At 60.7% G+C, this 56385-nt stretch carries 51 protein-coding genes and 4 tRNA genes (2 of these 55 running past the window's edge); 28 read left to right on the forward strand and 27 right to left on the reverse strand.

Going from position 1 to position 56385, the window contains the following annotated elements; all coding sequences use genetic code 11:
- The 3 genes from IF204_RS02515 to IF204_RS02525 form a co-directional block, all read right to left on the reverse strand.
- A protein-coding gene (locus tag IF204_RS02515) for a chemotaxis protein CheW (protein WP_194094410.1) crosses the window boundary here: on the reverse strand, positions 1-125 show its 5' portion. The gene continues 1453 nt to the left of window position 1, outside the view; the window shows 125 of its 1578 coding nt (coding positions 1-125); its start codon is at positions 123-125; its stop codon lies off the left edge, out of view.
- Positions 126-194: 69 nt separating this feature from the next.
- Positions 195-2135: a methyl-accepting chemotaxis protein gene (locus IF204_RS02520; protein ID WP_194094412.1), complete on the reverse strand. Its 1941-nt coding sequence runs from the start codon at positions 2133-2135 to the stop codon at positions 195-197.
- A 319-nt stretch (positions 2136-2454) separates the two neighbouring features.
- A complete protein-coding gene (locus IF204_RS02525) occupies positions 2455-4326 on the reverse strand; it encodes a hypothetical protein (protein WP_194094413.1) in 1872 nt (623 codons plus the stop codon).
- A gap of 120 nt (positions 4327-4446) precedes the next feature.
- On the opposite strand from IF204_RS02525, the gene IF204_RS02530 reads away from it, so the two are divergent.
- Entirely contained in the window at positions 4447-5124 is a 678-nt protein-coding gene (locus IF204_RS02530; RefSeq protein WP_194094415.1) for a thiamine diphosphokinase, read from the forward strand.
- Here the strand turns inward: IF204_RS02530 and IF204_RS02535 are convergent.
- Both IF204_RS02535 and IF204_RS02540 read right to left on the reverse strand, forming a co-directional pair.
- Entirely contained in the window at positions 5105-6478 is a 1374-nt protein-coding gene (locus IF204_RS02535) for an L-serine ammonia-lyase (RefSeq protein ID WP_194094417.1), read from the reverse strand. The two genes, IF204_RS02530 and IF204_RS02535, sit on opposite strands and share 20 nt — an antisense overlap.
- Positions 6479-7150: a glutathione S-transferase family protein gene (locus IF204_RS02540; protein ID WP_194094419.1), complete on the reverse strand. Its 672-nt coding sequence runs from the start codon at positions 7148-7150 to the stop codon at positions 6479-6481.
- Between the two features lie 155 nt (positions 7151-7305).
- Here IF204_RS02540 and rpiA point away from each other — a divergent pair, with 155 nt between their 5' ends.
- From rpiA to IF204_RS02575, 7 genes are all read left to right on the forward strand, one after another.
- Positions 7306-8094 carry a ribose-5-phosphate isomerase RpiA gene (gene rpiA / locus IF204_RS02545; protein ID WP_194094421.1) on the forward strand — a complete coding sequence of 263 codons (789 nt, stop codon included), beginning with the start codon at positions 7306-7308 and terminating at the stop codon, positions 8092-8094.
- 89 nt (positions 8095-8183) lie between these two features.
- Entirely contained in the window at positions 8184-9536 is a 1353-nt protein-coding gene (gor, locus tag IF204_RS02550) for a glutathione-disulfide reductase (RefSeq protein WP_194094423.1), read from the forward strand.
- 73 nt (positions 9537-9609) lie between these two features.
- Positions 9610-10785 (forward strand): FtsH protease activity modulator HflK, encoded by a 1176-nt coding sequence (gene hflK / locus IF204_RS02555; RefSeq protein WP_194094425.1) that lies wholly within the window; start codon positions 9610-9612, stop codon positions 10783-10785.
- Complete coding sequence (gene hflC / locus IF204_RS02560) at positions 10785-11660, forward strand: protease modulator HflC (protein WP_194094427.1); 876 nt, start codon at positions 10785-10787, stop codon at positions 11658-11660. The genes hflK and hflC overlap by 1 nt, the downstream gene beginning before the upstream one ends.
- Entirely contained in the window at positions 11657-11839 is a 183-nt protein-coding gene (locus IF204_RS02565) for a DUF2065 domain-containing protein (RefSeq protein ID WP_228069028.1), read from the forward strand. Before hflC ends, IF204_RS02565 begins: the two co-directional genes overlap by 4 nt.
- A gap of 185 nt (positions 11840-12024) precedes the next feature.
- On the forward strand, positions 12025-13425 hold the full coding sequence (locus IF204_RS02570) for a Do family serine endopeptidase (RefSeq protein ID WP_194098123.1): 1401 nt from the start codon (positions 12025-12027) through the stop codon (positions 13423-13425).
- 208 nt (positions 13426-13633) lie between these two features.
- On the forward strand, positions 13634-14068 hold the full coding sequence (locus tag IF204_RS02575) for a glyoxalase superfamily protein (RefSeq protein ID WP_194094429.1): 435 nt from the start codon (positions 13634-13636) through the stop codon (positions 14066-14068).
- On the opposite strand, the gene IF204_RS02580 is transcribed toward IF204_RS02575, so the two are convergent.
- Positions 14065-14586 carry a peptidoglycan-binding domain-containing protein gene (locus IF204_RS02580; RefSeq protein WP_194094431.1) on the reverse strand — a complete coding sequence of 174 codons (522 nt, stop codon included), beginning with the start codon at positions 14584-14586 and terminating at the stop codon, positions 14065-14067. The two genes, IF204_RS02575 and IF204_RS02580, sit on opposite strands and share 4 nt — an antisense overlap.
- A gap of 156 nt (positions 14587-14742) precedes the next feature.
- Between IF204_RS02580 and IF204_RS02585 the strand changes: the two genes are divergently transcribed.
- Both IF204_RS02585 and IF204_RS02590 read left to right on the forward strand, forming a co-directional pair.
- Positions 14743-15066, forward strand: a complete 324-nt coding sequence (locus IF204_RS02585; protein ID WP_194094433.1) for a 2Fe-2S iron-sulfur cluster-binding protein — start codon at positions 14743-14745, stop codon at positions 15064-15066.
- Positions 15066-15758 (forward strand): FG-GAP repeat domain-containing protein, encoded by a 693-nt coding sequence (locus IF204_RS02590; protein ID WP_194094435.1) that lies wholly within the window; start codon positions 15066-15068, stop codon positions 15756-15758. Before IF204_RS02585 ends, IF204_RS02590 begins: the two co-directional genes overlap by 1 nt.
- Here the strand turns inward: IF204_RS02590 and cobS are convergent.
- Complete coding sequence (gene cobS, locus IF204_RS02595) at positions 15744-16511, reverse strand: adenosylcobinamide-GDP ribazoletransferase (protein WP_194094437.1); 768 nt, start codon at positions 16509-16511, stop codon at positions 15744-15746. The two genes, IF204_RS02590 and cobS, sit on opposite strands and share 15 nt — an antisense overlap.
- A gap of 76 nt (positions 16512-16587) precedes the next feature.
- Between cobS and cobT the strand changes: the two genes are divergently transcribed.
- A complete protein-coding gene (cobT, locus tag IF204_RS02600; protein ID WP_194094439.1) occupies positions 16588-17604 on the forward strand; it encodes a nicotinate-nucleotide--dimethylbenzimidazole phosphoribosyltransferase in 1017 nt (338 codons plus the stop codon).
- On the opposite strand, the gene IF204_RS02605 is transcribed toward cobT, so the two are convergent.
- Both IF204_RS02605 and IF204_RS02610 read right to left on the reverse strand, forming a co-directional pair.
- Positions 17601-19532 (reverse strand): monovalent cation:proton antiporter-2 (CPA2) family protein, encoded by a 1932-nt coding sequence (locus tag IF204_RS02605; RefSeq protein ID WP_194094440.1) that lies wholly within the window; start codon positions 19530-19532, stop codon positions 17601-17603. The genes cobT and IF204_RS02605 overlap by 4 nt on opposite strands.
- Before the next feature lie 78 nt (positions 19533-19610).
- Positions 19611-21755 (reverse strand): hypothetical protein, encoded by a 2145-nt coding sequence (locus IF204_RS02610; RefSeq protein ID WP_194094442.1) that lies wholly within the window; start codon positions 21753-21755, stop codon positions 19611-19613.
- Positions 21756-21916: 161 nt separating this feature from the next.
- Here IF204_RS02610 and IF204_RS02615 point away from each other — a divergent pair, with 161 nt between their 5' ends.
- A complete protein-coding gene (locus tag IF204_RS02615) occupies positions 21917-22633 on the forward strand; it encodes an SIMPL domain-containing protein (RefSeq protein WP_194094444.1) in 717 nt (238 codons plus the stop codon).
- 60 nt (positions 22634-22693) lie between these two features.
- On the opposite strand, the gene IF204_RS02620 is transcribed toward IF204_RS02615, so the two are convergent.
- Positions 22694-23683, reverse strand: coding sequence for a hypothetical protein (locus tag IF204_RS02620; protein WP_194094446.1), 990 nt, complete (start codon positions 23681-23683; stop codon positions 22694-22696).
- A gap of 124 nt (positions 23684-23807) precedes the next feature.
- A tRNA-Tyr gene (locus tag IF204_RS02625) sits at positions 23808-23891 on the reverse strand.
- 144 nt (positions 23892-24035) lie between these two features.
- On the opposite strand from IF204_RS02625, the gene rlmB reads away from it, so the two are divergent.
- Positions 24036-24815 carry a 23S rRNA (guanosine(2251)-2'-O)-methyltransferase RlmB gene (rlmB, locus tag IF204_RS02630; RefSeq protein ID WP_194094448.1) on the forward strand — a complete coding sequence of 260 codons (780 nt, stop codon included), beginning with the start codon at positions 24036-24038 and terminating at the stop codon, positions 24813-24815.
- Between the two features lie 174 nt (positions 24816-24989).
- On the forward strand, positions 24990-25436 hold the full coding sequence (locus IF204_RS02635; RefSeq protein ID WP_194094450.1) for a CoA-binding protein: 447 nt from the start codon (positions 24990-24992) through the stop codon (positions 25434-25436).
- Here IF204_RS02635 and IF204_RS02640 read toward each other — a convergent pair.
- From IF204_RS02640 to hisA, 4 genes are all read right to left on the reverse strand, one after another.
- The gene (locus IF204_RS02640) at positions 25433-25738 is read right to left on the reverse strand and encodes a phosphoribosyl-ATP diphosphatase (protein ID WP_194094452.1); all 306 of its coding nucleotides are present in this window, start codon (positions 25736-25738) and stop codon (positions 25433-25435) included. The two genes, IF204_RS02635 and IF204_RS02640, sit on opposite strands and share 4 nt — an antisense overlap.
- Entirely contained in the window at positions 25738-26496 is a 759-nt protein-coding gene (hisF, locus tag IF204_RS02645) for an imidazole glycerol phosphate synthase subunit HisF (RefSeq protein ID WP_167637838.1), read from the reverse strand. The genes IF204_RS02640 and hisF overlap by 1 nt, the downstream gene beginning before the upstream one ends.
- 61 nt (positions 26497-26557) lie before the next feature.
- Positions 26558-26848 carry a hypothetical protein gene (locus tag IF204_RS02650; RefSeq protein ID WP_194094454.1) on the reverse strand — a complete coding sequence of 97 codons (291 nt, stop codon included), beginning with the start codon at positions 26846-26848 and terminating at the stop codon, positions 26558-26560.
- Positions 26845-27567: a 1-(5-phosphoribosyl)-5-[(5-phosphoribosylamino)methylideneamino]imidazole-4-carboxamide isomerase gene (hisA, locus tag IF204_RS02655; RefSeq protein WP_194094456.1), complete on the reverse strand. Its 723-nt coding sequence runs from the start codon at positions 27565-27567 to the stop codon at positions 26845-26847. Before hisA ends, IF204_RS02650 begins: the two co-directional genes overlap by 4 nt.
- Before the next feature lie 131 nt (positions 27568-27698).
- Here hisA and IF204_RS02660 point away from each other — a divergent pair, with 131 nt between their 5' ends.
- A complete protein-coding gene (locus tag IF204_RS02660) occupies positions 27699-28082 on the forward strand; it encodes a DUF2147 domain-containing protein (RefSeq protein ID WP_194094457.1) in 384 nt (127 codons plus the stop codon).
- A 72-nt stretch (positions 28083-28154) separates the two neighbouring features.
- Here IF204_RS02660 and IF204_RS02665 read toward each other — a convergent pair whose 3' ends face one another.
- From IF204_RS02665 to IF204_RS02700, 8 genes are all read right to left on the reverse strand, one after another.
- Positions 28155-28469, reverse strand: coding sequence for a hypothetical protein (locus tag IF204_RS02665; RefSeq protein WP_194094458.1), 315 nt, complete (start codon positions 28467-28469; stop codon positions 28155-28157).
- 63 nt (positions 28470-28532) lie between these two features.
- Positions 28533-29174: an imidazole glycerol phosphate synthase subunit HisH gene (hisH, locus tag IF204_RS02670; RefSeq protein WP_194094459.1), complete on the reverse strand. Its 642-nt coding sequence runs from the start codon at positions 29172-29174 to the stop codon at positions 28533-28535.
- The gene (hisB, locus tag IF204_RS02675) at positions 29171-29758 is read right to left on the reverse strand and encodes an imidazoleglycerol-phosphate dehydratase HisB (RefSeq protein ID WP_194094460.1); all 588 of its coding nucleotides are present in this window, start codon (positions 29756-29758) and stop codon (positions 29171-29173) included. Before hisB ends, hisH begins: the two co-directional genes overlap by 4 nt.
- A gap of 185 nt (positions 29759-29943) precedes the next feature.
- A tRNA-Gly gene (locus IF204_RS02680) sits at positions 29944-30018 on the reverse strand.
- Between the two features lie 36 nt (positions 30019-30054).
- A tRNA-Gly gene (locus IF204_RS02685) sits at positions 30055-30129 on the reverse strand.
- 18 nt (positions 30130-30147) lie between these two features.
- Positions 30148-30222: transfer RNA gene (locus tag IF204_RS02690), tRNA-Gly, on the reverse strand.
- Positions 30223-30360: 138 nt separating this feature from the next.
- A complete protein-coding gene (locus IF204_RS02695) occupies positions 30361-33807 on the reverse strand; it encodes a pyruvate carboxylase (protein WP_194094461.1) in 3447 nt (1148 codons plus the stop codon).
- A 183-nt stretch (positions 33808-33990) separates the two neighbouring features.
- Complete coding sequence (locus IF204_RS02700; protein ID WP_194094462.1) at positions 33991-35496, reverse strand: MDR family MFS transporter; 1506 nt, start codon at positions 35494-35496, stop codon at positions 33991-33993.
- 135 nt (positions 35497-35631) lie between these two features.
- Between IF204_RS02700 and IF204_RS02705 the strand changes: the two genes are divergently transcribed.
- The 3 genes from IF204_RS02705 (at position 35632) to IF204_RS02715 (ending at position 39274) form a co-directional block, all read left to right on the forward strand.
- Positions 35632-36201 carry a MarR family winged helix-turn-helix transcriptional regulator gene (locus IF204_RS02705; protein ID WP_228069031.1) on the forward strand — a complete coding sequence of 190 codons (570 nt, stop codon included), beginning with the start codon at positions 35632-35634 and terminating at the stop codon, positions 36199-36201.
- A 55-nt stretch (positions 36202-36256) separates the two neighbouring features.
- The gene (locus IF204_RS02710; protein WP_194094463.1) at positions 36257-38665 is read left to right on the forward strand and encodes an ATP-dependent helicase; all 2409 of its coding nucleotides are present in this window, start codon (positions 36257-36259) and stop codon (positions 38663-38665) included.
- Between the two features lie 63 nt (positions 38666-38728).
- On the forward strand, positions 38729-39274 hold the full coding sequence (locus IF204_RS02715) for a TetR/AcrR family transcriptional regulator (RefSeq protein WP_194094464.1): 546 nt from the start codon (positions 38729-38731) through the stop codon (positions 39272-39274).
- Here the strand turns inward: IF204_RS02715 and IF204_RS02720 are convergent.
- Entirely contained in the window at positions 39268-39870 is a 603-nt protein-coding gene (locus IF204_RS02720; RefSeq protein ID WP_194094466.1) for a LysE family translocator, read from the reverse strand. The genes IF204_RS02715 and IF204_RS02720 overlap by 7 nt on opposite strands.
- A gap of 74 nt (positions 39871-39944) precedes the next feature.
- On the opposite strand from IF204_RS02720, the gene IF204_RS02725 reads away from it, so the two are divergent.
- Complete coding sequence (locus IF204_RS02725; RefSeq protein ID WP_194094468.1) at positions 39945-40397, forward strand: Lrp/AsnC family transcriptional regulator; 453 nt, start codon at positions 39945-39947, stop codon at positions 40395-40397.
- 420 nt (positions 40398-40817) lie between these two features.
- Here the strand turns inward: IF204_RS02725 and IF204_RS02730 are convergent, their stop codons facing one another.
- Entirely contained in the window at positions 40818-41036 is a 219-nt protein-coding gene (locus IF204_RS02730; protein ID WP_194094470.1) for a DUF1127 domain-containing protein, read from the reverse strand.
- Positions 41037-41317: 281 nt separating this feature from the next.
- Here IF204_RS02730 and IF204_RS02735 point away from each other — a divergent pair, with 281 nt between their 5' ends.
- The 9 genes from IF204_RS02735 (at position 41318) to murD (ending at position 52297) form a co-directional block, all read left to right on the forward strand.
- A complete protein-coding gene (locus IF204_RS02735) occupies positions 41318-42406 on the forward strand; it encodes an Mrp/NBP35 family ATP-binding protein (RefSeq protein WP_194094472.1) in 1089 nt (362 codons plus the stop codon).
- Between the two features lie 734 nt (positions 42407-43140).
- Positions 43141-43641, forward strand: coding sequence for a division/cell wall cluster transcriptional repressor MraZ (locus tag IF204_RS02740; RefSeq protein ID WP_167638378.1), 501 nt, complete (start codon positions 43141-43143; stop codon positions 43639-43641).
- Positions 43642-44610: a 16S rRNA (cytosine(1402)-N(4))-methyltransferase RsmH gene (rsmH, locus tag IF204_RS02745; protein WP_194094474.1), complete on the forward strand. Its 969-nt coding sequence runs from the start codon at positions 43642-43644 to the stop codon at positions 44608-44610.
- Positions 44610-44963, forward strand: a complete 354-nt coding sequence (gene ftsL / locus IF204_RS02750) for a cell division protein FtsL (RefSeq protein ID WP_167638380.1) — start codon at positions 44610-44612, stop codon at positions 44961-44963. Before rsmH ends, ftsL begins: the two co-directional genes overlap by 1 nt.
- Entirely contained in the window at positions 44960-46747 is a 1788-nt protein-coding gene (locus tag IF204_RS02755; RefSeq protein ID WP_194094476.1) for a peptidoglycan D,D-transpeptidase FtsI family protein, read from the forward strand. Before ftsL ends, IF204_RS02755 begins: the two co-directional genes overlap by 4 nt.
- Positions 46748-46764: 17 nt before the next feature.
- Complete coding sequence (locus IF204_RS02760; protein WP_194094478.1) at positions 46765-48267, forward strand: UDP-N-acetylmuramoyl-L-alanyl-D-glutamate--2,6-diaminopimelate ligase; 1503 nt, start codon at positions 46765-46767, stop codon at positions 48265-48267.
- Positions 48267-49715 carry a UDP-N-acetylmuramoyl-tripeptide--D-alanyl-D-alanine ligase gene (locus IF204_RS02765; protein WP_194094480.1) on the forward strand — a complete coding sequence of 483 codons (1449 nt, stop codon included), beginning with the start codon at positions 48267-48269 and terminating at the stop codon, positions 49713-49715. The genes IF204_RS02760 and IF204_RS02765 overlap by 1 nt, the downstream gene beginning before the upstream one ends.
- A 6-nt stretch (positions 49716-49721) precedes the next feature.
- The gene (gene mraY, locus IF204_RS02770) at positions 49722-50804 is read left to right on the forward strand and encodes a phospho-N-acetylmuramoyl-pentapeptide-transferase (RefSeq protein ID WP_167638384.1); all 1083 of its coding nucleotides are present in this window, start codon (positions 49722-49724) and stop codon (positions 50802-50804) included.
- Positions 50805-50896: 92 nt separating this feature from the next.
- On the forward strand, positions 50897-52297 hold the full coding sequence (gene murD / locus IF204_RS02775) for a UDP-N-acetylmuramoyl-L-alanine--D-glutamate ligase (protein WP_194094481.1): 1401 nt from the start codon (positions 50897-50899) through the stop codon (positions 52295-52297).
- 68 nt (positions 52298-52365) lie between these two features.
- On the opposite strand, the gene IF204_RS02780 is transcribed toward murD, so the two are convergent.
- The gene (locus tag IF204_RS02780; protein WP_194094483.1) at positions 52366-55656 is read right to left on the reverse strand and encodes an error-prone DNA polymerase; all 3291 of its coding nucleotides are present in this window, start codon (positions 55654-55656) and stop codon (positions 52366-52368) included.
- A gap of 201 nt (positions 55657-55857) precedes the next feature.
- Positions 55858-56385: the end of a Y-family DNA polymerase gene (locus tag IF204_RS02785; protein ID WP_228069033.1), read on the reverse strand. The gene runs 1020 nt beyond the window's last position; 528 of the gene's 1548 nt are visible here — the last part of the coding sequence; its start codon lies off the right edge, out of view; it ends in the stop codon at positions 55858-55860.

Consider the following 56385-nt stretch of genomic DNA (forward strand, 5'->3'; position numbering starts at 1 on the left):
TGCACAAGGTCGATCGAGAACGCGAAAATCTCTTCTCGGATCAGAAAGCTCACGAACTGTCTGACCGACGAAAGCTGGCTCTCGTCGAGGTCGGCTTCGATGGTATTCGAGTCCTGCTTGGCCATTTCTGGTCTCCCGATATCTCTCCGGTGGGGCAGAAGGACCTTGCCCTCCGACCTGCCGAACTCGATGGATTAGCGAAGCTGAAGTTCGTCCGCGCTGGCGGCAATGTTGTCGATCGCGATGGACAGTTCCTCGGCACCCTTGCCTTGCTCGGTCGCCGCGATGGACGCCTGATTGGCGGCGGTCTGCGCTTGCTCTGCGGCGGCGGCGATCTGCTCCATGCCCTGCTTGCCGGTGGTGATCGCCTCGAGGATTTCGTCGCTGGAGGTGAGGATATCGGTGTTACCCTCAAGCACGAAAGCCATGTCGCGCGATACGGTTTCGAGCAACTGGGTCGTGCCCTTGGCGCGCTCGACTTCGGCCAGCGAATTCTCGGCGGTTTCCATCAGGTCAAGGCGCACGTTGACGATCTGGTCCTGAATGCCTTTGACCATGTCCTTGATGTCGTCGGCGTTCTTCTGGGCATCCTCGGCGAGGTTCTGGATGTCGGTCGACACAACGGCAAAGCCTTTGCCGTATTCGCCTGCGCGGGCCGCTTCGACGGCGCCGTTGACGGCCAGCATATTGGTCTGGATCGCCACGTTGGCAATCGCGTCGACGATCTTGTCGATGCGGCGGCTCACGACTTCGAGTTCCTGAATTTCGGTGACCGACTGTTTGCCGGTTGTCATCGCTTCGGTGACGCCTGCGATGACCTTCGCGATACCTTCGCGGTTCTCGATTAGAAGCGAATTGATCGCCTCGCCTTTGGTCAGTGCGTCTTGGGCATTTGACTTGGCGAGCTTGGCGTTGGTTTCGATCTGGGTGATGCCAGCGACCGCTTCTTCGACCGAAGACGACTGGAGCGTTGCGGTATCGAGGATCTGCGAGATTGCCGTAGAGATTTCGGTGCTGGCGCGGTTCATCTCTTCGATGGTGGAGGCCAGTTCTTCGGATGCAGCGGCAAGCTCCTCCGACGATTTGCTGATGTCCGCCGAGGTGCTGAGATCTTCTGCAATCTCTACCAGTTCGCTCGTCGCGCGTTCAGCTTCCTGAAGAGCTTCGGACTGGTTGGCAACACTCTTCGCGGCCTGTTCGGCACCTGCGGATTGCTCTTCGGCGGCGGCGGCAATTTGCTCGGCGCCCTTCAATGCCTGTTCTGCTGCCGCGCCCATTTCACCTGCGTTGGACGCCAGCGTTTCTGCACCGGATTTGATAGCCTCCATGTCATCACGGATCTGGCTCAGGTTATCGGTGATCGTGCGACACTTCGCGACTTCCTCGGCGGCGGTCGCAGCAGCATTGCCGACAGCGCCGGCGAGCACGTTGGCTTTGTCCTGAATATTGCGCACCAGTTCGTCGATGTCGGTCGCGTTGCGCTCTGACGCTTCGGCGAGTTTGCGTACGGTGTCGGCGACAACGGCAAAGCCCTTGCCGTGCTTGCCTGCGCGGGCGGCTTCGATCGCTGCGTTGAGCGCGAGAAGGTTTGTCTGGTCCGCAATGCGGATGACCTGATTGACGGCCTCGATGACGTTCTGCGCCTGATTTTCGAGGTCCTTCATCAACTCGACCGATGCCTGCTGACGCTTTGAGCCCGCATCCACGTTCTCGATGAGGCCAGTCACACTGCGGTCGGCATCGGCGATGACCATCTGAAGACGCTGGGTGAGTTCAAGAGACTTCTCGGCTGCTTTGGCCTGAAGGCTCACGCGGCGGTTCACCTGCGTCATCGCAGCGGCGCTTTCCTCACTGGCAGAGGCGGCCTGAACGGCGCCAGAAGCGATCTGCTGCATCGCATTGGATAGTTCCTCCGTCGCGGCACTGGCTTCCTGAACGCCCGCGCTGAGTTCTGCGCATGCGGCGGCGATGTTGTCGGCGGACTGCTTCTGTTTAGCGACGGTGCGAGCACGTTGGCGCTTGAGGTCGACGTTTTCGGTTGCCCGCTTCGATGCGACGGTCGTCGTTGCGCTGGGCTTTGCTTTAGCGACCGGCGTGCCGGCAGCAGAAGTTGCTTTTTGCTTCACGAGCGCCATCCGATGATCCTCCGCGTTGGCGTATGCTGAGGCAAAGATCGCGCGGTAGCGCTCACGCTTTGCCGTTCAGTCGCTTAATCGGAGAATTGGGCGCAACTTTTTAGAGAACTACGCTTTTGGCCAGTCGGGTAGCGAGCGGACCATTTGGCTAACCTCAAGAGATGGGAAGCCGTTTAAAGGGATTAATCACTGTTTCGGATTAATCGTCAAAATGGGCCGGACGGTCCAATTGGTGGGTTCGAGACCGGATTTCTGTGAGGTCATAATACCAGAAGGGCGCCCGTAGGCGCCCTTGGTATTTGAATTTGTTTATTGATTCTCAGCCGCGAGCGACTTTCTTTTCTGAACTAAATCGCGACTGGCTCGAAATTTCGAATCGTCCGCTGCGGACTTTGACGATGCGGCCCTGACGGAGCAGGGTGCCCCAAGCGCGCAGGCTGTCTTCGCGGGTGAACTCGCTATCGCTCATCACCTCGCGCAGGCGCCACATCACTTGCGGACGCGAGAAGTCCTCGATGCCGTCGAAGAAGCTGATGTGGGCAGCCGCCGCTTCGATCATCTCGGTCAGGCCGCTTGCGCCGGTTTCCAGCACGAACTCTGCAAACGCCTGCTTAGCGCCGGTGCTGGCCTGGACAGCGGCTTCCGATGCCACAACGCGGCGCGGACGAACCGGAGCAACTGCGGCCGGAGCCGGAGCAGGCTTAGGCTGTGCGACCGGAGCAGGTGCCTCTTCGGCATCCACACGCTGCGAGGCAACGAGCTTCAGCGGAGCAGGCGACTTGCGTTCCGGCGCGGTCGGTTTCTGCGGCGTTTCGGCAGCAGGGCGGACAGCGGCGGTCAGATCGTCGCGGAACGCTTTGTCGTGGTCCTCGCCGCCTGCCAGCGCGTCACCCATCTTGCGGGCAGCTTCGGTCTGGGCAACAGCCGCCTTGAGGTGGCTGAGGGTCTGGCGGCGACGGTCGGTTTCCGGTGCGCTGATTTCAGCGTCGGCCTTGGACAGCAAGCGCGTCAGCTGGTCGTCCTGATCGTCCATGAGGCTGCGGCCACCGTAGGCGACATCGTCGTAATCGTCGTCTTCATCCTCGTCATCGTCGAGAAGGAAGGCATTTTCGGCGTCCTCGTCAGCTTCGCCTTCTTCGTCGATCTCGGCCAGTTCACGGAGAAGGTCCGCGTCTTCCTCGTTCGACAGGCTCAGGCCTTCGAGATCGAAGTCATCCAGACCGTCGAGGTCAGCTTGGTTGAATTCGTCCTCTTCGGGCTCTTCAACCCGCGGCTCTTCGATCTCAGCGACGTCTTCGGTGATTTCGGGCTCTGCCTGGACCGGAGCTTCGAGGATCATCGGTTCTTCTTCGACAACCGGCTGCTCTGCGACCGGTTCTTCGATTTTTTCTTCCACCGGCTCGGCAGCTTTGCGGGCAACCTGCTGTTCAAGAGTGCCGTCTTTCAGAGCCTTCTCGAAATCGGCGCGCTTCATACGAACAACGCGGGGCTGCGGACGCGGGGCGGCGGCAGGTTCGTCGGCCGGAGCGTTGATCGCTTCGGCTTCGGCAGCGGCCTTGGCGGCAGCGGCACGAATTTTTTCGTTGCGGGTCTCGATGTCCGGCTGGCGCGGCGCTTCGGTCTCGGTCGCTTCGATGACGGACGACAGGTCGATGTCGTCTTCTTCAGAAGCGTCCTCGATATACTCGGGCGCAGCGGGCTTCGCAGCCTGCTGACCGACAACCGAGCGCAGACGCTGGAGGCGCTGTGCCACCGATTCCGTTTGCGGTTTGGGCGCAGGAGCGGGCTCTTCCACGACCTCCGGTTCCGGCTGCTCTGCCACAGGTTCGGGCTGAGGTTCCGGCGCCGGAGCAGGCGTGGCTGCTTCCACCGGCGTTTGCACCGGAGGCTGCTGCACGGGCTGTTCCGCGGGCATTTCACTGGAGCCTGCAAGGGCCGCCGCGGGTCGTAGAACGATCCCCGATTGTTCCATGCGTGCTTCGACGCGGCGCGCAATTTCCTTTTCCGCGATGCGGGTTAGCATTTCCGCATCGGGCGTCGGAGGCTCCGCCCCGAAGTATCTGTCTCCCGCCGCAAGATCGCGGAAGTACTCCGCGATGGCCTTCATCGTGTCGAAAGAGTCGTCAAACCCTTCCAGTGTGCACGAGAAAGTGCCGTATGAGACGGTTAAAATCTTACTCGATTCAACCATTACAAGGCTCTTTGTTTTCTACCTTCACTGACATTGACCACTAATTGGTTCTCAATCCGGAACGTAAACGCGATAACAAAGGTGTAATTTTAGGGCAATTTGAGGGCGGACCATTAAATCGTGAACAATCCCGGCGAAAATATACACATTGTTTCCTATTCGGAGCCAATAACGCTGGTTGGCGGCGCTGATTGTCGACAGCGCGACCTCGAAACCGCTTTTAATCTTGCTCCGGTAGTTATCGCAGCGGACGGCGGTGCGGAGCAAGTATTGGCATCCGGACGACTGCCGGAGCGTGTTATCGGCGATCTTGATAGCCTTAAAGATAATCTGCATCGCCGACTTGGCAATATTATCGAGCATGTCGAGGAACAGGAGTTCACCGATTTCGAGAAGTGCCTACTTAGGGTAGATGCGAGTCGCGTTCTTGCCGTCGGCTTCATGGGCGGTCGGATTGATCACCAGCTGTCTGTCCTCAATGTCATGGCCAAACACATGCCGCGGATCATCGTGACGCTGAGCGCCGACGACGTGTCTGTCATGGTCTCTCAGGAAATTGCGTTCGATTTGCCCGCAGGAACGCGGCTTTCGTTGATGCCCGTCGGGGAGTGCCGTGCGTGGACCGAAGGACTTCGCTGGGATTTGGACGGACAAGTGATGAAGCCAGACGGGTTTCTGAGTGCATCCAATATGGTGGACGGCCCCGTGCGCATTCGTGCCGAGGGGCCGGTCCTTCTGGTGTTGCCGTCAGAGCATTTGCATGTGCTCTGGGACGCGCTCAGCAGTTGGGAACGTTGACGGCGAGGCCGCCAAGCGACGTTTCCTTATACTTCGCGTGCATGTCGTTGCCGGTCTGGCGCATCGTTTCAATGGCGGCGTCCAGCGGAACAAGGTGTGTGCCGTCGCCGCGCAGGGCGAGGGAGGCGGCGGACACGGCCTTGATCGCGCCGAGGCCGTTGCGTTCGATGCAAGGCACCTGAACCAGACCGCGCACGGGGTCGCAGGTCATGCCAAGGTGGTGTTCGAGCGCGATTTCAGCGGCGTTCTCGATTTGCTCGGGCGTGCCACCCATCACGGCGCACAGGCCCGCAGCAGCCATGGCGGAGGCGCTGCCGACTTCGGCCTGACATCCGCACTCAGCACCAGAGATGGACGCGTTGTACTTGATGAGGCCGCCGATCGCGGCAGCGGTCAGCAGGAACTCGGGGATCTTCGACGAGACAGCGCCCGGTACGTGGTCGAGCCAGTAGCGCACCACGGCAGGCATCACGCCCGCAGCGCCGTTGGTCGGCGCGGTGACGACCTGACCGCCTGCGGCGTTTTCTTCGTTCACGGCCATCGCGTAGGCGGCCATCCAGTCGTTGGCGACGTGAGGCGCGACCATGTTCAGTCCGCGCTCTGCCATCAGCTCATCATGGATACCCTTAGCGCGGCGCTTCACATTCAGACCGCCCGGCAGGATGCCGTCCGTGGTCAGGCCGCGGTCGATGCAGTCGTTCATCACCTGCCAGATGCGGCTGACGCCCTGATCGAGCTCGTTCACGCGGCGGCGCGAGGTTTCGTTCTTCTGCTTCATCTGCGCGATGGTCAGTCCGCTTTCCGCAGCCATATCAAGCATCTCTTTGGCGCTTTTGAACGGGAACGGAACGGCGGGGCCGTCGTCAGTATCCTTGCCTTGCTCCAGTTCCGAGGCCGTCAGAACAAAGCCGCCACCGACCGAGTAGTAGGTCTCTTCGACAATCGTATCGCCCTGCGCATCGAGGCCGCTGATGACCATGCCGTTGGCGTGGCCGGGCAGGTTGGGGCCGTAGTCAAAGACGATGTCGGTCTTGGGATCGAAGGCCAGCGGGGGCAGGCCATCGACGTGGATGACCTTTTCCTTGCGGAGACGCTCCAGTTCGGCTTCCGCCTTTTCGGCATCATAAGTGTCAGGCAGGAAGCCCGCGAGGCCGAGGATCGTGGCGCGGTCGGTCGCGTGGCCGACGCCGGTGAAGGCCAGCGAGCCGTGCAGCGAAGCTTTGACGCCATGCACGTTGAACGGCTGGGCGCGTAGGAAATCGAGGAAGCGTGCGCCGGCAACCATCGGACCCATCGTGTGGGAAGATGACGGGCCAACACCCACTTTGAACATATCGAAAACGGAGAGGAACATTTAGATGGCGCTCCCTTCGGGCGGCGTCGGGTAGGAAGGTGAAGAAAACGGTGTCTTGCCCAGTCCTTCGGCCAATGCGGCGCGAATGGCGGAGGGGCGCTCCTCGAAACCGAGGCAGAATTCATGAAGCCGCGGCCAGCGCGTCAGATCAAACCACGCGGTGTGGTCCTGCGGGTAGAGCGCCAGCCACCTAAGCATCGGAGCTGCGTAGCACGACAGGGCCGAGGTCTTCGCAAGGTCGGGACCATTTTCAAGGATCGTCAGCAATTCCGCAATCCGCGTCTTGGTCATATCGCGCAAAGGTTCATGTGCGGGCGAGAACTTCTCGGGATAGAAAAGCATCCGCAGGGCAGGGTGCAGCGTGTTCGCCAGCCACAGCAGCCATTTCAGAAAGTCTGCGCGTTCAGGGCTATCCACCGCCGGAGCCATCGCGCCGTGACGGTCAGCGAGCCACAGCAGAATTGCTGCAGTTTCGAACATCACGCCATCCGGCGCTTCCAGCACGGGGATCAGGCCATTGGGATTGAGCTTCAGGTAGCTTTCGGACTTCTGCTCTTTGGCGCTTCGGTCGACCAGCACGGTCTCATACGCCAGGCCCAGCTCCTCCAGCATCAGCCGGACGCAAAGTGAGGCGTTATCAGGTGCATAGTGGAGGCGGTACGCTGTCGTCATAGGGCAGAGTGTATCAGCGAAGTGGCGGCCCAAACGTCGGATTGCGACGTTGGTTTCGGGAATTGCGCCCTGAGGGCTGACGTTTTTGAATTTGTCAGGCTTATCACAACACGACGAAACACCTATAAGCACCGTGAATCCATGAGAGGTGCCCTATGTCCATTGATCTGTCGCCCATTGATAAGGCCAAGTTCGTCGCTGCAAAGCGCGCTGCACAATATGTCGAGAGCGGCATGAAAGTCGGTCTGGGTACTGGCTCCACCGCGTCGTGGCTGGTCAAATGTCTGGGCGAAATGGTCCGTGACGAAGGGCTGAAGATCCAAGGCGTGCCGACCTCTTCGCGCACCGCTGCACTGGCCCGCGAAGTCGGGATCGAGGTCATCTCGCTCGACGAGGCCAAGTGGCTGGACATCTGTATCGACGGTGCTGACGAGTTCGACCCGAACCTGAACCTGATCAAAGGCGGCGGCGGTGCCCACCTTCAGGAAAAGATCGTTGCGACGGCCTCGGACCAGATGATCGTCATCACCGATGCGTCGAAGTCCGTTGAGACGCTGGGTGCTTTCCCGCTGCCGCTCGAAGTTATTCCGTTCGGCTGGCAGACCACGAAGACCATCGTTGAAGAAGCGCTGGTCGGTATGGACGTGCTGGGCCGCAACGTGTCGCTGCGTATGAACGGCGATGCGCCCTACGTCACCGACGAAGGCAACCATATCCTCGACCTGCACCTCAACCGGATCGGTAACGCCCGCCAGCTCAGCCTTGTGCTGAACCAGATTCCGGGCGTGGTCGAAAACGGTCTCTTCATCGATATCTGCGATGCCGTTGTTATCGGCTACGGCGATGGCCGCGCAGAAGTGCGCGACATCAATAACGGCACGGTCGACGAGACGAAGTTCGACTTCCTCGCCGAAGACAATATCTTTGGTGACGTTGCAGAGTAAGCGCCGGGCGTGTGCGTGTGGGCAGATTGACCAGACGCACACCTGATTACACATGCAAGCCAACTGATATTTAACGAGCGGAGCAACTCATGTCCTTTGATTACGACCTCTTTGTCATCGGGGGCGGTTCTGGTGGTGTGCGCGCTGCACGCGTGGCATCCCAAGCAGGCGCCAAAGTCGCGCTGGCCGAAGAAGACCGCATGGGCGGCACCTGCGTTATTCGCGGCTGTGTCCCGAAGAAACTGATGGTCTTCGCATCCGAGTACCATGACATCGTCGAAGACGCGAAAGCCTACGGTTGGGAGCTGGAGCACGGCGAGTTCAACTGGGGTCTGTTCCGCGGCCACATGCACAAAGAACTCGACCGTCTTGAGGGTATCTATCGCAACATCCTCAAGAACAACGATGTGACGACCTACAACGCCCGCGCGACGCTGAAGGACGAGCACACCGTTTCGCTGTCGACCGGTGAAGAAATCACCGCAAAGCACATCCTGATCGCCGTCGGCGGCCAGCCGGTGCGTCCGGACCTGCCGAATGCCGAACTGGGCATGGTATCGAACGACATCTTCCTGATGGAGGAGATGCCGAGCAAAATCCTTATCATCGGCGGCGGCTACATCGCTTGTGAATTTGCAGGCATCCTTAACGGACTCGGTGTCGATGTGACCCAGTTCTATCGCGGTGCGCAGATCCTGCGCGGCTTCGACGAAGAAGCTCGCGGCCTCATCGCAGACCAGATGCGCGAAAAGGGCATCAACCTGCACTGCGGCACCAACATCCTCGAGATGGAAAAGCGTGACGGCAAGATCTGGGTGAAGGGCACCAATGGCGAAGACACCTACGATCAGGTGCTGTTCGCGACGGGCCGTGCGCCGATGACCGACAACCTCGGCCTCGATAAAGTGGGCGTAGAAACCGGCCGTCATGGCGAGATCAAAGTCGACGAATACAGCCAGACCAACATTCCGTCGATCTACGCTGTGGGCGATGTGACCGACCGCGTCCAGCTGACCCCCGTCGCGATCCGCGAAGCGATGGCTTTTGTCGAGACCGTATTCAACGGCAACCCGACCAGCCCTGACCACGACCTGATCCCGTCGGCAGTCTTTACCCAGCCGGAATTCGGCACCGTGGGCCTCAGCGAAGAAGCCGCGCGCGAGCAGGAGCCGATCGAGGTCTACTCGACCAGCTTCCGTCCGATGCAGACCTTGTTCGCAGGTCGCCCCGACCGTGTTCTCATGAAACTCATTGTATCGCAGGAGACCCGCAAGGTTCTGGGCTGTCACATCGTCGCACCGCACGCGGGCGAGATGATCCAGATTGCAGGCATCGCGGTGAAGATGGGGGCGACAAAAGAGGATTTCGACCGCGTCTGTGCCGTGCACCCCACGATGGCCGAAGAGCTCGTTACGATGAAGACTCCGACCCGAACTGCTTGAATTTTCCCCGCGCATTCCCAATTGTGAATAGGACTGCCCCGCGAGGGGTGCTTATAGGGAATGAACGAGGTTTATGGCTGGAAACAACGGAGGCCCTTGGGGCGGCGGAGGAAACCGCGGTGGTTCGAACGGCGGCGATGACAAAGATCGCCAGCGTCCGAACGGCGGTCGCCGCCCGAACGAAGGGCAAGCCCCCGAGATTGATCAACTGTTCAACAAGGGTCGTGACCGCCTGCGCGTACTGATGGGCGGCGACAACGGCCGCACCGGTAACGGCGGCGGCGGTTTTGGCGGAGGCAACTCCGGCGGACCCAAGCTCACAGGTGCAACCATCGGAATCGGCGCAGTTGTTGCCGTGCTTATCTGGGGCGCTGCGTCGTTCTACACGGTGCGCCCCGAACAGCAGTCCGTCGAGCTGTTTCTGGGCGAATTCAGTGACACCGGCCAACCGGGTCTGAACTTTGCTCCGTGGCCGCTGATCACCCACGAAGTACGTTCGGTCACCACCGAAAACACCATCGATATCGGTGCGCAGTCGACCGGCGAAGACACCGGCCTGATGCTGACCGGTGACGAGAACATCGTGGACATCGACTTCCAGGTTGTGTGGAAGATCAAGGATCTGCCAGCCTTCATGTTCAACCTTGCCGACCCCGAAGCGACGATTGCTGCCGTGGCCGAATCCGCCATGCGTGAAATCGTGGCCCAGTCGGAGCTGGCACCGATCCTCAACACCGAACGTGGTGTGATCCAGACCCGCCTGACAGAGATGGTTCAGTCGACCCTCGACAGCTACGACAGTGGCGTCGATATCGTCCGTATCAACCTCGACCGCGTTGACCCGCCGCAGCCGGTTATCTCGTCGTTCTTCAAGGTGCAGGACGCCGAACAGGAACGTGCGCGTCTCCAGAACGTTGCGGACAAGTACTCGAACCAGGTTGTCGCTGAAGCACGCGGTCAGGCCGCTCAGGACCTCGAAGAGGCCGAAGCGTACCGTGCCCGCGTAACCAACGCCGCGCAGGGTGAGGCCAGCCGCTTCACCTCGATCCTTGCCGAGTATCAGGCATCGCCGGACGTGACCCGCCGCCGCATGTACCTTGAAACGATGGAAGAGCTGCTTCAGTCGGTTGACCTGATGATCCTCGACCAGCCTGAGGGCGAAGGGCAGGGCGTCGTGCCTTACCTTCCGCTGAACGAGCTGCGCAGCAATAACGCCAACCGAACCACCGAAGAAGGAGGGTCCAACTAATGCGTAAGGCATATGTAGCTCTCGGCGCGCTGGTCGTAGCAGGCGTCATCGCAGCTTCGTCGATCTTCATCGTCGACGAACGTGAAAAAGCTCTCGTCCTCCAGTTCGGTCAGATCGTTGGCGTGAAGGAAGAGCCCGGTATCGGGTTCAAAATCCCGCTCATTCAGGAAGTCGTCAAATACGATGACCGCATTCTGAGCCGTGACATGGCTGCTCTAGAAGTCATCGCATCGGACAGCCGCCGCATCGAAGTCGATGCCTTCGCGCGCTACCGTATCGCGGACGTCGAGGACTTCCGCCGTGCAACGGGTTCGGGTGGTGAGCGTCAGGCATCCAACCGCCTCGATTCGATCCTGCGTACCGCGATCCGTAAGGTTCTGGGTACCGTGTCGTCGGCTGAAATCCTGTCGAGCGACCGTGACGCACTCATGCAGCTTATCCGCGATGTTGCGGCACCTGAAGCCGACTCGCTTGGCCTCCAGCTGATTGATGTACGCCTCAAGCGTACCGACCTTCCGCCGGAGAACCTCGAGAAGACCTATGAGCGGATGATCGCTGAACGAGAACGTGAAGCGGCAGACGAGATCGCTCGTGGTAATGAAGCCGCTCAACGGATTCGCGCCGGGGCTGACCGTACGGTGACCGAACTTGTTTCGGATGCTCAACGTCAGGCCGAGATCATCCGCGGTGAGGCTGACGCCGAACGGACACGGATCTTTGCAGAGGCCTACGGGTCAGACGCGGAGTTCTTCGATTTCTATCGTTCGTTGCAGGCCTATCGCCGTGCGCTGGAAGGCGGGAATACGTCGATGGTGCTCACGCCGGATAGCGACTTCTTCAGCTATCTGGAATCTGCAACGGGAAACGCTGAATGATTTTGATGCTGCTGCAAGCTGCGGCTGGTGTACTGATCGTAGAGGGGCTGGCGTACGCGCTGGCCCCTAAACTAGTTGAGCAGATGCTCGAACAGATGCGGGAAGTCCCGCTCGAACGTCGTCGCTGGATAGGACTTGTGTCCTTCGCGGCGGGTCTTATCGTCCTCACCCTCTTATAACGAGCCGGCGACCGGATTTCACACCCTGTTGAGACTTATGTTTCAAGGGTTGAGTGGACGGCCCCCTTGCTTAGAGTCCTGTCATAACGGGGCGTTTGGGGGCCCCGCTCAAATGGACAAGGAGAGTCCCTGTGAAATCGAATGCCTTTGCGCTTGATCGCCGGACCGGTGGCCAAAACTCACTCATGGCCCTGTTTCTGGCGGCATTTTTTGTGCTGACGCAGGCAGTCGCCGGACAGGCTCAGGACAATCGCCCTGTGTCGTTCGCCGATCTGGCTGATCGCGTCAGCCCCGCAGTGGTGAACATCACCACTTCGACGATGGTTTCGACCAATATGGACGGCCAACCCGGAATGCCGGGCAGCCCGTTCGAAGAGTTCTTCAAAGATTTCCAGAACCAGGGTCCGCAGCGTTCGTCTGCACTCGGTTCGGGCTTTGTCATTTCGCCTGACGGCTACATTGTGACCAACAACCACGTCATCGAAGGCGCGGACGAGATCCAGATCGAGTTCTTTCCGGGTGGTGAAGACCCGCTCGAAGCTGTTCTGATCGGTACCGACCCGAACACCGACATCGCGCTGCTGAAGGTCGAAGCGACCGATCTGCATTATGTTTCGTTCGGCGACAGCGACGCCGCCCGTGTTGGCGACTGGGTCATGGCCGTGGGTAACCCACTTGGTCAGGGCTTCTCGGTTTCGGCCGGTATCGTTTCGGCCCGTAACCGCGAGCTTTCGGGCACCTATGACGACTACATCCAGACTGACGCCGCGATCAACCGTGGTAACTCAGGCGGCCCGCTGTTCAACATGGACGGTGACGTTGTTGGCGTGAACACTGCGATCCTGTCGCCGAACGGCGGTTCGATCGGTATCGGTTTCTCGATGGCGTCGAACGTTGTGACCAAGGTTGTCGACCAGCTTCAGGAGTTCGGTGAAACCCGCCGCGGCTGGCTCGGTGTCCGCATTCAGGATGTCTCGCCCGATATGGTCGACGCGATCGACGGTCTGCAATCGGTCGCCGGTGCGCTCGTGACTTCGGTTCCTGAAGGCCCTGCAATGGAAGCCGGTGTTGAAGCTGGTGACGTCATCCTCACCTTCGATGGCCGCGAAGTCGCCGACACCCGCGAACTGGTCCGCATCGTGGCCGACTCGCCGGTTGGTGCCGAAGTGGTCATGAACGTCCTGCGTGACGGTGAGAACGTCGAGCTGACCGTTGTGCTCGGTCGCCGCGAAGAAGCCCAAGGCGCCATCCCCGCATCGGCAGAGAACCCGAAGGGTGCTCCGTCGACCGGTGAAGTGCTCGGCCTGATGCTTTCGGCTGTCAACGAAGATGCAATCGCCCAGTTCGACCTCGACCCGCAGACCGAAGGCCTCGTCATCGTTGGTGTCGATCCGATGTCTGATGCTGCTGAGAATGGTCTCCAAGTCGGTGACGTTATCACCGAAGCTGGCCAGATGGCCGTATCGTCTGTCGCCGAGTTCGAAGATCGTGTTGCCGCTGCGAAGGACGAAGGCCGCAAGTCGCTGCTGATCCTCGTCAATCGCGACAACATGGCCCGCTTCCTCGCGCTCAGCCTCGTCGAGTAACCGACCCACATATCTTCCTGAAAGGGCGCCCGTTGCGGCGCCCTTTCTTTTTGCGCGAACGGGGCGTATGAGGAGGGCGGCTCCGGTAGCCAGCCGTCCGCGCCTTCGGGTGGGGTGAATACCGGATATCTCAGCTTTTTTGCCCCTATGACGCGGCGGATTGGCAATGCGGACACCTCCGAACGACCCGCGTCCCGCAGGGACAAAGATGAACTATCAAGACCTTACCCCCGTTTTCGCCACAGCGCCGACGCTGAAACTTCGTGCCCGCCGTTTGCGCGAAGGGACCGAGATGACCCACGCAGAATCGCTTGAGGCTCTCGCCCACGAATACGGTCTCAAAGACTGGAACACGTTGGCAGCCAAGGCCGCGCCCGAGCCGACCTTGCATGGCCTCAGCGCAGGTGACCGCATCGCGGGTCACTACATGAGCAAGCCGTTCACCGGCGTTATCAAAGGCCTGCGCAGCTCGTTCGCGGGCGTAGTGCATCACATCGTCATTCGTTTCGACGAACCCGTCGACGTATCGAAATCGGCTTTGATGCAGATCCCGCGTCAGCAGATCCAGTTCGAGATCAATGATGACGGCATCACGGATGGGCACACATCCGACGGTGTACCCTATCTGTTGCTGGAGCTTTAAATCCCGAGCTCTTCGCTCGTCAGCGGCACGAGGCCAAGCTCTCGTGCCGTGCGGATATCCAGCAGCGGACTATCGAGGCCCTGCTGCCGCTGATAGCTGCGAATGGCGTCAGTCGTGCGGCTGTCCAGAATGCCGTCAATCTCTCCACGGAAGTGGCCACGCACGGTCAGCGCCCGCTGGAGCGACGCCACGAACGGCGCGTCCATGCTGTCAGGGCAGACGGACTCGAATAGAACCTCGCGCCGTTCGCGCACGATACGTTGGCGCGTCACGGTGCGATAGGCGGCGGGGGCAACCACGGTGCCATCGGTATGTACCTCGGCGGGCTGTACCATGACGTGTTCGGTCACAGTTTCCAGCACCGCAGGGGTCACGTCGCGCCCATAGCAGTGACCTTCGGAATCGTGACTGATTTGCGCGTCGGCAAAGGGCGGGGGATTCGACAAAGGCGGCAACCCGTCCGCGCAAGCAGCCAGTACCGGACCCGCAAGTGCGATCAGATAGGCGGGAATTCTCATGGCTGCTCTGCTTTGCCTCTTGTTTCGAATACCTTAGCCGACTTTGGCTGCCTCAGGCAAATTTTACGCGATCCGTTGAAACCTACCTATCGAGGGCTGGCGAACGACGCGCGTTATACCTAGATTGGCGCAAACTCCTCAGATGAAGGGCCGACAATGGCTAAGATTACGTACATCGAGCACAACGGAACCGAGCACCAGATCGACGTGAAGAACGGTATGACCGTCATGGAAGGCGCTCGCGACAACGGTATTCCGGGGATTGAAGCGGACTGTGGCGGCGCATGTGCCTGCTCCACCTGCCACGTCTACGTCGATCCGGCATGGACCGACCGCGTGCCGTCGATGGAGCCGATGGAAGAGGATATGCTCGATTTCGCCTACGAGGTCGATCCGAACACCTCGCGTCTGTCGTGCCAGATCAAGGTCAAAGACGAACTGGACGGGCTCGTCGTTCGTATGCCGGAGCGTCAAATCTGATGCGTCTCGCTGCGCTCCTTCTTTTGCTGCCAGGCATTGCACAGGCAGAAGTACAGGGGGCGCAGCTACTCGCGCCGACGACCCGTTACGGGCATGGGGCGCTGACGAATGGTGAATACGCCATTCTCGAAGTCGAGACCGATAGCGGCTCGTACCAGTTCTCGTTCCTTGATGGTGTGTTCGAAGACGAAGCGCCGAGGTTGTTCGATCTGAACGGCGACGGCAATCCCGAAGTCATCACGGTCCGCAGCGACGAAACCGTGGGCGCGATGATCGACATCTACGGCGAGCTACCGGACGGCTCGGTCGCTGGCGTCCTGCGCTCACCGCCCGTTGGGCAGAAATACCGTTGGTATGCGGTTGCTGGCATGGGCGATTTCGACGGTGATGGTGCGGTTGAGGTGGCCTTCGTCGACCGTCCGCACCTCGCTAAGACCTTGCAGATCGCGCAGGTCGACGAGGTTGACGGGACGTGGACTTGGACGCCTGAAGCGTCGATTGCCAACCTGACAAATCACAAAATCCAGACGCCTCATATCGAGGGCGGCGTGGATTGCGACGGCACGCTGTGGCTCGCGAACGGCGCGTGGACGCGGATCATGCAGGTGACGTTCAACGGCACGGAGTACGTTGCGACGGACGCCGGCGCCTATGACGCCGCCACCCTTGCGGATAACTCAAACTGCGAGTGACGCCATCACGATCAGCGCGGCGATCTCGCTGATCTGCTGGGTCGCGCCGAGGACGTCTCCTGTCTGACCGCCGATTTTGTTCATCGCGATCTTGCTGCACCCGAGCGTTAGAAGCGCGAGCACGACAAACAGCATGATGGCTGCCCACGGTGCGCAGAGCACAGCCACACCGAGGCCGATGATCAGCGCGCCGCCAAAGACTTCCTTGGGCGGACGACCGACGCTGTGAGACAGGCCATTGCCGCGTGCGTTGTCATGCCAGTGCATTAGCGCCACCATCGGCACGCGCGAGGTCGCGGCGGCAACCAGCAAAACGCCCCAGAGGTGGCCGAGCGTCATCAGATAGGACAAGGCCACAAACCGTGCGAGCAGGCTGAAGCCGAGCGCGAGAACGCCGTAAGTGCCGATGCGGCTGTCTTTCATGATCTCCAGTCGGCGCTCGACCGTCCAGCCACCCCAGAAGCCATCAGCTACGTCCGCCAGACCGTCTTCGTGCATTGCGCCCGTGACGACGACCTGCACCGCGATGACGATGAGCGCTGCGATGTTGACGGGAACGCCCAGCCATAGCGCAATGCTACCGGCCAGCGCGGCGCAGAACGCGGCGGCTAGTCCGGCGATGGGGTAGGCCCATGCGGCCAAGGCACCACGGCTGAACTCTTCATCGGCGAGCTTGACGGGCAGGCGGGTCAGGAGTGCAATGGCGATCAGGACATCACGCGGCGCGAAGCGCTTCATGTCGGCATTTGGCATCGGTGTGACCTTTCTGACCTTTCATTTGTTGGCACGAGAGTTATTGAAGAGCGATCAAGACTTCAATGAGGACGACATGGGCACCCCATTTTCCAATCTGAACGAGTTCCGTGATATTCTCGCACAGTTTTCCGCGATCGATACGGCAGCGATGGACGGGGCCGTTGCCCGCAACGCTATGCTGACGAAACCGGGCGGTGCGCTCGGACGGCTCGAAGAGATTGCGATCTGGTATGCAGGCTGGCGCGGCAACCCGCGCCCCGCGCTGGAAAAGCCCCAAGTCATCGTTTTTGCCGGCAACCACGGCGTCTGCGCCAAGGGCGTTTCGGCGTTCCCGCCGGAAGTCACGGTGCAGATGGTCGCGAACTTCGAACATGGCGGCGCAGCCATCAACCAGTTGTCCAAAGCGTTTGGCGCAGAGATGTCGGTCGTTCCGCTCGACCTCGACACCCCGACTGCCGACTTTTCCGAAGGTCCGGCGATGACCGAGGATGAAGTCGTCGCCGCGCTGTCCGCCGGATGGGACGCCGTGAACCCTGACGCCGACCTGCTGGTCGTCGGAGAGATGGGCATCGGTAACACCACAGCCGCCGCTGCCGTGGCCTATGCGCTCTACGGCGGCGAAGCCGAAGAGTGGGTTGGTCGCGGAACGGGCGTCGATAACGCTGGCCTGAAGCGCAAGACACGCGTGGTCGAAATGGGCATCCGTGCGAACCCTTCCACCAAGGAAGACGCGCTCGAAGCGCTGCGCTGCGTGGGTGGACGCGAACTGGCTGGCATGACCGGCGCGATTGCTGCTGCCCGCTATTACCGCATCCCTGTTATCCTCGACGGCTTCATCTGCACGGCGTCTGCTGCGGTGCTTGAAGTCGCTGCCGAAGGCGCGCTGGATCACTGCATTGCGGGCCACGTCAGCGCAGAGGCCGCGCATCCGCGTCTACTGGAAAAACTGAATAAACAGCCGCTGCTCGCGCTCGGCCTCCGTCTGGGCGAAGGCTCGGGCGCGGCGTTGGCGATTGGCGTGCTGAAAGGCGCGATCGCCTGCCACTCGGGCATGGCGACGTTCGACGAAGCAGGCGTCTCGGACGGTTAACCGTCCGCCTGCGGGGATTTGGGAGCGTCGCTCTTGCGGGGCTCCCCGATCTTGTCCTTCATCTGCTGCACAGCGCGTTCGCGGCTCTCGATCGATAGTTCAAGCTCCGAATTCAGTTCCTGCGCCTTCTTCATGTAGGCGCCGTTCTGGGTCGGCGGCAGGTCGGGGCGCCACAGTTCGGCTAGTTCTTTCATCATCGAACGGTCGTGATGATAGAACACGGCCTCGGCCTCGGCGGCCTCGTATTCCGACAGTCCTAGATTTTCGAGCGCATAGCGACCTGCGCGGAGCGAGCTGTCGAACAACTCGCGCACGATGTCATCCGCGCCAGCCGCGTATAGCTCATAAACATGCTGACGGTCCCGCGCGCGGGCGACGATGTGAATGTCGGGGCGCATCTTGCGCGCGTCCTTGACCAGCTTCGTCGCTTTCTCGCGGCCATCGACTGCAACAACGAGCACCTTGGCCGATTGAATGCCTGCGGCTTTGAGCAGATCAGGGCGGGTGGGGTCGCCAAAGAAGCCCTTGAACCCGAACTTGCGCATCATCTGCACGGTTTCGAGGTCGGAATCGAGGATCACGGTCGAGAAGCCTGCACTTTGCACAAGGCGGTTCACGATCTGCCCGAAACGACCGATGCCCGCAATGATGACGGTGCCCTGTTCGTCGATGTGGTCAGCGGCGACTTCTTCGGTATCGGTCAGGTTCAGCTTCTTGCGGCGGTGTTCGTAGAAGATGAACAATAGCGGTGTGATGAGCATCGACAGTGCGATAATCAGGATCAGCTTTTGCCCGAGGCCCGGCGACAGCGCACCGAGGCCAAGCGCGAAGGATACGAGGACGAAGCCGAATTCGCCCGCCTGACCGAGGCTCAGCGCGAAGAGCCAGCGGTTCTCCGACCGCAGTCGCCAGAAGGTCGCGAGGGCGTAGAGGATACCAACCTTTACTGCGATCAAAAGCAACGTCAGCGACATGATCCGCACCGGATCGGCAAAGAACGCACCAACGTCAAAACCAGCGCCGACGGTGATGAAGAACAGGCCGAGCAGCAGACCCTTGAACGGTTCAAGGTCCGACTCCAGTTCGTGGCGGAACTCGGAGTTCGCCAAGACCACGCCGGCAAGGAACGTACCCAACGCGGGGGAGAGGCCCACCATCTCCATCAGGACCGCAATTGCGACGACCATGAGAAGCGCCAGCGCAGTATACATCTCGCGCAGCTTGGCTTGGTGGATGTAGCGGAACACGGGCTTGGTCAGGAAGACGCCCGCAAGGATGATCGCCAGCACAGCGCCGAGCGTCACCAGCGTGACGCCCCAAGCGGGAAGGCCCTCGACCAACGAAAACGCTGCGTGGTGTTCGGTGCTGTCCTGAGCCCGTAGCATCGAACCGTCGGGCGAGAAGTGCACCAGTTGCTTGGTTGCGAGCAGCGGCAGGAGCGCCAGCATCGGGATCACCGCGATATCCTGCGTGAGCAGCACTGCGAACACGTTGCGCCCGCCCTGCGTTTGAACGAGGTTCTTTTCCGTCAATGTTTGCAGGACGATAGCGGTCGAGGATAGCGCGAGGATCATGCCGATCGCGATGGAGTCGAACAACGTCTCGTTCATCAGATACGCCAGACCCGTCAGCGCTGCACCGGTCAACAGCACCTGCATCCCGCCGAGGCCCAAGAGCTTTAGCCTCATGTCCCAGAGAGTGCGCGGGGTAAGCTCCAGACCGATCAGGAACAGCATCATCACTACGCCGAATTCGGCAAAGTGCTGAAGGTCCTCACTTTCATTTCCGACAAGGCCAAAGATCGGGCCGATCACGATCCCCGCCGCGAGGTAACCAAGGACGGACCCAAGGCCGAGACGGGCTGCGAGGGGGACTGCAATGACTGCGGCGCCGAGGTAAATCGTCGCCTGAAAAAGGAAGGAATCCATATGTCGGACCGTCTGTAATCGTTACCTGAAACAGTAACATGAATGCGGGAATGTCGAAATCTGTCCCTAGGTCGCGGGTCAGTCGGGCATCGTCAGGCCGTAAAGTCGGCCTCGTTTGCTGAAGTTAAGGGCGGTTTCGCTAATCGCCGTAACCTGACCACCGTCCAGCGTATCGCCTACCGAAACAGTCGTGATGCTACCGTTGGACAGGCGCACCACGGCAATGCGCGAACTGTTGGTGCCGCGCGTACCGAGAAGCAGCATGTTCCGCAGGCTCACGGCGTTGTCTTCAGTCGCGGCAGCGGCCACGCCGCCGGCAACCGGTCCGGTCGGCGCCATGACGGATTGCTGCGGTGTCTGGATGACGGGGCGGGTGGCTGCGGCGACGATCTGGTCGAAATTGCTCGGACGACGGCGCGGCCCCATCGCGCTTTCAACGGCGAGCGCGGTCGCACTCTCCAACGGATCGGGCGCATTGGCGATGGCTTCGGCAAGGGCGGCGATCTCGGCCTCTTCCTCGCTCTCCAACTCGTCCGCAAAGGCAGCTGCAAGGTCAGCTGGGCGGGCACGCGGGGCAGGGTAGATTGGCCCCGAAAGGTCCACTTCCTCGTCGCTCTCAGGACGTTCGGCAGGGCGCAGCGCAGAGATCGGGACACCGCCTGAGGTCACTTGCGGTTCTGCCGGTTCCTGCGGAGCGGTTGCCTCGGCGGGCATCTCCGCGGCGGCGAGTTCGACCTCTGGCTCGGCGGTTTCTTCGGCGATCTCGCCAGAGCCCGGACGCAGGCGGGGTGCATCGACGATAGCGGCCAAAGGCGCGGGGATTTCCGGATCAGTAGGACGGAAGCGCGGAATCACGTCGGGTGCGCGGGCGTAGACCATGACGCCCGTCGGCATCATCGTCCCCTCGGCCGACGCAAGGATGAAGCCGCGTTCGTCGCGGGGGTAGGTCGAGCCTGCGGGCGGCGGCGTCATTTGGAGCGGCAGCGCAGGATCGGCCTGAGCGCTCGTCAGTACGATCTCCGACTGGTCTGGCACACCGATGGTGTCGACTGTGGCGACGTTGAACGCAAAATCCTCGCTGCGCGGCGTCAGCGGCAATCGCGGCGCACGCTGCCATACGCGGGTCAGTTCGTACTGCGCCTCCGCCTCGGCGGGTGAGAGCGGGCGGCTGCCCTCGGGTAATTCCACGCGCAGATTGGTTTCCGGCAAGTCGACCGGCGGAAGGAGTTCGGTTTCCTCGACTTCCGCGATGTCTGCCTCGATCTCGTCGTCTACTGACGGCTCGTCGACCACTTCGGCAATCGCCTGCTCGGTCGTATCCCGACCGAAGAGGGCAGAGACCTTTTCGGGATTGAACGCTGCCCATGCGCCGACGGCAGCGAGGAAGATCAGAAGGATGGCCAGCAGAACTGCCATCAACCCCGGACGCATGGTCGAACGAGGCAAGGCCGCAGTGCCGGTGGCCGGTTCAGGGTCGCTCGGCGCGGAAAAATCGGTGACAGGTACGGCTGTAATCCGCGGCTTCGGCGTCTCACTGGCCGGAGTTGGGGCCGCCGCTGCGACGCCCGACATGCGAATGGCAGAGGGGCTCTGCCGTTTGGTGGCCTCGGGCTCAGGCTTGTTGCGACTGCTGAAGACCACCTGCGGCGCGGGGTCTTCGACCGGCGCTTCGGCGGGTTTGTCTTCGACCTTGCCAACAACGACCACAGGCACGGGATCGCGTTCGATCACTTCGCCTTTGGTGATCAGCGCATCGGCCAATGCGGTACGCCCGAAGAACGGCTCGCCGTTAAATGTGCCGGCCTCCGGCACCGCCGCAAAACAGACCGCATCGAACCCATGTTCGAGCGCGAACCCCTCCGCTTCGGTCAGGGTCTCCTTGGCAACGGCGGCCACGTAGGTGACGCCTTCGCCGCGGCTGTAATCGACCTTCAGCTCATCGCGCGAATAGGGCGTCGTGCCGTCCAACTCTGCAAAAATAGCGTCTTCATCGGCAGTCGCATCACGAAGGCTGAGATATTTGATCTGGTCATTCGGGATCAGGATTTTGACGCGGGCAGGCCCGTCCGACAGGCGCTCGGCCTTCAGGCGCAGATCCTCGAGCGCCGTATCCATCCCGTCCGCGCCGAACGCAGCTTCGCCAACAAGAAGCCAGCCGTCCTGGCTGCGCTGGAGTAGGCGGATGCCCTCAAACGATAGGGATAGAGCGAAATTCGGTGTCATGGTACGGGCTTAGCACGTTAGGTCGGTCCGGCAAATGTAAACGCCCCACAACTGACAGGCTATAGCAACTTCCCGCCCACACAAAGATTTTAATCGCGCGCCTCTTTCCCGCATTTGCGGCGCGCATAGGTTAGTGGTCAGAACAGGGAAGAGGATATTCCATGAACGCCTTTCTGACACTTGCCTCCGCTGGCCTGATTGCAAGCGCGCCGCTCGTCGTGACCGCGCAGGATGCTCAAGCCGGTACACTGACGACAACGGGTATGGCCCAAGTCGAAGCCCCCGCCGATATGGCCACCGTGACCCTCGGCGTAGAGGCGCAGGGTGCAACCTCGGGCGAGGTGCTCGACAGCACCAGCGAAGCCGCCGAGGCGATCCTCGCTGCGCTTAAGGAAAACGGTATCGCCACTGACGACATCCGGACCGGCTCTGTCTCGCTCATCCCGCGTTATGGCAACCGTGAGGACGGGTCGATGGATTTTGGTGAAATCCGTGGCTACTCGGCGTCGAACACCGTCACCTTCGACGTGCATGATCTGACCACCCTCGGCGATCTGATCTCCGAAGTTGTCGGCAGCGGCGCGAATACTCTACAAGGCGTCAGCTTCGGCCTCGATGACGATCAGGATCTACGCGATCAGGCCCGCACTGACGCTGTTCAGGACGCTATGCGCCGCGCTCAGGTACTGGCGGAGGCTGCAAGCATCACTCTGGGCGGCATCCAGTCGATCGTAGATGGCGATGCGGGCTACAACGGCGGTCCGTCCCCGATGTACCGGATGTCGGCAGCCGACGCGCCCGAGCGCTCGGTCCCGTTGGAGCCCGGAAACATCACGGTCACCCAGTCGGTGACGATGAGCTGGACGATCGGCGAATAAGCCGCGTCCGCTTCATTCTGATAAAAATACCTCGGGGGCGCGGGGGCAGCGCCCCCGCACTCACCGCATCCAGAAGCCGTTAGCCTTGATCTTGTTGCGGATCTGTTGTTCGCGGTGGGGTAGGTCGTTCTGATCGAAAAGCGCACGCACTTTCTCGCCGCGGCCCTGATAGACCATGCGTTTGATCGGCTCGTGCGATTTCAGCACCTTCTTGACCTTATTGGGGCTGGTAACCCGTCCCAAAACGTCGATCACCTGATCGCTTTCGCGCGCATAGAGCAGCGGGAACATGCGGTAATGACAGGTAACGTCGCCATCCAGCCCGTCCAGTTCCGGTCCCGGACGTCCGCCGCCCAGCGAGTGGATGACCAGCGGCAGCACGACCTGATCGAGCCACGGATCGAGTGACTGTACGACGAGCTCGTCAGGGCGATTGTCGCGCACATCCAGCGCCCATTTCAGGAACCGTTCGCGGAAGACCGCTGGGTCTTTGTAGAAGAACCAGCCTGCGTTGAAATAAAGGTAGCGTCGCCAGTATTCGTCCGGCTGCGATAGGTCGAGCGAGCTATCGAAATCCAGCTCGAACCGGTCGTAAAGCGACTTCCAGATCGCGGTGTAGCCGTCCCAGTAAAGCTCTTCCTGCGGCCACGTCCCTTCGCGGCGCATAGAGGCGGACGGACGGTCGAAGTCGATGTCCAGCTTCGCCAGATCGTCGAGGATCAGCGTGTCGGTGTCGAAGAACATGAACGGCTCGCCCTCGGGCAGGACGCTCAGACCTTCGATCTTGTTGCCGTAGGGATAGGCCTCTCCGAAATGGCGGCTCTCGAACGGCAGGATTTCAGCACCCAGATCCACCAGCGCGGCGCGAACATCCGCGTTCATCGTCGGATCGAAGCTCCACTTCGGTCCCGGCTGCGGTTCGGCAACGATCAGACGGCCTTTGAAGTTCGGCGACATTTCGCGAAGCGACGCGGCAAAGAGAACGGCCTCGTACGACAGGCGTCCCTTCTGGCCGACGATCATGATGTTGAAATCGGAGGATTTTGTCATGAGCCTAGTCGTAGGCCCATTTCGCTCGATCGGGAAGAGTGTTTCGGCAATCAGCGCATTGCCGCAAAGCGTCAACATCAGCCGCTAAGCTGTTGTTGAGAACCACCATTTTCGAAGAGGAAAGTGGTGGGCGACCCTGGAATCGAACCAGGCATGGGTCTCCCCGGCGGAGTTACAGTCCGCTGCCGCACCTTGCAGCACGTCGCCCGTCAGAGGCATCAGCCTCGTCTGTGGGGCGCTGTCTAAGGCTGAGTGCAGGGAGCGTCAACACCAAAATTTATAGAAATGTCATTGGGCTTGTTACTCGCCGCACTTCGTCGCATGTAGAGGTAAGCAAACAAGGGATTCCGACATGAAAAAGCCCAAGTGGGTTATCGAAAAAGAGCAAGCCAAACGCGCTGCGGCAAGCGAAACCGTCTGGCTCTTCGGTCTGCACGCCGTTCGTGATGCATTGATGAATCCGGCGCGTGAGCGTCTGCGACTCGTGGTGACGAAAAATGCCGAAGCCAAACTGGCCGATGCCATCGCGCAATCGGGCATGGAGCCGGAGATTTCGGACCCTCGCAAATTCGCAGCTCCCATTGATCCTGAATCGGTCCACCAAGGTGCGGCGCTCGAAGTCAAACCGCTCGACTGGGGCTCGCTCGAAGATGCGTCGATGCGCGAAGGTTCGGGACCTGCTCGAATCGTCCTACTCGACCGCGTGACCGATCCGCATAACGTCGGTGCGATCCTGCGTTCGGCGGAAGTATTCGGTGCCCGTGCCGTGGTAGGCGTCCAGCGTCACTCCGCTCCTGAAACCGGCTCGCTGGCGAAGACCGCGAGCGGTGCGCTTGAACGCCAGCCTTATCTGCGTATCCGGAACCTCGCCGATGGCATCGAGGAGCTGCAGAAGCTCGGCTACTACGTGGTCGGCCTCGACGGTGAAGCCACCCAGACCATCGAAGAGGCGCTCGAAGGCCGCACGGATCGTCCGGTCGCGTTGGTCCTCGGTGCCGAAGGCCCTGGCCTGCGCGAGAAGACCAAGGAGACCGTGGATGCGCTCGTGCGTATCGACTTTGCAGGTGGCTTCGGTTCGCTCAACGTCTCCAACGCCGCGGCTGTCGCGCTATATGCCGCGCGCGCTAAGTAACTGCCTCTCATCACAAAAACATGAGCGGCCTTTAAAGATCACGGAACGCGCTTACATCAGTGAATATCGGAGGGGAGCGGAACACCCCCTCACCGACTCACTGTCCCTCGTTCCACAACTTTTAGCGCCCTCGGTTTTTGTTCACCTAGGGCGCTTTTTTATGGCGGAGGTCCAATGCCCCAACCTGTCGATGATACCCTGATCCGTGACGTTCTGGGCAATGCCCGCACCATTGCCGTGGTGGGTGCATCCGCCAAAGAAGAACGCCCCAGCAATTTTGTCGCCGCCTTCCTGCAAAGCAGGGGCTACCGCATTATTCCGGTAAACCCTGGTTTGGCGGGGCAGGAGCTACTGGGCGAAACCGTCTACGGCACGCTCGCGGATATTCCGCACGACGTGGACATGATCGACGTGTTTCGCAAATCGGACGCCGTGCCTGCCATCGTCGATGAAGCGCTAGAGCGTTGGCCCGACCTTAAATCGGTCTGGATGCAGATCGGCGTGCAGAACGATGAAGCGGCTGACAAGGCCGAAGCGCGTGGCGTGAAGGTTGTGCAGAACCGTTGCCCGAAAGTGGAATTCCCGCGCCTCTTCGGAAGCGCGAAAGTCTCCGAGCTTTAACGCGAGGCTTTTTCGGCGATGCCGGACTGGTGCGTGCGGCGGTCCAGTTCGGCTTCGATGTCGGCCAGCGTGATGTCGCGCGCAGCGCACATCACGAGCAGGTGGTAGAGGCTGTCGGCCGCTTCAGAAATCAGGCCGTCACGGTTGCCCTTGGCGGCTTCGATGATCGCCTCGATGGCTTCCTCACCGAATTTCTCCGCACATTTCTCCGGACCTTTGGCGAACAGTTTCGCAGTCCACGAGCTTTCGGGATCCGCGCCTTTGCGCGACTGGATGGTCTTGTCGAGATCGTAGATGGACATCAGAGCCTCACCGGAATGCCAGCGGCAGCCATGTGAGCCTTGGCCTCGCCGATTGTGTAAGTGCCGAAGTGGAAGATGGACGCTGCCAGAACCGCCGATGCGCCGCCTTCGGTGACGCCTTCGACAAGGTGATCGAGGTTGCCCACGCCGCCAGATGCGATGACAGGAATATCGACCGCGTCGGAGATCGCTTTGGTCAGCGGCAGGTTGAAGCCCGCTTTGGTCCCGTCGCGGTCCATGGAAGTCAGCAGCAATTCGCCCGCGCCTTTCTCCATCGCGGTGATCGCGAATTCGACAGCGTCGATGCCGGTCGGTTTGCGGCCACCGTGGGTGAAGATTTCCCAACGACCCGGCTCAACCGTCTTTGCGTCGATGGCGCAGACGATGCACTGCGAGCCGAAGCGCATGGCGGCATCGGTCAGCACGTCGGGGTCAGCGACAGCCGCAGAGTTGAAGGACACCTTGTCAGCGCCAGCGAGCAACAGAGCGCGCACATCGTTGTGGGTCCGAACGCCGCCGCCGACGGTGAGGGGCATGAAGCACGCCTCTGCCGTGCGGGTCACCAGATCAAACATCGTGCCGCGGTTTTCGTGGGTTGCGTGGATGTCGAGGAAACACAGCTCGTCTGCGCCAGCAGCGTCGTATGCCTTGGCCGCTTCGACCGGATCACCGGCGTCGATCAGGTCAACGAAGTTGACCCCTTTGACCACGCGCCCGTCGGCAACGTCGAGGCAGGGAATGATCCGTGTTTTCAACATGGCAAGCTCTCCGGCTGGAATTGCCTCAGTCTGTAAAGGGCAGGGGCGGTCGATGCAACGATCACTGCTTGCGGCGGCGCAAGATCAGGAAGTCGACCAGCAGCAGGACGGCGAGAAAGGCGATCAGAACACCGCCGACAGGGATCGTCGCAATGCCGAGCCAACCGAGCATCGTGGCGAAGGTGAGCGTTGGTCCCCAGTCGGAGCCGCCGATCATGCAGACCTCGACGGAATTCTCGCTCAGGCTACAGTCGAAGATATTGGCGACCGCGATGCCCCAGATGAGGGACACCAGTGGAAGTGCACAAATAGCGATGCCTACGATCAGGATGATGTAGGCCGCCTTCTTCAAGCTTTCAGCACTTTCAGCGCTTCGCCCAGATCAATCGCGCCATCATAGAGCGCGCGGCCCGAGATTGCGCCGTTCAGCGGTGCGCCGCAGTTCTTCAGGTTCTGAAGGTCTTCGATCGACGACACGCCGCCCGACGCGATGACCGGAATGGAGACGGCATTGGCGAGCGCGGCGGTCTCTTCGACGTTCGGGCCCTGCATCGCGCCATCACGATTGATGTCGGTGTAGATGATCGCGGCCACGCCTGCGTCCTCGAACGAACGGGCGAGGTCAGTGGCGTTCACGTTGGTTTCTTCGGCCCAGCCTTTGGTTGCGACCATGCCTTTGCGCGCGTCGATTCCAACTGCAACGTGACCGGGGAATGCCTTGGCCGCTTCACGCACCAGATCGGGATTTTCGACCGCTACGGTGCCAAGGATCACGCGCTGGAGGCCCTTATCGAGCCAGCGTTCGATGGTCGCCATATCGCGGATACCACCGCCGAGCTGGGCGGGCACCTTGCATTGCTTCAAGATCTCTTCGACCGGCGCGGCATTGACGGGCTCGCCCGCGAATGCGCCGTTCAGGTCGACGAGGTGGAGCCATTCACAGCCCGCGTTCACGAACTCCAGCGCCTGCGCGGCGGGGTTTTCGTTGAAGACCGTAGCCTGATCCATTTCGCCTTTGTAGAGGCGCACTGCGTTACCGTCTTTGAGGTCGATAGCGGGGTAGAGGATCATGCGAGGCATCCTTTCAAACTATGTTGGCGCCGTTATGCACGGGTGACGGCAGAATGCAACGAACCCAACGTCACGCTTGTCCAGAATCACCGTTCGCGCTCAGGCTGACGGCAGTTATGGGAGGAACCATTATGAAGAAATTTGCACTTGCCGCGATGATGGCTGTCGGCCTCGCCGGCGCTGCCGCCGCTGACCCGATTGAAGGCACCTGGCAGACGCAGCCCGACGACGGCGCGTTCGCATTCGTCGAAATCAGCCCGTGCGGCCCCGCCTATTGCGGCGTGATCGCCCGCACCTTCAATGACAGCGGTGAGTACCAGTCCGAAAACATCGGCCGACAGCTGGTGATCGACATGGTCCCGCAGGGGAACGGTGAATATCGTGGCAATGTCTGGCGTCCGTCGAACAACAAGATCTACATAGGCAAAATCAACCTGAACGGCGACCAGATGGAGCTGAAGGGTTGCATCGCTGGCGGTCTGCTGTGCTCGGCCCAGAATTGGGTTCGTCGCTAAGCCAAATACCTACCGCTCAATGAAAATGCGCCGCGATCAACTCGCGGCGCATTCGTTTTTGAGTGGCAGTGTTCAGGCTACTGCGCTTGCGTTGCTTTGCCGTGCGAATGACACTGGCATATGCGAAAGGCGCTTTGCCTCTGCGATTTCACCAATAGCCAGCCTGATATTGCGTACGTCCGGATGGACCAACGCGCGGCGACGCGCACCGTCTTTCCATTGGAACGACACAAGCAGGTTGTCGTCATCAAGCCAACGCACGAAAACAGGTGCGTCGGTGAGATAGCCGAGCCTCAGAAGCACTGCGAGGTGGTAGGCCACCATATCGTCCAGTATTTCATGTTGGTCAGCATAGGCCTTGTAGGCCACGATCGAACGATCGCCCATGGTCTCCTCCCCATTGTCCTACAATGGAAGGATACTCACCCTAATGAAACAATATTACAACTGCTAAGGCTTCCACGACAGGAAATTGGCGATGAGCCGCAGTCCCGTAGCCTGGCTTTTCTCGGGGTGGAACTGGGTGCCGATGACGTTGTCGCGTCCGACAATGGCAGTGATATCACCGGCATAGTCGACGTGGGCGATGCGCTCGGCAGGGTTTTTGACCCGCATATGATAGCTGTGCACAAAATAGGCATGATCGCCGGTGGCGATGCCGTCGAGCACAGGGTGCGGGTTGTCTATGACAAGGTCGTTCCAACCCATGTGGGGTACTTTGAGCGACTCGTCCGAGGGGGCGATCTTGACGATATCGCCGCCGATCCAGTCGAAGCCCGCGGTCTCTTCGTACTCGTGCCCCGTGGTCGCAAGCATCTGCATCCCGACGCAGATGCCGAGGAACGGCTTGCCGCCCTTGGTCACGGCCTCATTGATCGCCTCTGCCAGACCGCCCATGTCGCTGAGCGCCTTGCGGCACGCCGGAAACGCGCCATCGCCGGGCAGGACGATGCGGTCGGCTTTGGCCACGACGTCAGGCTCGGATGTGACCACGACAGTGCCGTGGCCAGCCTCGTTTGCCATACGCTCGAATGCCTTCTGGGCCGAGTGCAGGTTCCCGCTGTCGTAGTCTACAAGCGCGATAAGGCTCATAGCGCACCCTTGGTCGAGGGCAGGGCGGCCGACATGCGCGGGTCGGTCTCGACCGCCATGCGCAGCGCTTTGGCAAGTGCTTTGAAGGCGGCTTCGGCGATGTGGTGGCTGTTCACGCCGTGCACGAGGTCGACGTGCAGCGTGATGCCGCCGTGCAGGCTGATCGCTTGGAAAAACTCGCGTACCAGTTCAGTGTCGAAGGTGCCGATTTTCGACGCGGTGAAGGGGCAGTTCCAGACAAGGTAGGAGCGGCCCGACAGATCGAGTGCGCAGCGGACCTGCGTGTCATCCATCGCCAGAGCGAAGTGACCGTAACGGTTGATGCCCTTCTTGTCGGCCAGCGCTTTGACCAGCGCCTGACCGATGGCGATGCCGGTGTCTTCGACGGTGTGGTGGTCGTCGATGTGGTAGTCACCCTTGGCGCGGATGGTCATGTCGATCAGCGAGTGACGCGACAACTGGTCCAGCATGTGGTCGAAGAAACCAACGCCGGTCTGGTTGTCGTAAGTGCCCGTGCCGTCGAGGTTGATTTCGACCTCGATGGACGTTTCGGACGTGGAACGCGTGATCTTTGCGGTGCGCATGGGGCCTCCGGATAATGCTCAGCGGCTTATAGAACGGGGCAGGGGCAAGGCCAAGCTTTTCTGGGGGACAGGGGCGCTGCCCCTCTTGGCCTGCGGCCAATTCACCCCGGGATATTTTCGGCACAAAGGTGAGGGAGCGCGGGGCCGGAAAACAAAAGCGGCGCCCGAAGGCGCCGCGTTTTGATTGGAGCGGGCGAGGCGATTCGAACGCCCGACCCTAACCTTGGCAAGGTTATGCTCTACCCCTGAGCTACGCCCGCACCTGAGCTTTGACCTTACGGTCCGGGGTCTGACATTGGAGCGGGCGAGGCGATTCGAACGCCCGACCCTAACCTTGGCAAGGTTATGCTCTACCCCTGAGCTACGCCCGCACCGTTGTCAGACCGAAATGGAGCGGGCGAGGCGATTCGAACGCCCGACCCTAACCTTGGCAAGGTTATGCTCTACCCCTGAGCTACGCCCGCACCGTTTCGGTGGGCGTGAGATATGAAAACGCGGGGGTGGCTGCAAGGGGAAAATAGCGTAAGCGCCGAAAATTTTTGGCGCTTACGCGGTGGAGGCTACGGCCGGAAATGAAAAAGGCGCCCGAGGGCGCCTTTCACTTATTCGAACTCGATCAGGAGGTCTTTGGCGTCGATCTGCCCGCCCGGTTGGACGTGCACCGCTTTGACGGTGGCGTCCCTGTCGGCGTGAATGCCTGTCTCCATCTTCATCGCTTCGATGGTCAGGAGGAGGTCGCCTTCTTTGACTTCCTTACCTGCCTGCGCTGCGACGGAAGCCACAACGCCCGGCATCGGCGCGCCGACGTGGTTCGGGTTGCCGAGTTCGGCCTTCGCGCGAACAACAGTCGTGCCTGCAGCTGCGCGGTTCGGCACGCGGATGGTGCGGGGCTGGCCGTTGAGTTCGAAGAACACTTTGACCTCGCCCTTGTCGTCCATTTCCGACACGGCTTGCATACGGATTTCGAGGGTCTTGCCCGGATCGATTTCCGCGCTGATCTCCTCGCCCGGCTCCATACCGTAGAAGAAGGTCTTCGTGGGCAGGGTGCGAACAGGACCGTAGGTTTTGTGACGGCCCATATAGTCGAGGAAGACTTTGGGGTACATCAGATAGCCGTTGAGGTCCTCGTCATCGACGGTTTTGCCTTCGAGCTGCTTGGACAGATCCGCGCGGGTGGCTTCCAGATCGACCGGAGCAAGATGCTTACCTGGACGGTCGGTGATCGGAGTTTCGCCCTTGAGGATCTTGTTCTGTAATGTTTCCGGCCAGCCGCCCGGCGGTTGACCGAGGCTGCCCTTCATCATGTCGATCACCGAGTCGGGGAACACAACGTCGGTGTTCGCGTCCTCGACCTGCTCGCGGGTCAGGTTCTGGCTGACCATCATGAGGGCCATGTCGCCGACAACCTTGGACGACGGGGTCACTTTGACGATATCGCCGAACATCATGTTCACGTCGGCATAGGCCTGAGCGACCTCGTGCCAGCGTTCTTCGAGGCCAAGGCTGCGCGCCTGTGCCTTGAGGTTGGTGAACTGACCGCCCGGCATTTCGTGCAGGTAGACCTCGGAGGCAGGCGACTGGAGGCCCGACTCGAAGGCGCGGTAGTGTTCGCGAACCTGTTCCCAGTAGTTCGAAATCTCGCGGATCGCCGCGATATCGAGGCCGGTGTCACGGTCGCCGCCACGGGTGGCTTCGACGATGGAGCCGAGGGTCGGTTGCGAAGTGTTTCCCGACAGAGCGTCCATGGCCGCGTCCACGACGTCCACGCCAGCTGCCGAAGCGGCCAGAATGGTGGCGATCGAAGCGCCCGAGGTGTCGTGCGTGTGGAAGTGGATCGGCAGGCCGACTTCTTCCTTCAGCGCGGTGATCAGCTGGGTTGCAGCGGCGGGCTTCAGGAGGCCGGCCATGTCCTTGAGGCCAAGGATGTGCGCACCGGCTTTCTCAAGCTCTTTGGCCATGCCGACATAGTACTTGATGTCGTACTTCGAGCGCGCCGGATCGAGAAGGTCGCCGGTGTAGCAGACGGTGCCTTCACACAGCTTGCCCGAGTCGATGACGGAGTCCATCGCGACGCGCATGTTCTCGACCCAGTTGAGCGAGTCGAACACACGGAACACGTCGACGCCGGATTCGGCGGCTTGCTTGACGAAGGCCTGAACCACGTTGTCGGGGTAGTTGGTGTAGCCAACGCCGTTCGACGCACGCAGAAGCATCTGCGTCATGATGTTCGGCATCGCTTCGCGGATGTCGCGCAGGCGCTGCCACGGGCATTCCTGCAGGAAGCGGTAGGCCACGTCGAAGGTCGCGCCGCCCCAGCATTCGACCGAGAACAGCTGCGACATCTTCTGCGAATAGGTCGGTGCCACGCGGATCATGTCGATCGAGCGCATACGGGTCGCGAGCAGCGACTGGTGGCCGTCACGCATCGAAGTGTCGGTGATGAGCAGCTGGTTCTGCTGCTTCATCCACTTTACGACCGCCGCCGGCCCAAGAGTATCGAGGATCGTGCGGGTGCCGTTCGGCGGAGTGAAGGTGCCCGCGAGCACGGGGGCTTTCGGCGGCTTCACGTCAGCAGGCGGGCGCGGACGGTTCTGCGTTTCCGGATGACCGTTCACGGTGATGTCCGCGATGTAGGTCAGGATCTTGGTCGCACGGTCCTTGCGCTTCTTGAAGTTGAAGAGCTCGGGCGTCGTGTCGATGAACTTCGTGGTGTATTCGTTCGACAGGAACGTCTTGCTTTTCAGCAGGTTGATCACGAAGTCGATGTTGGTGGATACGCCGCGGATACGGAATTCGCGCAGGGCGCGGTCCATACGTGCAATCGCCATTTCTGGCGTGGGCGCACGTGCGGTGACCTTGGTCAGCAGCGAGTCGTAGTAACGGGTGATGACAGCGCCCGAATAGGCGGTGCCGCCGTCGAGACGGATGCCCGGACCGGTGGCCGAACGGTAGGTCTGGATACGGCCGTAGTCGGGGATGAAGTTGTTCGACGGGTCTTCGGTGGTGACGCGGCATTGGAGTGCGTGACCGTCGAGCTGAACGTCGTACTGGCTCGCGCAGCCGGTCGCCTCAACAAGGCTCTTGCCTTCGGCGATCAGGATCTGCGCACGAACGATGTCGATGCCGGTGACTTCTTCGGTGACGGTGTGTTCCACCTGAACGCGCGGGTTCACCTCGATGAAGTAGAACTCGCCCGAGTCCATATCCATCAGGAATTCGACAGTACCTGCGCACTCGTAATTGACGTGCTGACAGATTTTTTTGCCGAGGTTGCAGAGGTGTTCGCGCTGGGTGTCGGTCAGATAGGGGGCAGGAGCCCGCTCGACGACCTTCTGGTTGCGGCGCTGGACCGAGCAGTCACGTTCCCACAGGTGGTAGATCTTGCCATGCTTGTCACCGAGGATCTGTACCTCGACGTGACGGGCGCGGATGATCATCTTTTCGAGGTAGCCTTCGCCGTTACCAAATGCGGCTTCAGCTTCGCGGCGTCCTTCGAGGACCTTGGTTTCCAGCTCGCCTTCGGATTCGATCGGGCGCATGCCGCGACCGCCGCCGCCCCACGATGCTTTGAGCATCAGCGGGTAACCGATTTCAGCGGCCTCGGCGCGGATCGCGTCCATGTCGTCGCCCAGAACCTCGGTTGCCGGAATGACCGGAACGCCAGCCTCGATGGCGACCTTACGGGCACTGGCCTTGTCGCCAAGTTCGCGCATGGTTTCGGCGCGCGGACCGATGAAGGTGATGCCGGCTTCGGTGCAGGCGTCCACGAACTCTGGGTTCTCCGACAGGAGACCGTAGCCCGGGTGGATCGCGTCGGCGCCCGAAAGTTTGGCAACACGAATAATCTCAGGAATGGAAAGATAGGCGGCAACGGGACCAAGTCCCTCACCGATGCGGTACGCTTCGTCTGCCTTGAAACGGTGCAGACCGAGCTTGTCCTCCTCGGCATAGACCGCGACGGTCTTTTTGCCCATTTCGTTCGCAGCCCGCATGATGCGAATTGCGATCTCCCCACGGTTGGCAACAAGAATTTTCTTGAAATCGGCCATAGTCCAGCGGCTCCCCTTTGCAGTCGCAGCAAAGATTTATGAAGTTTAAGTGACCGCGTAAACCATATAATTCTAAGGCTGTTAGCGATAACAGAAAATCTTTGCTACCTATTGAATTGCAAATATGCAAACGCCCCAACGCAAAGTCGGGGCGTTTCTTCGTATTAAGCTAACACGAGGCGCTTACTCAGCAACCGGAACCTGCCTGTTTTTCAACGGGATCTCTTCCAGTATGAGTGCCATCACGAAGCCGACCGCTCCGAGGCCCGCAGCGATCCAGAAGATCGGGTGGATCGCCTGAGCAACTGCCTCTCCGACTTGGGCCTGCATATCGACCGGAAGATTTTTCAGCATTTGCGGTCCGATCTCGCCCGCGATCTCCATATCAGCGCCCAGGGCGGTCCCCATGCGGGCCGCAAAGATGGTGCCGAAGAGCGCGACAGCCAGCGAACCACCGACCTGACGGAACATCAGGCCAGCTGCAGTTGCGGTGCCCATGACCTCGCGGCTGACGGCGTTCTGAACCGCAGTGGTGATGACCGGGAAGATACTACCCATGCCGGCGCCGAAGATAGCGAGGTAAACAGCGAACAGTGCGTTCGGGGTGTCGGGGCCGATGGTCGACAGCAGCAGCATGCCGATCATGATGAACGACGTGCCGAGCAGCGGCAGGAGGCGGTAGCGGCCCGTGCGGCCCATGTAGCGACCGGCAGTGGTCGATGCGAGCAGAATGCCGAAGGTCATCGGAACGAGCAGCCAGCCCGAAACGGTCGGGGACACGCCCTTGGCGACCTGAAGGTAGATCGGCAGGAAGGTGACGCCGCCGAACATGGCCGCACCAACAATAAAGCCCATCGCGCTGGTGACCCAGAAGACGTTCATCTTGAACAGGCCAAGCGGGAGGAGCGGCTCGGGTGCTCGGCGCTCGATCATGACGAAAGCGATCAGCGATACAACTGCCAGCACGATCAACGCGATCAGCGAAGGAGATGTCCAGCCAAGCTGCGAGCCAAGGGAAGTTGCCAGCGTCAGCGAGCCCAGGGTCAGCGACAGGGTTAGTGCACCCAGCCAGTCGATCTTGTGCTTCACGCGGCGACCGGTCGGTTTGAACGCGATAGCGAAGCCAACGACGGCAAGCACGCCGAACGGGATGTTGATGTAGAAAATCCAGTGCCAGGTGAACGCTTCGACGAACCAGCCACCAAGCAACGGACCAACAACCGATGCGACCGAGAACACGGCGGCAAAAAGGCCCTGAACACGGCCGCGTTCACGCGGCGGAATGACGTCGCCGATAACCGACAACGCAAGAACGAAGAGGCCGCCGCCGCCAAGACCTTGGAGAGCGCGGGCCAGAATAAGGAATGTCATGCTGTTGGCGATACCGCAAAGCGCGGAGCCGAGCAGGAAAAGACCAACGGAGACAAAAACAGTGTTCCGGCGACCATAGAGGTCACCGATTTTTCCATAAAGCGGCGCAACAATGGTCGAGGCCAGAATGTAGGAGGTGACGACCCAAGACAGATGTTCGACGCCGCCGAGGTCGGCGACGATCGTTGGAAGGGCGGTGGAGACGATTGTCTGATCGAGCGCCGCGAGAAGCAGCAGCGTACCGATCGACATGATGATGAGGTTCCGCGAGGCGGGGCGCTCATTCTCGTCCGATACATTAACGTTTGTAGAAGTCATAGGAATCCTTTCGGCCCGAGGGAGGGGCGGGCCTTCAAGGGTAATTTCTAGGTCTTTGGCAACTATATGTCAAGCGCACATAAATGTGCGCGGCATATAGTTGACATGCGCAGAATGATGTAGCAAATCACACATATGAACAATTGCGCCCGTTTCCCCGAAGATTATCAGTCCAGTGTACGTGCTCTCATGGCGGAGCTCGGCTTCAGTCCCGAAGTGGTTGAGGCCATGCTTCAGTTCGATGCGGCCAACTTCACTTGGCACCGGATCGCGACCAAAGGCGATGTCCCGACCCGTATCCTCGACGAGATTGGGCTCGACATTGATCCGATCCAGTTCTCCGCAATGGCTGCCATCAACCGCATCAGCTGGGGCATAGGTCGCGATGCGCCCGAGCAGGTGACAATCGGGGCGCTGGCAGAAGAAATGAATATCGACCCTTCGCGGGCGAGTCGGATTGCCTCCGACCTCATTTCGCGCGGGTTGGTGATGCGTCAGGCGGCGCAGGACGATGGGCGCAAGTCCATTCTGGTGCTGACCGACGAGGCTCGCACGGCCTTCCGCCAATACAAAGAAGTCAAATGGCGCAAGCAGTTAGAGATTTTCCAAGGCTGGTCCGACGAGGAAATCCAGAGCTTCACTGCGCTCTATGAACGCTTCGTTGGCGGCTTACGCAGAATTTACACCGAGAGTGCCGAAAGCTAGAACATAAGTCGAACAGACGCTTTCAAATCGCGAGCGGCTCCGCTATTTATAGTGTATGAGCAGCTTCTCCGATGATGACGCCTTCGAGGCGGCCGAAATGTCCCTGTCGCAGCGTGCCATGATGGGCGCGCGCCCGAACCAGCAAGCCAACTACATGGATGGCCTCAACCCCGCCCAGCGCGAGGCGGTCGAGGCTCTCGATGGTCCGGTCCTCATGCTGGCTGGTGCGGGGACGGGCAAAACCAAGGCACTGACGACGCGGATCGCGCATCTGCTCGTTACCGGCAAAGCCCGCCCGAACGAAATCCTGTCGGTCACATTTACCAATAAAGCTGCCCGCGAGATGAAAGACCGAGTCGGTCGTTTGCTCGGCGAAACGGTCGAGGGGATGCCGTGGCTCGGCACGTTCCACTCCATCTGCGTGAAGCTGCTGCGCCGTCACGCGGAACTGGTGGATTTGAAATCGAACTTCACTATTCTCGACACCGACGACCAGATCCGCTTGATGAAGCAGTTGATTGTTGCGTCGGGCATGGACGAGAAACGTTGGCCTGCACGCCAGCTCGCCGGCATCATCGACGGCTGGAAAAACCGCGCGTGGACGCCGGAGCAGGTGCCGACCGCAGAGGCTGGCGCGTTCGACCGTCAGGCCGTGCGCCTTTATACGGAATACCAGTCGCGCCTGCGGGATTTGAATGCCGTCGATTTTGGTGACCTGCTGCTGCACATGGTCACGATCTTCCAGCGGCATCAGGATATTCTTCAGCAATACCAGCGGTATTTCCGCTACGTGCTCGTGGACGAATACCAGGATACCAACGTTGCGCAGTACCTCTGGCTGCGCCTGTTGGCCTCGTCGCACAAGAACATCTGTTGCGTCGGTGACGACGACCAGTCGATCTATGGCTGGCGCGGCGCCGAAGTAGGCAACATCCTCCGGTTCGAGAAAGACTTCCCCGGTGCGACCGTCATCCGCCTCGAACAGAACTACCGCTCGACCCATCACATTCTGGCCGCTGCCTCGGGCGTGATTGCGGGCAACAAGGGCCGCTTGGGCAAAACGCTCTGGACCGACCGTGAAGATGGCGAGAAGGTTCGCTTGATCGGGCATTGGGACGGCGAGGAAGAAGCCCGCTGGGTCGGTGAGGAAATCGAATCCATGCAGCGCGGCACACGGGGGATGGAGCCGGTGTCTCTCGACGACATGGCCATTCTGGTCCGCGCCTCGCACCAGATGCGCGCGTTCGAGGACCGTTTTCTGACCATCGGCCTGCCGTACCGCGTCATTGGCGGTCCGCGTTTCTACGAGCGTTTGGAAATCCGCGACGCGATGGCCTATTTCCGCCTAGCTGTTTCGCAGGACGACGATCTGGCGTTCGAGCGCATCGTGAACACACCTAAACGCGGCCTCGGTGACAAAGCCGTCCAGACGATCCAGCGCATGGCGCGGTCGAATGGCGTTTCGCTTGTCGAAGGCGCGCGGCTCTGTGTGCAGACCGGCGCGATCAAAGGTAAAGGCGGCAAGGCGCTGGGCGAGTTGGTCATCGGCCTCGACCGTTGGCACCAACAGGTTGTCGCGGAATCGGACACCCACATCGAAACCGCAGAGATGATTCTGGACGAGTCGGGCTACACGACGATGTGGCAGAACGACAAAACGCCCGAAGCAGGGGGGCGTCTGGAAAACCTCAAGGAACTTATCAAGGCGCTGGAGAACTTCGACAATCTCCAAGGCTTCCTCGAACACGTTGCGCTGATCATGGACAACGAATCCGAGGATATGGAGGAGAAGGTCAGCATCATGACGCTCCACGCGGCGAAGGGCCTTGAATTCCCTGCCGTGTTCCTGCCGGGGTGGGAGGACGGTCTGTTCCCGTCCCAACGCTCGATGGACGAGAGCGGAATGAAGGGACTCGAGGAGGAACGCCGTCTCGCCTACGTCGGCATCACTCGGGCCGAAGCAGTCTGCACGATCTCCTTTGCGGCCAATCGCCGCGTATACGGGCAATGGCAGAGCCAGTTGCCGAGCCGTTTCATTGACGAGCTGCCTGAAGAAAACGTCGAAGTCCTTACCCCTCCGGGTCTCTACGGCGGAGGATATGGCGCGGCCGGAATGTCGATGAACGCGTCACCTGCGTTCTCTATGGCCAGAGAATCAACGATATTCGAGAAAGCTTCAAAAGCCGACGTCTACAACTCGCCTGGCTGGAAGCGGATGCAGAACCGCAATCAGGGCCCGCGCGGCATGTCCCAACCCATCGAGGCGAGGGGGCTAACCATTGATGCAACAGCAACTTCTTCATTTACGATTGGCGATCGGGTATTCCACCAGAAGTTCGGATATGGTGAAGTAGTGGATATCGAGGGGGACAAGCTCGGTATCGAATTCGACAAGGCAGGATCGAAAAAGGTCGTCGCCAAGTTTATCGTACCGGCTGGTCAAGAGAACGACGTTCCATTTTAGGTTCGTTGAACGCTCGTTCCTCTTGGTGTTGTGAAGAGTAATTTGTAATGAGGTTAATTAGTCATGGAATTGACTGAGCGGCAGAAAGCCGCGCTTGAACAGGCAATGTACCAGTTCTGGTCGCGCGGCGTAGACGACACTTCCTATAACGTATTGGTCGAAGCGACGGGCATGAGCCGTAAGGCGCTCTACGCGACTTGGCCGGAGAAAGAGCTTCTCGTCCGTCAGACGATGAAGCTTTACCGCGACACGGTGCTGAGTTCGCTGACCGACGTGCTGGCCAATCCTTCGCAGGATGCGGTCCGTGCGTTCTGGGACGTGGCAGAAGCGGCAGCGGTTCCTGGTTGGCCAGGGTGCTATTTGTTGCGGTCGGCGACAGGCGAGTTGCGCAAAGATCCGGAAATTGTCGCGATGTACGATGAGTTTGTGCAAACGATCCGCAAGGGCATCGCAGAATCGGTGCGCCGCCGCGTGAACGATCCCGATGTGACGGCGACGCAAGCCGTGGCGCTTCTGAACTTCCTCACTGATCTGGCGTCGCAGCAGGCGCCGGAATCGGCGCTGCGTCCAGTGTTGAACGCAGGCCGTGCGGCTTGTGCCGTTCAGTGATGTGTCAGAATCGGGATGATCGTCGCTACGAGCAGTAGCGCCATCGTCACGTTGAAAATCCGAAGACGCACGGGCGTCGACAGAAAACGGCGGGCTTGGACACCAAGGCCCGCCCAGAACATGATGGCGGGGAAGTTGGTGCACATAAACACCAGCGCCACGGCCAGAACCTGCAACGGCGTTTCGTCCGCCGTGTAGTTCGTGATGGCCGTAATCGCCATCATCCAACCCTTCGGGTTCACCCACTGGAAAGCTGCGGCCTGAAAGAAGGTCAGCGGCTTGCCTTTGCTTTCCGGTTCCTTCGGCGAGGTCGGTGCGGCGGTCGCGATCTTGAACGACAGGTACAGGAGGTACGCGATGGAGCCCCATTTCATAATGAATTGAAGGGTCGGGAAGGCTTCGTATATTTTCACCAGCCCGAGGCCGAGCACGATGATCAGGAAGCTGTGGCCAAGGCCCACGCCGAGCAGGTGAGGTACAGAGCGGCGAAGGCCGAAATTCGCGCCCGACGCCATAAGCATCATGTTGTTCGGGCCGGGGGTGATCGAGCTGACGAATGCAAAGCCGATCAGGGAGAGGAGGAGTTGGTAAGTCATAATGGCGGAAAATACGCGTCTCATCGCGCAATGGGATTGCGTAATTGTGCAGCCGCCGGGTAAATTCGCAATGTATGACGGATTTAGACAGCATAAGCCGCAAGATATTGCGCGAACTCACCAGAGATGGGCGGATCAGTAATTTGGCACTGGCCGAGAAAGTCGGGCTGTCTCCGTCTGCCTGTCTGCGCCGTGTGCAGGAGCTGGAAAAGCGCGGGGTTATCAAGGGTTACCGCGCGCGGCTCGATGCGAAGCAGACCGGCCGCGGATTTGCTGTCTACGTGGCTGTCGGCCTGTCAGAACATTCGCAGAAATCCCAGCGTGACTTCGAAACCGCGATGTCCCGCGCACCCGAAGTGACGGAATGCCACAACATCGCAGGGGCGTTCGAATACCTCCTGCGGGTCGAAGTGGCCGATCTGGACGCCTATAAGTCCTTCCACACCGATACACTCGGCATCGTCCCGCATGTGCGTTCGATCACCAGCTACATGGTGATGGAAACGACGAAGGACGACCGCGGCTAACCGCGACCCGATTTCAAAAAAGATGTCCTGAAAATAGAAAACGGCGACACCCGGGAGGAGGAGGGGTGTCGCCGCTCTATTCGGCGAATGCTCAGGGAGGAGGAAGAGCACCCGCTTTGGGAGGATCCGGCAGGGAGGAGGAGAGCCGGACCTCGGATGCGAAGCGCTCAGGGAGGAGGAGAGAGCGGTTCGCAATTCTATTTAGGGTGCGGTGACACTCAGGGAGGAGGAGCGAGTGTCACCGCCAGTTTCACGACCCTAGGGAGGAGGAGAAGGGTCGGAACCTTTTGTTTCGAAAGGCGGCAGCTCCAGGGAGGAGAAAGGAGCTGCCGCTTTTTTCACGATCCTCCACAGGGAGGAGGAGGGGAGGATCGTTAGCGGAACTTCAGGGAGGAGGAAGAAGTTCCGAAGTCTATTCTTTTAGTTCGCGCCGTAGGCGGCTTCGATAGCGACGCCCTTGATCATTGCGCGGGCGATGCCCAGGTCGTTCAGTTCGCGATCCGAGAGCTTTTCCAGCTCAACCATCGTAGCGCGGTACAGTTTGAACTTGGCAAAGCGGTCGGCCAAGGTGGCGCTCAGGTTCGAAACCGAACCGAAGAAGTTAAAGCCAGTGGCGCGTGCGTCGTTTGCGTATGCCATTTTCGTCTCTCATCCTTTGCTGCTCGGGCAGCGTCGTCTTTTTCGTTTTTGCCGTTTCCGGCGCTTAGCGACTTGCGCTGTTGTTGAACTCAATTTGCGTTTTTTGCTGCGACTGCACAATTGGGACTTTGGTCAATGCCGCCATGCAGCGAGTGCATGGGAAAGCATGTCGCTTTACGCATAACTGTTGCATTGGGCGGGTAGGTGGACCGGTTTGTCTTGAATCTCGGGCATTTACGCGCTTGGTTGCGCAGGAAACAGGCAAACCGATGGAGGCCCTCATGGCTCTGGATAAGGCCCGCGTCACCGAAATTCTGCAATCGGTCTCTGTGCCGGGTGGCGGGAATCTGGTTTCCCGCGATCTCGTGCGTGCCCTTTTAGTTGCAAAGGACCAGATTCGATTCATCATTGAGGCGTCTTCGCCGCAAGAAGCGCAGAATCTCGAAGGTGTTCGCGTTGCGGCCGTCGCTGCCGTCGAGTCGGAATCGGGCGGCGTTCCCGTCACAGCCATTCTGACTGCGCATGGCCCCGCTGCCGCCGCGCCGACCCAGCAACAACAAGCTCCGAACCTCAAGATCGGTCGTCACCCGACGCCCCAGCAGGGCGGTCCGCAGGGCGTGCCGGGAATCAAGCGCATCATTGCGATCGGTTCGGGCAAGGGCGGCGTCGGCAAATCGACCGTTTCGTCGAACCTTGCGGTGGCGCTCGCGAAGCAGGGTAAGAAGGTCGGCCTGCTCGACGCTGATATATATGGTCCCAGCCAGCCGCGCATGATGGGTGTCAGCGGGAAGCCCACTTCTAAAGACGGCGAGAATATCGACCCGCTCACCGCGCACGGTGTCACTGTTATGTCTATCGGCTTCATGGTCGAGGAGGACAAAGCCGTCATCTGGCGCGGTCCGATGCTGATGGGCGCGCTGCAACAGCTGCTGGGGCAGGTGAAGTGGGGCGAGCTCGACGTTCTTCTGATCGACCTGCCGCCGGGAACGGGTGATATCCAGCTGACCCTTTGCCAGCGCACTAACCTTACCGGCGCTATAGTAGTGTCGACTCCGCAGGATGTGGCGCTGCTGGATGCGCGCAAGGCGCTCGATATGTTCTCTACGCTCAAAACGCCGGTTCTGGGCCTGATCGAGAATATGTCGGTCTTCCATTGTCCGAACTGCGGTCACGAGAGCCACATCTTCGGCCATGGTGGTGTCGCTGCTGAAGCGGACAAACTGGGCGTTCCGCTGCTGGGCGCTCTGCCCATCGACCTTGATACCCGTCTGGCAGGCGACAGCGGTACGCCAGTCGCTGCGAAAGAGGGGCCGATGGCCGACCATTATAATGCGATCGCCAAGCGGCTCGTTGACGGCGGGATCGTCTGACCCACTCTCTATGTATCTGGAACTTTCTGGGCCGCTCGTGAACAACGGGCGGCCTTCGTCATTTCGGGGTCTGGAACCGTCTGGAACTCGCCGCGAAAAATGCGGGGGATCTGCGCGAACAGCATGGAACTCGATTCACGTACGAATCACTGCGGCGTGAATAAATACCTCAAAAACAAGAACATAAGCAGAACATGGAGTGGGGTGAGGTGTGTCCATCATGCACCACAAAAAATTCTATGAACTTTCTGGAACCTACCACGCGCTGCGTTATCCACAGGGTGCTGCACTAAATATGGGGTGAAAATTGCCCAACCTGCCCATATGGGGCGTAACCCACTATTCCGTGATGTTGGCGTTGGCCCCGTGATCGGCCCGAACTATCCCACTGAGTTCCATGTGGTTCCAATTTATGGTTGCTCGGTTCCATCACATTTGGCACAAACAAGACATCGGAAGTGAGTTGGTAACGACTAAGCGGGACAAAGACCCAAAAGGGCGCAGATCCCAGCGGTAAAACAATAAAACCAGAGCAGGTTTCATACAGGCAGCCACTCACTTCCAAACAAGAAGATCCGGCGCGCGAGCGAGCAGACATCCCCCCAGGTGGCGCGCGTTGTCGGACATCCCGCGAGGGACGATGACGGCGGATCGGGCTTGGCAGTAGCTCGATCCGCCGTTCGTCTTTCAGGGCCCGAAAGGGCAGGCAGGTAAGCAAAAGAGGCCGCAGGCAAGTGATCCACTCGTTCGAAGGCGAGCACTACCAGAAAGTCGACCGGAAGGGCCGTATGTCCGTTCCGGCTGATTTTCGTCGTGAGCTTGCCTTGGGTGATGCGGATGCCGAAGTGCGCGGCACGGTCCGTATGAAGATCGTCTACGGCCAACACCTCAAAGAACATGTCGCTGTCTACCCGATGGACGAATACCAGCGCATCGTCGAAGACATCTATGCGATGCCGCGCTCCAAAGCGCGCGACCAGAAGCGCCTGTCGCAGCTTTTCGTGACCAAATCGCTCACGATCGAAGCCGACAAGGATGGCCGCGTCATTCTCAATAAGACCATTCGCGACAAGCTCGGCATCGAAGAGGGCGAGATCTATTTCCGCGGCGGTGTCGGGAACTTCGAAATGTGGAACGCGGAGCACTTCCGCGAGACTGTCGAAGCCGATATCGACGAATGGCTGGACGAGCAGGACGAGGACTTCGATCCGCTCGAACTGCTGGGAGGCGAATAAATGTCCGCTCCAGACAAACCCCACATTCCCGTTTTATTGAGACCGCTTATCAAGGCGGTCTCTCCTGTCTCTGGCACATGGCTTGACGGCACCTTCGGGGCAGGGGGCTACACCCGTGCTCTGCTCGAAGCGGGCGCCGACAAAGTCATCGGTGTCGACCGCGATCCGCTGGCGTTCGAAATGGCGTCGGGCTGGGTTGGCGACTACGGCGACCGTCTGGAAATGGTCGAGGGTACGTTCTCCGAAATGGACAGCTATGCCACCGGCCTTGACGGTGTTGTGCTCGATCTAGGCGTGTCGTCCATGCAGCTCGATCTGGCGGAGCGCGGCTTTTCGTTCATGAAGGACGGCCCGCTCGATATGCGGATGAGCCAGTCTGGCACCTCGGCTGCCGACCTCTGCAACGAGCTGGAAGAGGCCGAACTGGCCGACATCATTTACCTCTACGGTGAAGAGCGCGCGAGCCGCCGCATCGCCAAAGCTATCGTGCAGGCGCGCCCGATCCACACCACGCTGCAACTGGCTAAGCTCGTCGAAAGCTGCCTGCCGCGCCCCAAACCCGGCCAGAGCCACCCCGCGACCCGCACGTTCCAAGCACTCCGCATCGCGGTGAACGACGAGTACGGACAACTGTTCGAAGGCCTTCTGGCCGCGGAGCGTGCGCTCCGCCCTGGTGGTCTGCTGGCTGTCGTGACCTTCCATTCGGTCGAAGACCGCATGACCAAGCGTTTCTTCCAAGCGCGTTCGGGCCGTACGGCCAACGCCAACCGCTACGCGCCGGTCATCGAAAAAGACAAACCTGCATTCGAGATGGTCGAGAAGAAGGCCATCGGTCCGGACGATCAGGAACTCGAAGAAAACCCGCGTTCACGTTCAGCCAAGCTGCGCGTGGCGCGCCGCACCGATGCACCGGGCGGGGAAATCGACAAGGCGTCACTCGGGATGCCACTTCGGAAAGGTGAGCGTTAATGCGTAGTCTGCTTTATGTGATGACCGCACTTGGCGTAATCGGACTGGCCTTCTGGGCCTATCAGGAAAACTACCGCACGCAGGACTCGCTCAAGGAAGTCCGCCAACTGAACCGTCAGATCGCGTCGGCCAACGCGCGTCTACGGATGCTTCAGGCAGAGTGGGCGTACCAGAACCGTCCTGACCGTTTGCGTGACCTTGCCGAACTGAACTTCGACCGTCTTGGTCTTCTGCCGCTGATGCCTGATGGCTTTGGCCGCGTCGATCAGGTGGCGTTCCCGATGGTTCTGCCGAGCGAACTTGGCCGCGTGATCGAAGTCTCGAGCGACGGTGATGCAGAGGTGACAGAATGAGCCGCCGTATTCCACTCCGCCCGCTGGCCCGTATCATTCAGGCCCGCCAGAGCGGCGAAAACCCCGATGCGATCGAGGCAGAGAACCGCCGCATCCGTCACGAAGCCATGCGCGACAGTGCCCGCGCCCGCGCCGAGAGCCGTCTCATGGTTCTGGGCGCTTTCTTCTTTTGTGCATTCGCCGCCATCGTCTTCAAAATGGGTGTCATCGGGGCGAGCCTGCCCGAGGAATCGCAAGTCAGCCTGTCGGGCGGTGAGCCGATCCTGTCCGCGCGCGCCGATATCGTCGACCGTCAGGGCCGTATCCTCGCGACCAACTTCGACACCTATTCCGTCTACGCCCAGCCCCAGGACATGGTCGATCCGGTTCACGCCGCTGACGAGCTTTTCCGCATCTTCCCTGACCTCGACCACGAGCGTCTGGTCGCGGACTTCACCGGCAACCGTAAATTCGTCTGGATTCGGCGCCAGATCAGCCCCGAGCAGATGCAGGCCGTCCACGATATCGGCGATCCGGGCATTCTGTTCGGCCCGCGCGAGATGCGCATCTACCCGAACGGCCCGTTGGCCAGCCATATCCTCGGCGGTGCGAGCTATGGTCGCGAGGCTGTAAACACTGCCGAAGTCATCGGCATTGCTGGTGTCGAGCGCACTTTCGACGAATTCCTCCGCGATCCCGCCAACGAAGGCGCGCCGCTGGAACTGTCGATCGACCTCACCGTCCAGTCCGCGATGGAGCGTGTGCTTCAAGGCGGGATGATGCTGATGAATGCCAAAGGTGCGGCAGCCGTCCTGATGGACGCCCACACCGGCGAGATCATGGCGATGGCATCGCTGCCCGATTTCGACCCGAACGACCGTCCCGCCGTGCTGACCACGGGCGACCAGTCCGACAGTCCGCTGTTCAACCGCGCTGTTCAGGGCGTCTATGAACTTGGCTCAACGTTCAAGATTCTGGCCGTCGCGCAGGGCCTCGAAATGGGCCTTATCGATCCCGATACCATGATCCAGACCTCGCCCGGCATCCGCATGGGCGGCTTTACGATCAACGACTTCCACAGCTATGGCGCGCAGAACTCTGTCACCGATGTCATCGTCAAATCGTCGAACATCGGCACCGCCCACATTGCAGAGCTGATCGGCCCCGATAACCAGCGCAACTTCCTCAAGTCGCTGGGTATCCTCGATGTCTCGCCCGTCGAACTGGGTGAAGCAGGCGCAGGCCGTCCGCAGCTTCCGCGTCAGTGGGGCCCGCTGGAGACCATGACGATCTCCTACGGCCACGGCGTCGCAGCGTCCCCGCTGCACCTCGCTTCGGCCTATGCCACCATCGCGAACGGCGGCCATCTGGTGCAGCCGACGCTGATGCGCGGCGGTAACCCGATCCCCGGTGAGCGGATTATGTCCGAAGAAACCGCAGCCGCGTCGCTGTCGATGCTGCGTCAGGTTGTAACCCGCGGTACCGCGTCCTTTGGTGAGGTCGCAGGCTACGAAGTTGCTGGCAAAACCGGTACCGCAGACAAGGTCAAACCGACCGGCGGATACTATGATGACAAGGTGATCGCGACCTTTGCGTCGGTCTTTCCTGCTTCCGATCCGAAGTACGTTTTGGTCGTCACGCTGGACGAACCCGTCGACACCACCAGCAGCGAGCCGCGCCGCACCGCGGGTTGGACCGCCGTACCCGTCGCCGCAGAGCTGATCCGCCGCGTCGGACCGCTGCTCGGCCTACGTCCGCAGATTGATAATCCGCTACTAACTGGTGTATCGCTGACCTCAAACTAACCGAGGGAGCCCTGCATATGAGCGGCACAGAGAAGACATGTTCGCTAGCAGACCTCGGTCTGACCGCGCAGGGCGCTAAAGAAGCTGTCATCAAAGCCATCACCATCGACAGCCGCGAGGTCATGCCGGGCACGTTATTCGCCGCATTGCCAGGCAGTGCTGTCCATGGCGCAACCTTCACCGACGCTGCCATTGCTAACGGTGTCAGCGCCATTCTCACGGATGCCGAGGGCGCAAAGATCGCCGCGCCCGCCGTTGAAGGCACCGACATTGCGCTGGTGATCGCCGAAGATCCGCGCGCCACGCTGGCGCAGACCGCCGCGCTTTGGTTCGGGCCGCAGCCTGGTGTCATGGTAGGCGTGACTGGCACCAACGGCAAAACCTCGGTCGCGAGCTTCTGCCGTCAGATCTGGACGCACATGGGTCTGGAGGCTGTAAACGTCGGCACCACTGGTGTTGAGGGCGCATGGACCCATCCGCTCCGACACACCACACCCGACCCGATCACGCTGCAAAGGGTGCTGGCTGATGCGGCCCAAAACGGTGTCACCCACGCCGCGATGGAGGCATCTTCGCACGGCCTCGACCAGCGCCGCCTTGATGGGGTGATCCTGTCCTCGGCTGGCTTCACGAACTTCACCCAAGACCACCTCGACTATCACGAGACCTTCGAGGCCTACTTCGACGCCAAGATGGGTCTTTTCACTCGCGTCCTTCAGCCCGAAGGCACCGCCGTTGTGAACCTCGACGACCCGAAGGGGGCCGAGGTTGCCGCGACCGCCGAAGCGCGCGGCCAGGAAGTCATCGGCGTTGGCCGCGCTAAAGGTGCCCGCCTGCGTCTGCTCGCCCAGCGTTTCGACTCGACAGGGCAGGAGGTCCGTTTCGACTGGCAGGGCAGCGTCCATATGGTGCGCCTCAACCTGATCGGCGGGTTTCAAGCCGAGAACGTTTTGCTGGCTGCAGGTCTGGTCATCGGCGCTGGTGCTGATGCTGAAGAGGTTTTCGCGACCCTGCCGCACCTCACCACCGTGCGCGGGCGTATGCAGCTCGCCGCGACCCGCGACAACGGCGCTGCGGTGTTTATCGATTATGCTCACACGCCCGATGCGGTTGAAACCGTGCTCGAAGCGATCCGCCCGCACGTCATGGGCCGCATCATTGCCATTGTCGGCGCTGGCGGTGACCGTGACAAAACCAAACGCCCGCTCATGGGCGGCGCTGCCGCGCGTCTGGCTGACGTCGTCATCGTGACCGACGACAATCCGCGCACCGAAGACCCCGCCACCATTCGCGCTGCGGTTATGGAAGGGGCAACTGCCGAAAAATCCACCGATGTTTTCGAAATCGGTGACCGTGCCGAGGCGATTTTGCGCGGGGCGGACATGCTTCAGCCCGGAGACGCGCTACTTGTCGCGGGCAAGGGACACGAGACCGGCCAGATCGTCGGCACCGATGTCCTCCATTTTGACGATGCCGAAGTTGCGTCGCAGGCCGTTCTGGCGCTTGACGGAAAGATTTGATGACTGACGTTCTCTGGACCGCGGATGATGCCGCCAAAGCAACTGGCGGCACGTCCACCGCCGACTGGCAGGCAACTGGCGTCTCCATCGACACCCGTACATTGAAGCCGGGCGATCTGTTCGTTGCCCTAAAAGCTGCCCGTGACGGCCATGAGTTTGTCTCGCAGGCGCTGGAGAAGGGCGCCGCTGCTGCGCTTGTCACGCACCGCCCCGAAGGCGTTGCCGAGGATGCGCCGCTGCTAGTCGTGGATGACGTGCTGAGGGGCCTCGAAGACCTCGGCCGCGCTGCTCGCGCCCGTACCAAGGCGCGCGTTGTGGCTGTAACCGGATCGGTCGGCAAAACCTCGACCAAAGAAATGCTCCGCACCGCGCTTGCGCCGCAGGGCAAAACCCACGCCGCCGAGGCCAGTTATAACAACCATTGGGGCGTGCCGCTGACGCTGGCCCGTATGCCTGCTGACACCCGCTATGCCGTCATTGAAATCGGCATGAGCAACCCCGGAGAGATCGAGCCGCTCGCCCGCATGGCCCGCCCGCACGTCGCGATGGTGACCACCGTTGCTGCCGTTCACCTCGAAGCGTTCGAGAACGTCGAAGGCATCGCCATTGAGAAGGCCAGCATCGTCAAAGGGCTGGAGGCAAACGGCGTCGCAGTCCTGAACGGCGACCTCGACACCTCGCACATCCTGATCGACGCCGCGAAAGAGCAGGGCGCAAAGGTAGTGACCTTCGGCCAGAACGCGGGCAACCATCACCGCATGTTGGACGTGCGCATTCGCGAAGGGCATACCGTCGGCTGTGCCCGCGCGTGGCGCACGCCCATTCTGATCAAAGTCGGCACCGAAGGCCGCCACTTTGCAGTGAACGCGCTGGGCGTCGTGGCTGCGATGTCTGCACTCGGCGCTGACCGCGTGCGCGGCCTGATGGACCTTGCAGAGTGGGCACCGCCCGCAGGCCGCGGTATGATCGAGCAGATCCACCTCGATACCGCGCGCTCGGGTGAATACTTTGACCTGCTCGACGATGCGTTCAACGCCAACCCGACCTCGCTGTCGGCCAGCCTCGAAGTGCTCGCTTCGCGCCAGCCGCGCGATGGCTGCGGACGCAAAGTCCGTGGCCGCCGCGTTGCGATCCTCGGCGATATGCTGGAACTCGGAACTGATGAAGCCGCGATGCATGCCCGCATGGCCGATGACCCGTCGATGGCCGACGTCGACGTTGTCCATTGCGCCGGCCCGCTGATGCGCCACTTGTTCGAGGCTTTGCCCGAAGACCAGCGCGGTCACTACACGAAAACCGCGCAAGATATGCTCCAAGACGTCTCGCGGCTCGTCGACACCGGCGATGTCGTGCTCGTCAAAGGCTCCAAAGGCAGCAAGATCAGCCTTGTCGTTGACGCGCTGCGCAAATTGGGGCAACGCAGAACAACCACCGACCACGAAGGCTGAACCGACATGCTGTACCTTCTGACCGCTCTCTCCGACGGCGGCGATTTCTTCAACCTGTTCCGGTACATCACCTTCCGCGCTGGCGGAGCTTTCCTGACCGCGCTGCTGTTCGGCTTCATGTTTGGCCGTCCGCTGATCGACGTGCTGCGCCGCAAACAGGGCAAGGGCCAGCCGATCCGCAGCGACGGCCCCGAAGCGCACCTCGCCAAGGTCGGCACCCCCACGATGGGCGGTCTGCTGATCGTCGGCGCACTCGCGTTCTCGACGCTGCTCTGGGCGCGCCTTGATAATGCGTTCGTGCTGCTGACCCTCTTCGTCACGCTGTCCTACGCAGCGATCGGTTTCGCCGACGACTATTCCAAGGTGAGCAAGCAATCGACCGACGGCGTGTCGGGCAAAGTCCGCCTGATCATCGGCTTCGCGGTTGCTGCTATCGCGGGCTACTGGGCTGCGGCCTACCACCCTGCTGACCTCACAAACCAGCTCGCGCTGCCTGTCTTCAAGAACACGCTCATCAACCTCAGCTGGCTCTTCGTACCCTTCGCGATGCTCGTCATCGTCGGCGCCGCCAACGCTGTAAACTTCACCGATGGCCTCGACGGCCTCGCAATCATGCCCGTCATGATCGCGGCCGGCACCTTCGGTATCATCGCCTATATCGTCGGTCGCTCGGACTTCACCGAATACCTCGATGTCCACTACGTGCCCGACACGGCGGAAATCACAGTGTTCTGCGCCGCGCTGATCGGCGGTGGCCTCGGCTTCCTGTGGTACAACGCACCGCCCGCCGCGGTCTTTATGGGCGACACCGGCTCGCTGGCTCTGGGCGGCGCACTCGGCTCAATCGCCGTTGCCACCAAGCACGAGATCGTCCTCGCCATCGTCGGCGGCCTTTTCGTGATGGAGACCCTCTCGGTCATCATTCAGGTGCTCTACTTCAAACGGACCGGTAAGCGCGTGTTCCTCATGGCGCCAATCCATCACCACTACGAAAAGAAGGGCTGGTCCGAGCCGCAGATCGTGATCCGGTTCTGGATCATCTCGCTGATCCTCGCCATGATCGGCCTCGCGACGCTTAAAGTGCGCTGAGCCGCCTTTCACTTTGACCTAAATACCTTGGGGGAGCCCCGCAGGGGCGGGGGCAAAGCCCCTATCCGCCCGCAGATTTTACGGAGTGCCGGATGATCCCTGTTCGTGGATACGAGAACCAGACCGTCGCGATCCTCGGCCTTGGCCGTTCGGGGCGGGCGACCGCAAAGGCGCTTATGGCTGGCGGCGCGACGGCCGTCGCTTGGGATGACAACCCCGCCGCGCGTGAAGCGGCAGAGGCTGAGGGCATCACCATTCGCGACCTCTCGCGTCAGGGCGCGTTTCTGGATGTGAGCTGCCTTGTAGTCTCGCCTGGTATTCCGCACCTCTATCCGACGCCCAATGCCGTCGTTGCTGCCGCTTGGGATGCGAATGTGCCGGTCGACAACGACATCGGTCTGTTCTTCCGTTCTTTTGCCTCCCGCGATTGGGACGAATTCGACCAGCCGCCACGCGTGGTGGCGGTCACTGGTTCGAACGGTAAGTCGACGACTTCGGCGCTCATTCACCACATTCTGACCGAGGCCGGTAAGCCCGCGCAGCTTGCTGGAAACATCGGTCGCGGTGTGTTCGATATCGACCCTGCCAGCGATGGCGAGATTGTGGTGCTGGAGCTGTCTTCCTACCAGACCGAGCTTGCCCGTTCGCTGACGCCTGACATCGCGGTGCTGACGAACCTGTCGCCCGATCACCTTGATCGTCATGCGGGGATCGGAGGCTACTTTGCCGCCAAGCGCCGCCTTTTTGCCGAAGGCGCGCCGGACCGCAATATCATCGGCGTCGACGAGATCGAGGGTCGTTTCCTCGCCAACCAGCTGTCCGAGGCTCAGGGCGATGACCGCGTTCTGCGCATCTCGAACACGCGCAAACTAGACGATGCCGGTTGGACCGTTTTCGCCCGCAAAGGCTTTTTGTCCGAGTGGCGTAAAGGCCGCCAGATCGGCAGCATCGACCTGCGCGAGATTGCGGGACTGCCGGGCGCCCATAATCATCAGAACGCCTGTGCAGCCTATGCCGTTTGCCGGTGCCTTGGACTGGGTCCAAAGCAGATCGAGGAAGGGATGCGGAGCTATGGCGGCCTGCCGCACCGTTCGCAGCTTGTCGGCGAAAAAGACGGCGTGACTTTCGTCAACGACTCCAAAGCGACCAACGTGGAAAGCGCGGCAAAGGCGTTGCAAGCGTTCAAGCGTATCCGTTGGATTTGCGGCGGCCTTGAGAAAGAGGGCGGGCTGGACGGCCTGCTGCCGCATGTTGGTTCGGTTGCCAAAGCCTACGTCATCGGCCGCGAGGCGGCTGCCTTCGCGATGAAGCTCAAGGACGTCGAGACCGAAGTTTGCACCACGATGGAGAACGCGGTCGCATTGGCAACTGCCGAGGCCGAAGAGGGTGACACGGTGCTGCTCGCGCCTGCTTGCGCGAGTTTCGACCAGTACAACAGCTTTGAAAAGCGGGGCGAGGATTTCATCGCTCAGGTCGCAAAGGTCACCGGCTGAGGGGCGCTGCCCCTCTTGGCCTGCGGCCAATTCACCCCGGGATATTTGAGGCACAAAGGCAGGCGCGGCTAGTGGAAGTCGCGGCTCTTGGGAATGATGCGGACATCGCGCGGATGGCGCTGCGGGAGAGGGCGGTTTACTTCGTCCGCGCGTGACATCGGTGCGGGCATGTTTTCGGGCGCGAGCCTTTGGAGTGCATCCGAGCGGTCCACCAGATGTTCGGCGACGATGTGGATGATCTCGCCCTCCCGCTGGACATATCCGTGCACTTCGAGGAGGCGGGCCTGCATGATGGTTTTGCGGTAAGCCTCCATCACTTTGGGCCAGACGACGATGTTGGCGACGCCGGTTTCGTCTTCGGTCGTGATGAAGCACACGCCTTTCGCCGATCCGGGGCGTTGTCGGATCAGTACGAGGCCCGCGAGTTTTACCTTTTGCCATGGCCGTGTGTGCATCAGGTCGGTGCTCGACAGGTAGCGCTGCTTGGTCAGGCTGCGGCGCAAGAAAGCCATCGGGTGCGCTTTGAGCGAGAGGCGCAGCGTCTGGTAATCGGCGACGACCTGTTCGCAGACGGGCATTTCGGGCAGCGCGACGGCGGGTTCCTGTCCTTCGTCGCGGGTTTCGCGGAACAGCGGCAGATCGGGCGCGTCGTAGAGTGATTTCGCTTCCCACAGCGCTTGCCGTCTGTCGATGAAGAGCGAGCGCATGGCGTCTGCTTCGGCCAGTTTGCGGATGTGTGCGGCGCTGATGCCAGCCTCTTGGAGGGATTTCACGTCTCGGAACGGGTGCTGGCGCGCGGCAACGAGCCGCTGGGCCGCCGCTTGGGGCAGGCCACTGATCTGTCGCATCCCGAGGCGCACCGCGAAGGCATTACCATAGGGTTCGAGCGTGTTGTCCCATTGCGAGTAATTCACGTCGATGGGTAGCACGGTGACATTGTGCTCGCGCGCATCGCGGACGATCTGGGCGGGGGCATAGAAGCCCATTGGCTGCGAGTTCAGGAGCGCCGCGCAGAAGGCCGCCGGATAATGGCATTTCAGCCAGCTCGACACATAGACCAACTGGGCAAAGCTGGCGGCGTGGCTTTCGGGGAAACCGTATTCGCCAAAGCCCTTGATCTGGTCAAAGCAGCGGCGGGCGAACTCTTCCTGATAGCCGCGGCGCACCATGCGGCCGACCATTTTGTCCTGTAGTTTCTCGATGGTGCCGCGACTGCGGAAAGTGGCCATAGCTTTGCGCAACTCGTTCGCTTCGGCCGGAGAGAACTCCGCCGCTTCAATCGCGATCTTCATCGCCTGTTCCTGAAAGATTGGCACGCCGTAGGTCCGTCCGAGAATGTTGCGCAGCTCGTCCGCGTTATGGGGCGGCGCGGGGGACGGGTAGATGATCGGCTCCTCGCCGTTCCGACGCTTGAGGTAGGGGTGCACCATGTCGCCCTGAATGGGGCCGGGGCGGACGATGGCGACCTCCACCACGAGGTCGTAGAATTCGCGTGGGCGCAGACGCGGCAGCATGTTCATCTGCGCGCGGCTCTCGACCTGAAACACCCCGACGCTATCGCCGCGGCAGAGCATCTGGTAGACGCGCGGGTCCTCTTTGGGCGTCGTGGCCAGCGTGAAGTGCCGATCGTAATGCGCTGAAATAATGTCATAACATTTGCGGATGCAGGTCAGCATTCCCAGCGCGAGGATGTCGACCTTGAGGATGCCGAGCGCGTCGATGTCGTCCTTGTCCCACTCGATAAAACTGCGGTCCGCCATCGCACCGTTGCCGATGGGGACCGTTTCGGTCAGGGGGCGTTCGGTGAGGATAAAGCCGCCGACGTGCTGCGACAGGTGGCGCGGCATTCCGATCAGTTGGCGGGCAATGATGATCGTGCGGCGCAGCAGCGGGTCGGACAGGTTGAGGCCCGCTTCGTTCAGATGCTTTTCACCGATGTCGGTCCCCCACGATCCCCACACGGTACGCGCAATGGCATTGGTCACATCCTCCGAGAGGCCCATGACCTTGCCCACCTCGCGGATGGCTGAACGCGGACGGTAGTGGATCACCGTGGCGCACAGCCCCGCGCGGTCGCGTCCGTATTTGCTGTAGATATGCTGGATGACCTCCTCGCGCCGCTCGTGCTCGAAATCGACGTCAATATCGGGCGGCTCCTTGCGTTCCTCGCTGATGAAACGCTCGAAAAGAAGCTGGTGCTGCGCGGGATCGACCGCCGTAATCCCGAGGACATAGCACACGGCGGAGTTCGCCGCAGACCCGCGCCCCTGACACAGAATGGGGGGCGAGCAGTCATGGCGGGCAAAACGGATGATGTCGTGGATCGTCAGAAAATACCGCGCGATGTCGAGCTTCTCGATCATCCGCAGTTCTTTTTCGAGCGTCCCCCGCGTTTCGCCCGGAATGCCATCGGGGTAACGCCATTCGGCCCCCTGCCACGTGAGGTCTTCGAGGTGGCTCTGTGGGGTCTTATCTTCGGGCACGACTTCGCGCGGATATTCATAGGAGAGCTGGCGCAGATCGAAGGTGATGCTGTCCGCGATCTCTCGGGTTGCATGGATGGCATGGGGCCACTCGGCGAACAGGCGGCACATCTCGGCCGGAGATTTCAGGTGACGCTCTGCGTTCGGCTCCAGAAGGAAACCGGCTTCGGTGATTTTCACCTTCTCGCGGATACAGGTCATCACGTCCTGAAGCGGGCGCCGATGGGGGGCATGATAAAGCACATCGTTCGTTGCCATCAGGCACAGCCCGTTCCGTCTCGCGATCTGATCCAGCTGATTGAGCCGCGCCTTGTCATCGCCGCGATAGAGATACGCCGCCGCAAGATGGGACAATTGGGGAAGCGCCCGTTTCAGACGCCCGAGCCGGACTTGCCAATGCACGATGTCATCGGGCGGCACAGCGATCAGGATCATGCCGTCTGCGGCGGCCCGCAGATCGGCGAGGGTGATGTGACAATCACCCTTTGCCTGCCATGCGCCGTCGACTGTCTGGCGTTTACCTTTGGATAGAAGGGCGGATAGCCGCCCGTAAGCCTCGCGGTCGCGCGGATAAACGAGGAACTGGTCACCCTCATAGAGCGCGATCCGGCAGCCGACGAGCGCCTTCACGCACGCCTTTTCGGCTTCTGTATAAACGCGAACAACTCCGGCAAGCGTATTGAGGTCCGCGACCCCGATCGCGTCATACCCCTCGCTCCACGCGGCGTGCGCAATCTCGCTCCCATCGGATGCTCCGCGCAGAAAAGAAAAGCAGGACGTCAGGCCGAGTTCGACGAAAGTCGATTTGGGATGGGGAGTATAGGTGACATCTTCCGGAAGTGAGTGCTTGGGATGATGCTTTTCCACTTCAGGCACAGCATCGTCCTTTTCACTTTGATAAAAATACCTCGGGGGTGAATTGACCCGATAGGGTCAAGAGGGGGCAGAGACCCCGAATGCCGCCCGCAGGGCGGCCACCGACAATGCCGGACGGTTCCCGTCCGGCGTTGGGGGCTTTGCCCCCGGCCTGCGGCCTCCCCCAAGGTATTTGAGTCAGAATGAAAAGCGCGGCGGTCATTAGAGGAAGAGGCCGTGCATAAACCATAGGGGATCGAAACCGCGTCCGTCGTTGAGGAGGCCATTGCGGTAGATCCAGAGGCGGAGGCCGTATTGCTCTTCGATGCGGTAGTAGTCGCGGATGCGGCTTGAGGCACGGTCGGTCCACCATTCGGGGGCAATGCGTTCGGGGCCTTCGTAGCGATTGATCCTGTGGACGAGCTTGCGCCATGAAAACTGCGCAGGCGGACCTTCCGGAACGGCGTAGAGCACCCTGATTTCTTCGGGGTGCTCGAGCAGGCGGCAGGGGCGTTGCAGGTTGATGGGCGTGGGGTAGGCGTCGGATGCCAGTGCCGTTTGCCAATATTCCTGCCGCTCGGGCATGTGCCGCGGGGTATGCTTGGGGCGTAGGACGGCAGGCGGGCCGAAGCGGGCGATAAGCCTGTCGATGGTGCGTGCGGTTGCCTCGGAGTGGTCGGGTTTGCGGTCGAGCCGCGTTTGGCGCGTGCCGATCTGTTCGGTGGCGGAGCCGATCAGTGTGATCAGGTC

The organism is Marivivens aquimaris (assembly GCF_015220045.1).
Lineage (GTDB): Bacteria > Pseudomonadota > Alphaproteobacteria > Rhodobacterales > Rhodobacteraceae > Marivivens > Marivivens aquimaris.

What these genes read in the sequence shown, in the direction of transcription:
- IF204_RS02520 (WP_194094412.1), bottom strand. Translation starts at nt 2,135, where the DNA reads ATGGCGCTCGTGAAGCAAAAAGCAACTTCTGCTGCCGGCACGCCGGTC.
- IF204_RS02525 (WP_194094413.1), bottom strand. Translation starts at nt 4,326, where the DNA reads ATGGTTGAATCGAGTAAGATTTTAACCGTCTCATACGGCACTTTCTCG.
- IF204_RS02535 (WP_194094417.1), bottom strand. Translation starts at nt 6,478, where the DNA reads ATGTTCCTCTCCGTTTTCGATATGTTCAAAGTGGGTGTTGGCCCGTCA.
- IF204_RS02540 (WP_194094419.1), bottom strand. Translation starts at nt 7,150, where the DNA reads ATGACGACAGCGTACCGCCTCCACTATGCACCTGATAACGCCTCACTT.
- rpiA (WP_194094421.1), top strand. Translation starts at nt 7,306, where the DNA reads ATGTCCATTGATCTGTCGCCCATTGATAAGGCCAAGTTCGTCGCTGCA.
- gor (WP_194094423.1), top strand. Translation starts at nt 8,184, where the DNA reads ATGTCCTTTGATTACGACCTCTTTGTCATCGGGGGCGGTTCTGGTGGT.
- hflK (WP_194094425.1), top strand. Translation starts at nt 9,610, where the DNA reads ATGGCTGGAAACAACGGAGGCCCTTGGGGCGGCGGAGGAAACCGCGGT.
- hflC (WP_194094427.1), top strand. Translation starts at nt 10,785, where the DNA reads ATGCGTAAGGCATATGTAGCTCTCGGCGCGCTGGTCGTAGCAGGCGTC.
- IF204_RS02565 (WP_228069028.1), top strand. Translation starts at nt 11,657, where the DNA reads ATGATTTTGATGCTGCTGCAAGCTGCGGCTGGTGTACTGATCGTAGAG.
- IF204_RS02570 (WP_194098123.1), top strand. Translation starts at nt 12,025, where the DNA reads ATGGCCCTGTTTCTGGCGGCATTTTTTGTGCTGACGCAGGCAGTCGCC.
- IF204_RS02575 (WP_194094429.1), top strand. Translation starts at nt 13,634, where the DNA reads ATGAACTATCAAGACCTTACCCCCGTTTTCGCCACAGCGCCGACGCTG.
- IF204_RS02580 (WP_194094431.1), bottom strand. Translation starts at nt 14,586, where the DNA reads ATGAGAATTCCCGCCTATCTGATCGCACTTGCGGGTCCGGTACTGGCT.
- IF204_RS02585 (WP_194094433.1), top strand. Translation starts at nt 14,743, where the DNA reads ATGGCTAAGATTACGTACATCGAGCACAACGGAACCGAGCACCAGATC.
- IF204_RS02590 (WP_194094435.1), top strand. Translation starts at nt 15,066, where the DNA reads ATGCGTCTCGCTGCGCTCCTTCTTTTGCTGCCAGGCATTGCACAGGCA.
- cobS (WP_194094437.1), bottom strand. Translation starts at nt 16,511, where the DNA reads ATGCCAAATGCCGACATGAAGCGCTTCGCGCCGCGTGATGTCCTGATC.
- cobT (WP_194094439.1), top strand. Translation starts at nt 16,588, where the DNA reads ATGGGCACCCCATTTTCCAATCTGAACGAGTTCCGTGATATTCTCGCA.
- IF204_RS02605 (WP_194094440.1), bottom strand. Translation starts at nt 19,532, where the DNA reads ATGGATTCCTTCCTTTTTCAGGCGACGATTTACCTCGGCGCCGCAGTC.
- IF204_RS02610 (WP_194094442.1), bottom strand. Translation starts at nt 21,755, where the DNA reads ATGACACCGAATTTCGCTCTATCCCTATCGTTTGAGGGCATCCGCCTA.
- IF204_RS02615 (WP_194094444.1), top strand. Translation starts at nt 21,917, where the DNA reads ATGAACGCCTTTCTGACACTTGCCTCCGCTGGCCTGATTGCAAGCGCG.
- IF204_RS02620 (WP_194094446.1), bottom strand. Translation starts at nt 23,683, where the DNA reads ATGACAAAATCCTCCGATTTCAACATCATGATCGTCGGCCAGAAGGGA.
- rlmB (WP_194094448.1), top strand. Translation starts at nt 24,036, where the DNA reads ATGAAAAAGCCCAAGTGGGTTATCGAAAAAGAGCAAGCCAAACGCGCT.
- IF204_RS02635 (WP_194094450.1), top strand. Translation starts at nt 24,990, where the DNA reads ATGCCCCAACCTGTCGATGATACCCTGATCCGTGACGTTCTGGGCAAT.
- IF204_RS02640 (WP_194094452.1), bottom strand. Translation starts at nt 25,738, where the DNA reads ATGTCCATCTACGATCTCGACAAGACCATCCAGTCGCGCAAAGGCGCG.
- hisF (WP_167637838.1), bottom strand. Translation starts at nt 26,496, where the DNA reads ATGTTGAAAACACGGATCATTCCCTGCCTCGACGTTGCCGACGGGCGC.
- hisA (WP_194094456.1), bottom strand. Translation starts at nt 27,567, where the DNA reads ATGATCCTCTACCCCGCTATCGACCTCAAAGACGGTAACGCAGTGCGC.
- IF204_RS02660 (WP_194094457.1), top strand. Translation starts at nt 27,699, where the DNA reads ATGAAGAAATTTGCACTTGCCGCGATGATGGCTGTCGGCCTCGCCGGC.
- IF204_RS02665 (WP_194094458.1), bottom strand. Translation starts at nt 28,469, where the DNA reads ATGGGCGATCGTTCGATCGTGGCCTACAAGGCCTATGCTGACCAACAT.
- hisH (WP_194094459.1), bottom strand. Translation starts at nt 29,174, where the DNA reads ATGAGCCTTATCGCGCTTGTAGACTACGACAGCGGGAACCTGCACTCG.
- hisB (WP_194094460.1), bottom strand. Translation starts at nt 29,758, where the DNA reads ATGCGCACCGCAAAGATCACGCGTTCCACGTCCGAAACGTCCATCGAG.
- IF204_RS02695 (WP_194094461.1), bottom strand. Translation starts at nt 33,807, where the DNA reads ATGGCCGATTTCAAGAAAATTCTTGTTGCCAACCGTGGGGAGATCGCA.
- IF204_RS02700 (WP_194094462.1), bottom strand. Translation starts at nt 35,496, where the DNA reads ATGACTTCTACAAACGTTAATGTATCGGACGAGAATGAGCGCCCCGCC.
- IF204_RS02705 (WP_228069031.1), top strand. Translation starts at nt 35,632, where the DNA reads ATGAACAATTGCGCCCGTTTCCCCGAAGATTATCAGTCCAGTGTACGT.
- IF204_RS02710 (WP_194094463.1), top strand. Translation starts at nt 36,257, where the DNA reads ATGAGCAGCTTCTCCGATGATGACGCCTTCGAGGCGGCCGAAATGTCC.
- IF204_RS02715 (WP_194094464.1), top strand. Translation starts at nt 38,729, where the DNA reads ATGGAATTGACTGAGCGGCAGAAAGCCGCGCTTGAACAGGCAATGTAC.
- IF204_RS02720 (WP_194094466.1), bottom strand. Translation starts at nt 39,870, where the DNA reads ATGACTTACCAACTCCTCCTCTCCCTGATCGGCTTTGCATTCGTCAGC.
- IF204_RS02725 (WP_194094468.1), top strand. Translation starts at nt 39,945, where the DNA reads ATGACGGATTTAGACAGCATAAGCCGCAAGATATTGCGCGAACTCACC.
- IF204_RS02730 (WP_194094470.1), bottom strand. Translation starts at nt 41,036, where the DNA reads ATGGCATACGCAAACGACGCACGCGCCACTGGCTTTAACTTCTTCGGT.
- IF204_RS02735 (WP_194094472.1), top strand. Translation starts at nt 41,318, where the DNA reads ATGGCTCTGGATAAGGCCCGCGTCACCGAAATTCTGCAATCGGTCTCT.
- rsmH (WP_194094474.1), top strand. Translation starts at nt 43,642, where the DNA reads ATGTCCGCTCCAGACAAACCCCACATTCCCGTTTTATTGAGACCGCTT.
- ftsL (WP_167638380.1), top strand. Translation starts at nt 44,610, where the DNA reads ATGCGTAGTCTGCTTTATGTGATGACCGCACTTGGCGTAATCGGACTG.
- IF204_RS02755 (WP_194094476.1), top strand. Translation starts at nt 44,960, where the DNA reads ATGAGCCGCCGTATTCCACTCCGCCCGCTGGCCCGTATCATTCAGGCC.
- IF204_RS02760 (WP_194094478.1), top strand. Translation starts at nt 46,765, where the DNA reads ATGAGCGGCACAGAGAAGACATGTTCGCTAGCAGACCTCGGTCTGACC.
- IF204_RS02765 (WP_194094480.1), top strand. Translation starts at nt 48,267, where the DNA reads ATGACTGACGTTCTCTGGACCGCGGATGATGCCGCCAAAGCAACTGGC.
- mraY (WP_167638384.1), top strand. Translation starts at nt 49,722, where the DNA reads ATGCTGTACCTTCTGACCGCTCTCTCCGACGGCGGCGATTTCTTCAAC.
- murD (WP_194094481.1), top strand. Translation starts at nt 50,897, where the DNA reads ATGATCCCTGTTCGTGGATACGAGAACCAGACCGTCGCGATCCTCGGC.